Source organism: Streptomyces sp. NPDC054883, assembly GCF_053610645.1.
This window is the reverse complement of record NZ_JBSGYT010000055.1, coordinates 1-53,536: the sequence shown is the minus strand read 5'-3', so window position 1 is coordinate 53,536 and position 53,536 is coordinate 1. Positions and strand designations below refer to the sequence as shown.

At 73.7% G+C, this 53,536-nt stretch carries 48 protein-coding genes, 1 pseudogene and 1 riboswitch; of the genes and pseudogenes, 27 read left to right on the top strand and 22 right to left on the bottom strand.

Annotated elements, in window-relative coordinates; all coding sequences use genetic code 11:
- Nucleotides 1-181: 181 nt before the first annotated feature.
- Complete coding sequence (locus ACWGH1_RS30265) at nt 182-721, top strand: sigma-70 family RNA polymerase sigma factor (protein ID WP_453355099.1); 540 nt, start codon at nt 182-184, stop codon at nt 719-721.
- Here ACWGH1_RS30265 and ACWGH1_RS30260 read toward each other — a convergent pair.
- The 7 genes from ACWGH1_RS30260 to ACWGH1_RS30230 form a co-directional block, all read right to left on the bottom strand.
- A complete protein-coding gene (locus ACWGH1_RS30260) occupies nt 700-3,504 on the bottom strand; it encodes an AAA family ATPase (RefSeq protein ID WP_453355098.1) in 2,805 nt (934 codons plus the stop codon). The two genes, ACWGH1_RS30265 and ACWGH1_RS30260, sit on opposite strands and share 22 nt — an antisense overlap.
- Nucleotides 3,505-3,530: 26 nt before the next feature.
- On the bottom strand, nt 3,531-4,766 hold the full coding sequence (locus ACWGH1_RS30255) for a histidine kinase (protein WP_453355097.1): 1,236 nt from the start codon (nt 4,764-4,766) through the stop codon (nt 3,531-3,533).
- Nucleotides 4,763-6,505 (bottom strand): sodium/solute symporter, encoded by a 1,743-nt coding sequence (locus ACWGH1_RS30250; protein WP_453355096.1) that lies wholly within the window; start codon nt 6,503-6,505, stop codon nt 4,763-4,765. The genes ACWGH1_RS30255 and ACWGH1_RS30250 overlap by 4 nt, the downstream gene beginning before the upstream one ends.
- 139 nt (nt 6,506-6,644) lie before the next feature.
- Nucleotides 6,645-6,920 carry a hypothetical protein gene (locus tag ACWGH1_RS30245; RefSeq protein ID WP_453355095.1) on the bottom strand — a complete coding sequence of 92 codons (276 nt, stop codon included), beginning with the start codon at nt 6,918-6,920 and terminating at the stop codon, nt 6,645-6,647.
- Between the two features lie 196 nt (nt 6,921-7,116).
- Nucleotides 7,117-7,947, bottom strand: a complete 831-nt coding sequence (locus ACWGH1_RS30240) for a LytR/AlgR family response regulator transcription factor (RefSeq protein ID WP_453357577.1) — start codon at nt 7,945-7,947, stop codon at nt 7,117-7,119.
- Nucleotides 7,948-8,069: 122 nt separating this feature from the next.
- Nucleotides 8,070-9,014: an SCO0930 family lipoprotein gene (locus tag ACWGH1_RS30235; protein ID WP_453409183.1), complete on the bottom strand. Its 945-nt coding sequence runs from the start codon at nt 9,012-9,014 to the stop codon at nt 8,070-8,072.
- Between the two features lie 117 nt (nt 9,015-9,131).
- On the bottom strand, nt 9,132-10,148 hold the full coding sequence (locus ACWGH1_RS30230) for a GDSL-type esterase/lipase family protein (protein WP_453356063.1): 1,017 nt from the start codon (nt 10,146-10,148) through the stop codon (nt 9,132-9,134).
- Nucleotides 10,149-10,517: 369 nt separating this feature from the next.
- Here ACWGH1_RS30230 and ACWGH1_RS30225 point away from each other — a divergent pair, with 369 nt between their 5' ends.
- Both ACWGH1_RS30225 and ACWGH1_RS30220 read left to right on the top strand, forming a co-directional pair.
- Nucleotides 10,518-11,972, top strand: a complete 1,455-nt coding sequence (locus tag ACWGH1_RS30225) for an amino acid transporter (protein ID WP_453356064.1) — start codon at nt 10,518-10,520, stop codon at nt 11,970-11,972.
- Between the two features lie 10 nt (nt 11,973-11,982).
- Nucleotides 11,983-12,438 (top strand): Lrp/AsnC family transcriptional regulator, encoded by a 456-nt coding sequence (locus tag ACWGH1_RS30220; RefSeq protein ID WP_190187101.1) that lies wholly within the window; start codon nt 11,983-11,985, stop codon nt 12,436-12,438.
- A 42-nt stretch (nt 12,439-12,480) separates the two neighbouring features.
- On the opposite strand, the gene ACWGH1_RS30215 is transcribed toward ACWGH1_RS30220, so the two are convergent.
- Both ACWGH1_RS30215 and ACWGH1_RS30210 read right to left on the bottom strand, forming a co-directional pair.
- The gene (locus ACWGH1_RS30215) at nt 12,481-12,771 is read right to left on the bottom strand and encodes a WhiB family transcriptional regulator (RefSeq protein WP_453356065.1); all 291 of its coding nucleotides are present in this window, start codon (nt 12,769-12,771) and stop codon (nt 12,481-12,483) included.
- A gap of 140 nt (nt 12,772-12,911) precedes the next feature.
- A pseudogene (locus ACWGH1_RS30210) lies at nt 12,912-13,672 on the bottom strand (GNAT family N-acetyltransferase).
- A gap of 441 nt (nt 13,673-14,113) precedes the next feature.
- On the opposite strand from ACWGH1_RS30210, the gene ACWGH1_RS30205 reads away from it, so the two are divergent.
- From ACWGH1_RS30205 to ACWGH1_RS30195, 3 genes are all read left to right on the top strand, one after another.
- Nucleotides 14,114-14,500 carry a hypothetical protein gene (locus ACWGH1_RS30205; RefSeq protein ID WP_453356940.1) on the top strand — a complete coding sequence of 129 codons (387 nt, stop codon included), beginning with the start codon at nt 14,114-14,116 and terminating at the stop codon, nt 14,498-14,500.
- 233 nt (nt 14,501-14,733) lie between these two features.
- The gene (locus tag ACWGH1_RS30200) at nt 14,734-15,534 is read left to right on the top strand and encodes a carbon-nitrogen hydrolase family protein (protein ID WP_453356941.1); all 801 of its coding nucleotides are present in this window, start codon (nt 14,734-14,736) and stop codon (nt 15,532-15,534) included.
- Between the two features lie 63 nt (nt 15,535-15,597).
- Nucleotides 15,598-17,292, top strand: coding sequence for a flavin monoamine oxidase family protein (locus ACWGH1_RS30195; RefSeq protein ID WP_453356942.1), 1,695 nt, complete (start codon nt 15,598-15,600; stop codon nt 17,290-17,292).
- 109 nt (nt 17,293-17,401) lie between these two features.
- Here ACWGH1_RS30195 and ACWGH1_RS30190 read toward each other — a convergent pair whose 3' ends face one another.
- The 6 genes from ACWGH1_RS30190 to ACWGH1_RS30165 all read right to left on the bottom strand — a co-directional run bounded on the left by ACWGH1_RS30190 (nt 17,402) and on the right by ACWGH1_RS30165 (nt 25,234).
- A complete protein-coding gene (locus ACWGH1_RS30190) occupies nt 17,402-18,076 on the bottom strand; it encodes a DUF5995 family protein (RefSeq protein WP_453409182.1) in 675 nt (224 codons plus the stop codon).
- Nucleotides 18,077-18,151: 75 nt separating this feature from the next.
- Nucleotides 18,152-19,546 carry a uracil-xanthine permease family protein gene (locus ACWGH1_RS30185; RefSeq protein WP_453355921.1) on the bottom strand — a complete coding sequence of 465 codons (1,395 nt, stop codon included), beginning with the start codon at nt 19,544-19,546 and terminating at the stop codon, nt 18,152-18,154.
- Nucleotides 19,547-19,625: 79 nt separating this feature from the next.
- Entirely contained in the window at nt 19,626-20,843 is a 1,218-nt protein-coding gene (locus tag ACWGH1_RS30180; RefSeq protein WP_453355922.1) for an MFS transporter, read from the bottom strand.
- A gap of 234 nt (nt 20,844-21,077) precedes the next feature.
- Nucleotides 21,078-21,818, bottom strand: coding sequence for an SDR family oxidoreductase (locus ACWGH1_RS30175; protein ID WP_453355923.1), 741 nt, complete (start codon nt 21,816-21,818; stop codon nt 21,078-21,080).
- 32 nt (nt 21,819-21,850) lie between these two features.
- On the bottom strand, nt 21,851-22,777 hold the full coding sequence (locus tag ACWGH1_RS30170; RefSeq protein WP_453409181.1) for an RNA polymerase sigma-70 factor: 927 nt from the start codon (nt 22,775-22,777) through the stop codon (nt 21,851-21,853).
- Nucleotides 22,778-22,864: 87 nt separating this feature from the next.
- Nucleotides 22,865-25,234, bottom strand: a complete 2,370-nt coding sequence (locus ACWGH1_RS30165) for a chitinase C-terminal domain-containing protein (RefSeq protein WP_453409180.1) — start codon at nt 25,232-25,234, stop codon at nt 22,865-22,867.
- Between the two features lie 300 nt (nt 25,235-25,534).
- A riboswitch (FMN riboswitch) is annotated at nt 25,535-25,665 on the top strand.
- Nucleotides 25,666-25,882: 217 nt separating this feature from the next.
- On the opposite strand from ACWGH1_RS30165, the gene ribD reads away from it, so the two are divergent.
- The 10 genes from ribD (at nt 25,883) to ACWGH1_RS30115 (ending at nt 34,418) form a co-directional block, all read left to right on the top strand.
- Nucleotides 25,883-26,947: a bifunctional diaminohydroxyphosphoribosylaminopyrimidine deaminase/5-amino-6-(5-phosphoribosylamino)uracil reductase RibD gene (ribD, locus tag ACWGH1_RS30160; protein WP_453355005.1), complete on the top strand. Its 1,065-nt coding sequence runs from the start codon at nt 25,883-25,885 to the stop codon at nt 26,945-26,947.
- The gene (locus tag ACWGH1_RS30155) at nt 26,948-27,571 is read left to right on the top strand and encodes a riboflavin synthase (RefSeq protein WP_453355003.1); all 624 of its coding nucleotides are present in this window, start codon (nt 26,948-26,950) and stop codon (nt 27,569-27,571) included. It begins immediately after the preceding gene.
- Complete coding sequence (locus ACWGH1_RS30150) at nt 27,568-28,221, top strand: nicotinamide mononucleotide transporter family protein (RefSeq protein ID WP_453355002.1); 654 nt, start codon at nt 27,568-27,570, stop codon at nt 28,219-28,221. Before ACWGH1_RS30155 ends, ACWGH1_RS30150 begins: the two co-directional genes overlap by 4 nt.
- Nucleotides 28,218-29,519, top strand: a complete 1,302-nt coding sequence (locus tag ACWGH1_RS30145) for a bifunctional 3,4-dihydroxy-2-butanone-4-phosphate synthase/GTP cyclohydrolase II (RefSeq protein ID WP_453355001.1) — start codon at nt 28,218-28,220, stop codon at nt 29,517-29,519. Before ACWGH1_RS30150 ends, ACWGH1_RS30145 begins: the two co-directional genes overlap by 4 nt.
- 58 nt (nt 29,520-29,577) lie before the next feature.
- Nucleotides 29,578-30,063 (top strand): 6,7-dimethyl-8-ribityllumazine synthase, encoded by a 486-nt coding sequence (gene ribH / locus ACWGH1_RS30140; protein WP_007262951.1) that lies wholly within the window; start codon nt 29,578-29,580, stop codon nt 30,061-30,063.
- A 35-nt stretch (nt 30,064-30,098) separates the two neighbouring features.
- On the top strand, nt 30,099-30,380 hold the full coding sequence (locus ACWGH1_RS30135) for a phosphoribosyl-ATP diphosphatase (RefSeq protein WP_267035926.1): 282 nt from the start codon (nt 30,099-30,101) through the stop codon (nt 30,378-30,380).
- A gap of 66 nt (nt 30,381-30,446) precedes the next feature.
- The gene (hisG, locus tag ACWGH1_RS30130) at nt 30,447-31,295 is read left to right on the top strand and encodes an ATP phosphoribosyltransferase (protein WP_453355000.1); all 849 of its coding nucleotides are present in this window, start codon (nt 30,447-30,449) and stop codon (nt 31,293-31,295) included.
- Nucleotides 31,296-31,336: 41 nt separating this feature from the next.
- Nucleotides 31,337-31,798 carry a PH domain-containing protein gene (locus tag ACWGH1_RS30125; protein WP_453354999.1) on the top strand — a complete coding sequence of 154 codons (462 nt, stop codon included), beginning with the start codon at nt 31,337-31,339 and terminating at the stop codon, nt 31,796-31,798.
- A 197-nt stretch (nt 31,799-31,995) separates the two neighbouring features.
- Nucleotides 31,996-33,345 (top strand): hemolysin family protein, encoded by a 1,350-nt coding sequence (locus ACWGH1_RS30120; protein ID WP_453409179.1) that lies wholly within the window; start codon nt 31,996-31,998, stop codon nt 33,343-33,345.
- Entirely contained in the window at nt 33,342-34,418 is a 1,077-nt protein-coding gene (locus tag ACWGH1_RS30115) for a hemolysin family protein (protein ID WP_453357171.1), read from the top strand. The genes ACWGH1_RS30120 and ACWGH1_RS30115 overlap by 4 nt, the downstream gene beginning before the upstream one ends.
- A gap of 66 nt (nt 34,419-34,484) precedes the next feature.
- Here ACWGH1_RS30115 and ACWGH1_RS30110 read toward each other — a convergent pair whose 3' ends face one another.
- The 3 genes from ACWGH1_RS30110 to ACWGH1_RS30100 all read right to left on the bottom strand — a co-directional run bounded on the left by ACWGH1_RS30110 (nt 34,485) and on the right by ACWGH1_RS30100 (nt 38,454).
- Entirely contained in the window at nt 34,485-35,468 is a 984-nt protein-coding gene (locus ACWGH1_RS30110) for a phosphotransferase family protein (RefSeq protein ID WP_453409178.1), read from the bottom strand.
- Between the two features lie 40 nt (nt 35,469-35,508).
- Nucleotides 35,509-37,458, bottom strand: a complete 1,950-nt coding sequence (locus ACWGH1_RS30105) for an AAA family ATPase (RefSeq protein WP_453355583.1) — start codon at nt 37,456-37,458, stop codon at nt 35,509-35,511.
- 378 nt (nt 37,459-37,836) lie between these two features.
- Entirely contained in the window at nt 37,837-38,454 is a 618-nt protein-coding gene (locus ACWGH1_RS30100) for a uridine kinase family protein (RefSeq protein ID WP_453409184.1), read from the bottom strand.
- Nucleotides 38,455-38,654: 200 nt separating this feature from the next.
- Between ACWGH1_RS30100 and ACWGH1_RS30095 the strand changes: the two genes are divergently transcribed.
- The 3 genes from ACWGH1_RS30095 to ACWGH1_RS30085 all read left to right on the top strand — a co-directional run bounded on the left by ACWGH1_RS30095 (nt 38,655) and on the right by ACWGH1_RS30085 (nt 40,959).
- Nucleotides 38,655-40,019: a peptidase C39 family protein gene (locus ACWGH1_RS30095; RefSeq protein ID WP_453355582.1), complete on the top strand. Its 1,365-nt coding sequence runs from the start codon at nt 38,655-38,657 to the stop codon at nt 40,017-40,019.
- A 149-nt stretch (nt 40,020-40,168) separates the two neighbouring features.
- Nucleotides 40,169-40,615 carry an SPW repeat protein gene (locus tag ACWGH1_RS30090; protein ID WP_453355581.1) on the top strand — a complete coding sequence of 149 codons (447 nt, stop codon included), beginning with the start codon at nt 40,169-40,171 and terminating at the stop codon, nt 40,613-40,615.
- Nucleotides 40,616-40,791: 176 nt separating this feature from the next.
- Nucleotides 40,792-40,959 carry an SCO1431 family membrane protein gene (locus ACWGH1_RS30085; RefSeq protein ID WP_453353625.1) on the top strand — a complete coding sequence of 56 codons (168 nt, stop codon included), beginning with the start codon at nt 40,792-40,794 and terminating at the stop codon, nt 40,957-40,959.
- Nucleotides 40,960-40,989: 30 nt separating this feature from the next.
- Here the strand turns inward: ACWGH1_RS30085 and ACWGH1_RS30080 are convergent, their stop codons facing one another.
- Nucleotides 40,990-41,955 carry a DUF6114 domain-containing protein gene (locus ACWGH1_RS30080; RefSeq protein WP_453353626.1) on the bottom strand — a complete coding sequence of 322 codons (966 nt, stop codon included), beginning with the start codon at nt 41,953-41,955 and terminating at the stop codon, nt 40,990-40,992.
- On the bottom strand, nt 41,946-42,554 hold the full coding sequence (locus ACWGH1_RS30075; protein WP_453353627.1) for a DUF6230 family protein: 609 nt from the start codon (nt 42,552-42,554) through the stop codon (nt 41,946-41,948). The genes ACWGH1_RS30080 and ACWGH1_RS30075 overlap by 10 nt, the downstream gene beginning before the upstream one ends.
- 98 nt (nt 42,555-42,652) lie before the next feature.
- Between ACWGH1_RS30075 and ACWGH1_RS30070 the strand changes: the two genes are divergently transcribed.
- Together ACWGH1_RS30070 and ACWGH1_RS30065 are read left to right on the top strand one after the other, a co-directional pair.
- Complete coding sequence (locus ACWGH1_RS30070) at nt 42,653-43,384, top strand: TetR/AcrR family transcriptional regulator (protein ID WP_453353628.1); 732 nt, start codon at nt 42,653-42,655, stop codon at nt 43,382-43,384.
- 147 nt (nt 43,385-43,531) lie between these two features.
- Nucleotides 43,532-44,704, top strand: a complete 1,173-nt coding sequence (locus ACWGH1_RS30065; RefSeq protein ID WP_453353629.1) for an acyl-CoA dehydrogenase family protein — start codon at nt 43,532-43,534, stop codon at nt 44,702-44,704.
- Between the two features lie 893 nt (nt 44,705-45,597).
- Here ACWGH1_RS30065 and ACWGH1_RS30060 read toward each other — a convergent pair.
- The gene (locus ACWGH1_RS30060) at nt 45,598-46,437 is read right to left on the bottom strand and encodes a class I SAM-dependent methyltransferase (RefSeq protein WP_453353630.1); all 840 of its coding nucleotides are present in this window, start codon (nt 46,435-46,437) and stop codon (nt 45,598-45,600) included.
- A 205-nt stretch (nt 46,438-46,642) separates the two neighbouring features.
- Here ACWGH1_RS30060 and ACWGH1_RS30055 point away from each other — a divergent pair, with 205 nt between their 5' ends.
- Entirely contained in the window at nt 46,643-47,776 is a 1,134-nt protein-coding gene (locus ACWGH1_RS30055; RefSeq protein ID WP_453353631.1) for a hypothetical protein, read from the top strand.
- Nucleotides 47,777-47,830: 54 nt separating this feature from the next.
- Nucleotides 47,831-48,934, top strand: coding sequence for a phosphotransferase family protein (locus ACWGH1_RS30050; protein ID WP_453353632.1), 1,104 nt, complete (start codon nt 47,831-47,833; stop codon nt 48,932-48,934).
- Nucleotides 48,935-48,952: 18 nt separating this feature from the next.
- On the opposite strand, the gene ACWGH1_RS30045 is transcribed toward ACWGH1_RS30050, so the two are convergent.
- Nucleotides 48,953-49,378, bottom strand: coding sequence for a hypothetical protein (locus tag ACWGH1_RS30045; RefSeq protein WP_453353633.1), 426 nt, complete (start codon nt 49,376-49,378; stop codon nt 48,953-48,955).
- Between the two features lie 217 nt (nt 49,379-49,595).
- Here ACWGH1_RS30045 and ACWGH1_RS30040 point away from each other — a divergent pair, with 217 nt between their 5' ends.
- The 4 genes from ACWGH1_RS30040 to fxsA form a co-directional block, all read left to right on the top strand.
- Complete coding sequence (locus ACWGH1_RS30040; protein WP_168713945.1) at nt 49,596-50,036, top strand: Lrp/AsnC family transcriptional regulator; 441 nt, start codon at nt 49,596-49,598, stop codon at nt 50,034-50,036.
- A gap of 152 nt (nt 50,037-50,188) precedes the next feature.
- Nucleotides 50,189-51,811: an amidohydrolase gene (locus tag ACWGH1_RS30035; protein ID WP_453353634.1), complete on the top strand. Its 1,623-nt coding sequence runs from the start codon at nt 50,189-50,191 to the stop codon at nt 51,809-51,811.
- A gap of 337 nt (nt 51,812-52,148) precedes the next feature.
- Nucleotides 52,149-52,916, top strand: coding sequence for a polyprenol monophosphomannose synthase (locus tag ACWGH1_RS30030; protein WP_453357694.1), 768 nt, complete (start codon nt 52,149-52,151; stop codon nt 52,914-52,916).
- 81 nt (nt 52,917-52,997) lie between these two features.
- On the top strand, nt 52,998-53,536 hold a 539-nt coding region (gene fxsA / locus ACWGH1_RS30025), incomplete at its 3' end, for an FxsA family membrane protein (RefSeq protein ID WP_453409177.1).

Below are 53,536 nucleotides of genomic sequence, written 5' to 3'. Positions count from 1 at the left end.
GCCCGTCCGCTCGGACGGGCCGGGGCCACGGGCATGTCCGGCGGGCGACCGGGCCGTTCGACCGTTCGGCAGCGCCGTTCGACCGGTGGGCGCCCGGGGGCGCCGGATACGTCAGGCGGCGGATAACTCCGCGCCGGGTTTCGGTCACGCTCAGGTCATCCGACCCGGAAGAGGTGACCCGGTGACCACCGACCTCGCCCGCCGCACCACCGATGAGCAGGCCCTCGCCCGCCTCCACCGCGACCACGGCAAAGCCCTCTACGGTTTCCTGCTGAGCCTCACGTTCGGGGACCGCCACCGCGCCGAGGACCTGGTCCAGGAAACCCTCCTGCGGGCCTGGAGGCACCCGGAAGCCGTCGAGAGCGGGGACCACGCCTCCATGCGGCCGTGGCTGTACACCGTCGCCCGGCGGCTCGCGATCGACGCGCGGCGGGCCCGGCTGGTGCGGCCCGCCGAGGTCGGGCCCGACGCCCTGGAGCAGTCCCCGGCCGCCGACGACCGCACCGAACAGGCCGTCGCCGCCCTGGACCTGCGCGAGGCACTGCGCTGCCTGAGCCCCGAACACCGTGCCGTACTCGACCTGATCTACTTCCGCGGGGCGTCGGTCTGCGAGGCCGCCGCCGCGCTGGGCGTGCCCTCCGGGACCGTCAAGTCCCGTACCCACTACGGCCTGCGGGCCCTGCGGGCGCTCCTGCCCGGCTACGGGCGCCCCGCCGCCTGAGCCGCCACCGCCGCCCGCGAGCGGACCTGGAGCTTGGCCAGGATGTGCGAGACGTGCGTCTGCACCGTCCTGGGGGAGAGGAACAGGGCCGCCGCGATCTCCGGGTTGGTCCGGCCCTGCGCGACCAGCAGCGCGACCTTGAGCTCGGCGGGGGTCAGCGACTCCCAGCCGTTCACCGCCCGGCGCCGCGCGGCCCGGCTGCCCCGGCGCACGCCCAGGCTCCGCAGCCGGGCCTCGGCCCGCGCGACGTCCCACCGGGCGCCCGGCTCCTCGTACGCGACCACCGCGCGGGTCAGCGACTCCCGCGCCCCCGCCAGGTCACCGCGCCAGGCCCGGGCCACCGCCAGGTCCTCCAGGGTGTGCCCCAGCACCAGCGGCCACCCGCCCCGGCCGGCCCGCGCCACGGCCCGCGCCAGCAACTCCGGATCCTGCGCGAACAGGCCCCGGCAGCGCAGCAGCGCCAGCGCCGGCCCCGGGTACTCGGGGAGGGCCGCCGCCGTACGGGCGCACGCCGCGACCGCCGACCGGGCCGTCGCCGCGTCCCCGCACTCCAGGGCCAGGCGCACCGCCTCCGACAGCACCCAGGGACGGTCGTACACCGTCGCCCCGTCCACCCGGTCCGCCAGCGCGGGCAGCAGCGCCGCCAGGGCGTCGGCGGGCCGGCCGTCCCGTTCCGCGAGCAGCGCGCGGGCCAGCAGTACGTGGGAGGCGTACCGGCGGGCGGCCGGGCTGCCGAACGCGTCCTCGGACAGCGCCGCCAGCTCCGCCCCGGCCGCCGCCCGGTCGTCGCGGTGGCCCAGGACCAGCGCCCGCAGCCCGTGCGCCACCACCGGCAGCCAGCCGTCCGACACCGGCAGGCCGTCGGCCCGTGCCACCCCGGCCAGCGCCGCGTCCCAGTCCCCGAGCCGGTAGTGGAACTCCGCCAGCAGCGCCTCGGTCACCACCAGCCGCCCCGTCGAGCGGGTCCGCACCGCGAGCTCCCGGGCCTCCCGCAGCGCCTCCGCCACCGCTCGCGGCTCGTCGAACCGCATGAGTTCCTCCGCCTGGTTGGCGAGCAGCAGCAGCCGCATGTCGTTCGCCGCCGGGCTGCGCCGCGCGCAGACGATCCCCTCCGCCACGTGCCGCAGCGACTCCCGGCCCCGGTGCAGGTGGAACAGGGCGAACGCCATCGCGTGCTCGGCCTCCGCCCCGCACAGCGGATCGCCCAGCCGCCGCGCCCGCTCCACCAGCGGCCCCGCCAGCGCGTACGCCTCCTGCGGCCGGTGCAGCTCGGCCAGCGCCAGCACCCGGCAGGCCTCCAGGCGCAGCCGGTACCCCGCCGAACCGAACGGTTCCGCCAGCGCCCGCCGCGTCACCTCCAGGGAACGCTCCATGTCCCCCTCGATCATCAGCGCCGACACCAGCTTGAAGGCGAGGACCGCCCGCCGGTCCGCGTCGGTGGCCCGCTCCCACAGCGTCTCCAGCAGCCGCGCCGACTCCGGGCGGCGCAGCAGCAGCGCCGCGTCCGCCAGGTTCTCCTCCAGCGCCTCCAGCGCGCCCGGCCCCGCCGCACCCCCGCCCGGGCCCAGCGCGACGGCCCGCTCCAGCAGTTCCGCCGCCAGCCCCGGGGCCACCGGGATCAGGTCGGGCGCCGCACCGGCGAGCCAGCGCGTCCCCCAGGCGTCCGGCGCCCCGCCGCCCAGCAACTGCTCGGCGGTCCGCGCCGGGTCCAGCCCGGCCTCCGCGAAGGCCCGGGCGGCCTCCCGGTGCAAGGTGGAGCGGACCGAGCGGGGGGTTTCCCGGTAGAGCGCCTCGCGGAGCACCGGGTGCCGGAACCGGAGCTGCTCGCCGGTGTCCTCCAGCACCCCGTCCAGCAGCGGTTCCTCCAGCTCCGCGAGCAGTTCCCGTACCGGCCTCTCCCGTACGACGGCCAGCTCGCGCACCGTGAAGGACGGACCCAGGACCGCCGCGTGCCGGAGGGTGGCGCAGGCCGCCCGGGACAGGGAGTCCAGCGCCCGGGTCACCGAGGCGGGCGGCGGCGGCAAGTCCTGCGCGCCCGGCTCCAGTTCCGCGGTACCGGCCTCGACCGTGACGCTCGGGGACCAGTGCCGCGCGAGGTCCCGCAGGAGCCGGGGGTTGCCCCCGGCGCCCCCGGCCGCCTCCCGCAGCCGCGGCCCCGGTGGCGCCCCGAACAGCTCCCGGAGCAGCGCCGCCGCCTCCTCGGCCGACAACGGCCCCAGCCGCAGTACCCGCCCGCCCGGCTCCGCGCACAGCCGCTCCACCTCGGGCCGCCGCGGCACGGCCCGCCGGGTCACGGCCAGCAGCAGCGGCAGCCGCTCCGCCGCCCGGCCCAGCCGCTGCCACACCAGCAGGCTCGCCGGGTCCGCCCAGTGCAGGTCGTCCAGGACCAGCAGCACCGGCCCGGCCGCGCACCAGGCCTCCGCCCCGGCCACCAGCAGGTCCATCGCCGCGAGCAGCGCCCCGCCCGGCCGCGCGGGATCCTCGGCCTCCCGCAGCAGCGCGATGACCGCCGCCCGGCCCGGGCCGTCGGGGTGCAGGCAGTCCAGTACGGCCCGCAGCGCCAGCCCCTCCCCGAGCGGGTCCGCGGCGCCGTAGCGGACCCGGCAGCCCAGCGCGGCCGCCTCGGCCAGCGCCTCCCGCACGAGGGCGGTCTTCCCCGCGCCGGATTCGCCCTCCACGACCAGGCGGCCCCCGCCGCCCCGCGCCCCGCCCCGTACCCACTCCCGCAGCTCGCCCCGCTGATGCTCTCGCCCGACCCGCACCTCGGCGGTCCTTCCGGTCATGCCGCGCCTCCCGCAGGATGCCACGCTCAAGGCCGGCGGTGCCGTTCGCCGGGGCCGGAACTGTGCACACCCGGACGGTACTTGGGAATGCGTACCGTGACCTTCATCCCGGCGCCGACCCCGGTCTCGATGACCAGGCCGTAGTCGTCCCCGTAGACCTGCCGCATCCGCTCGTCCACGTTCGGCAGCCCCACCCCGGAGGACGACCCCGCCCGCTCGCCGGCCAGGATGCGGCGCAGCAGGGCCGGGTCCATCCCGACGCCGTTGTCCTCGATGGTCAGCACCGCCTCCGAGCCCGCGTCCCGGGCGGCGATGGTGATCCGGCAGCGGGCGGTGGAGTCCTCCAGCCCGTGCTTGACCGCGTTCTCCACCAGCGGCTGCAGACACAGGAACGGCAGTGCCACCGGCAGCACTTCCGGCGCCACCTGCAAGGTCACTGTCAGCCGGTCTCCGAACCGGGCCCCGGCCAGGGCCAGGTACTGCTCGATGGAACGCAGCTCCTCGGCGAGCGTCGTGAAATCGCCGTGCCGCCGGAACGAGTACCGGGTGAAGTCGGCGAACTCCAGCAGCAGGTCCCGCGCCCGCTCCGGGTCGGTGCGCACGAACGAGGCGATCGCGGCGAGCGAGTTGAAGATGAAGTGCGGGGAGATCTGCGCCCGCAGTGCCTTGATCTCCGCCTCCATCAGCCGGGTCCGCGACCGGTCCAGCTCCGAGAGCTCCAACTGGACCGACACCCAGCGCGCCACCTCCGTCGCGGCCCGCACCAGCACCGCCGACTCCCGCGAGCCGTACGCGACGAGCGCGCCCAGCACCCCGTCCTCACCGGTCAGCGGGGCGAACACCGCCCACCGCAGCGGGCAGCCGGGCCGCTGGCAGCCCGTGCGCAGGCTCAGGCTGCGCCCCGACTCCAGCATCGACGCCACCCGGGCCATCGCCCGCCGCTGGTGGTGGTCGGCGCCCGGCCCGTCCCAGGCCAGCACCGCCTCCCGGTCCGTGAGGCACAGCGCCTCGGTGCCCAGCAGTGAGCGCAGCCGCCGGGCGGCCTTGCGGGCGGCGTCCTCCGTCAGCCCCGCCCGCAGCGGGGGAGCGGCCAACGAGGCGGTGTGCAGGGTGTGGAAGGTGGCCCGCTCCACCGGTGTGCCCAGGTCCAGTCCCGCGGCCCGTTCCCCGCGCCGGGCCTGCCACCTGCCGCCCGCCCAGCCCAGGGCCAGCAGCGCCGCCGCGCCCAGGACGGCCACCGCGAGCAGCACCGCCCCGGTCACCGCCCCGTCCACCGCGCGCCCCCGGTCCGGTCCCCGGCGACGCCCTCGGGCAGGTGCAGCCGGGCCAGGGTCGCCGCCGTCCCGGCCGGGATCCGGGACCGGGTGGCCAGGGACACCGCCACCATCGTCAGGAACCCCAACGGGACCGACCACACCGCCGGCCACGCCAGCAGGGTGTGCGCCCAGCCCGCCGGCACCAGCCCGCCCCGGGTCGCCACCACCGCCCCGAGCGCCGCCCCACCGCCCGTGACCAGCCCCGCCACCGCGCCCGGCGGGGTCAGCCGGGACCACCAGATGCCCAGCACCAGCAGCGGGCAGAAGGACGACGCCGACACCGCGAAGGCCAGCCCCACCGCGTCCGCGACCGGCACGTCCGCCGACGCGACGGCCCCCAGGAGCGGCACCAGCATCGCCACCGCCACCGCGGCCCGGAACGTCCGCACCCGCCGCCCCGGCAGCACGTCCTGGTGCAGCACGCCGGCCACCGCCATCGTCAGGCCCGAGGCCGTGGACAGGAACGCCGCGAAGGCGCCGCCGGCCAGCAGTGCCCCCAGCAGTTCCCCGAGCAGCCCGCCCACCACCCGGTGCGGCAGCACCAGCACCGCGGCGTCCGCGTGCCCCGTCAGGGCCAGCTCGGGCGCGTAGATCCGGCCCAGTGCCCCGTACACCGGCGGCAGCAGGTAGAACACCCCGACGAGTGCGAGCACCACCAGCGTGGTGCGCCGGGCGGTCCGCCCGTCGGGGCTCGTGTAGAACCGCACCGCGACGTGCGGCAGGCCCATCGTGCCCAGGAAGGTGGCCAGGATCAGCCCGTACGTGGCGTACAGCTGGTGCCGGCGCCGGCTTCCGGACGGTGGCTCCGACCAGCTGGACACGCCCGGGCCGGCCTGCGCGCCGGTGTCCGGGACCACGCTGTCCGGGGTGAACCGCAGCAGCGCGTGCGCCCGTACGGTGTGCTGTCCGGCGGCCAGGGTCACCGGCTCCGCCGCGTACGAGCGGCCGTCCACCTGCCCGGTCACCGTCAGCGTGAGCGGCGCGACCAACGAGATCCGCAGGTCCTGGGCCGGCGTGACGGCGGTGTGCTCGCGGAACACCGCGGGGGCGTCGAAGGTGGCCCGCGGCGCGCCGTCCGCGGCCCAGGCGCCGATCAGGAAGAACGCGGGGACCAGCAGGGCGGTGAACTTGAGCCAGTACTGGAAGGCCTGGACGAAGGTGATGCTGCGCATCCCGCCCGCTCCCACGGCGGCCGTGACCACCGAGGCCACGACCACGCCCCCCACCCAGTGCGGGGCCCCGGTCAGGATCTCCAGGGTCAGTCCGGCGCCCTGCAGTTGGGGCAGCAGGTACAGCCAGCCGACGCCGACGACGAACAGCACCGCCATCCGGCGCACCGTCCGCGACTCCAGCCGGGCCTCGGCGAAGTCGGGCAGCGTGTACGCGCCCGAGCGCCGCAACGGGGCCGCCACCAGGACCAGCAGCACCAGGTACCCGGCCGTGTACCCGACGGGGTACCACAGCATCTCGGGCCCCTGGAGCAGCACGAGCCCCGCGATCCCGAGGAAGGAGGCGGCGGAGAGGTACTCGCCGCTGATCGCCGCCGCGTTGAGGCGGGGGCCGACGGTGCGCGAAGCCACGTAGAAGTCGGAGGTGGTCCGGGATATGCGCAGACCGAGCGCGCCGACCAGCACGGTGACCAGGACGACGACGGTGACCGCGGTCAGCGCGTACGTCCGGTTCACCGGCGAACCCTTCGGCAGGGGGAGGAGTCTTGGGAGTGTACGCAGCGCCGTGTACATGGCGACAGACGCGATCCGGCACGAAGCTGGCCGAACGGCATGCCGCACGGGAGGGGTTCGGACGAGGGGTCGAGACGGGGACTCAGGCGGCGGGGTCGCGGTGCTCCGCGCAGTCCCGCAGGGCGATCTCCAGCTCCACGTACGACTCCTCGGCGCGCCGGAACGCGAGCGTCAGCGCCGCCTCCGCGCGCGGCGGCAACTGCTGCCGGGTGCCGTCCTGGGCCTCGTAGAGCACGTCGGCCCAGCGCGCCGCCACGCTGCGCAGCCGGGCGAGCAGGGCCTCGGCCTCGGCGGGTTCGGCGGGCCGGGTCCGGGGCATTCCGGTGAGCGCGTCCAGCAGCGCCTGGATGTCGGGCATGTGCGGGGCTCCTCCCGGGCCGGAAGATCCACGATACGCGCGGGCCGCCGGGCCGGGGCCGCTTCCGTCCACCGCTGCGGCCGACGGGCCCGGCGGGTCGCCGTACGTCCGTCCCGGCGCGACGAACGGCGCCCGCGCACGCCGGACGGTCGGCGGATGCCGTACAGCGCGGGCCGGACGGCGTCCGGGCGGCCCGTCAGCCGGTCGCCTGCCGCATCAGCAGGTCCCGCAGCTCCCGCGCGTGCCGGCGGCTGACCTGGAGCTCCGCCGACCCGATCCGGACGCTGGTGGTGCCCCCGTCGAGGCGCAGTTCGTCGATCCGGCCGAGCGCCACCAGGTGGCGCCGGTGGATCCGCACGAAGCCGCGCGCGGCCCAGCGCTCCTCCAACGTCGACAGCGGGATCCGCACCAGGTGGCTGCCGTCGTCGGTGTGCAGCCGGGCGTAGTCGCCCTGGGCCTCGACGTACGCGATGTCGGCGATCGCAACGAAGCGGGTCACCCCGCCCAGTTCGACGGCGATCTGCTCCGTGGACCGGTCGCCGACGGTGACCTCGGGGGCCGGTCTGTGCTGCGCGGGCACGGCCGGGGGCGGCGGGGGCCCGGCAGGGTCCGCCGCGGCCGCGGGTCCCGCCGCCCGGTCCAGCTGGGCGCAGGCCCGGCGGACGGCTTCCGCCAGCCGCTCCGGGCGTACCGGCTTGAGCACGTAGTCCACCGCCTTCAAGTCGAAGGCCTGGACGGCGAAGCCCTCGTGGGCGGTGACGAACACGATCAGCGGCGGTCGCGCGAAGCCGGCCAGCAGCCGGGCGATGTCCAGCCCGGTCAGCCCGGCCATGTGGATGTCGAGGAAGACCACGTCGATGCCGTCGGGCCCGTCCGGGCCGCTCTCCAGGGCCCGGGTGATCCGGCGCAGGGCTTCGGTGGCGTCCGAGGCGCCCTCGGCGCTGCACACCCGCGCGTCGGAGCCCAGCAGGTAGAGCAGTTCCTCGAGGAGGGGCTTCTCGTCGTCGACGGCGAGTACGCGCAGCATGGAGCCGAGTCTAGGTTCGCTCGGTCGCACTGGGAACGGGGGCGGGGGACGGGTGCGCGGCCCCGGCCCTCGGGGGGAGGGGAGGACGGGGGCCGCGCGGTCAGGTGGTCCGGTCGGGCGCCCTACTGCGCCGTGATGAGCTTGCCGTCGGGGGTGACGGCGTACCAGGTGCCGCCCACGCCCTGGCCGTTGGTGTCGCCGGCCTTCTTGTCACCGGTGAAGGTGTAGACGGGCCAGCAGTTCACCGTCTGCTGCTTCTTGCCGTCGGGGCGGTCCAGCACCAGGTAGTTCTTCTCGATGATGCCCTTGGCGTTGGCCTTGTCCACCGGGGGCACCACCGGCCACTTGGCGACGCAGTCGCCCTCGCACTTGGAGACCATCGGCCAGGCGGTGTCCGGCTTGAACCGGTAGACGGTCATCCCGTTGCCGTCGACGATGTGTTCACCGAGCTTGGGGTCCTTCGCCACGGTCAGCGCGCCCGTCGGCTGACCGGCGCCGGCCGGAGCGGGGGCCGGCTTCGCGGCCTTCTTGCCGTCCGGCGCCGCGGCGAACCAGGTGCCGCCCACGCCCTGGCCGTTGGTGTCGCCCGCCTTGGTGTCCTTGGCGAACCGGTACACCGGCCAGCCCGCCACCGTCAGCTGCTTGCTGCCGTCGGTGCGCACCACCTCGCCGAGCAGCGCCGCGTCCATGCCGGCGGCTGCCGTGGCGTCGCCGGCCGCGACGGCCGGCCAGGCCTTCGCGCAGTCCCCGTCGCAGTTCGACTTCGGCGGCTTGGCCGTGTCCTTGTCGAAGCGGTAGAGGGCGAATCCGGCGCTGTCGGTGAGCACCGGGCCCAGCGCGTCGTTGGCCGCGACCGCCAGCTGCCCGGCACCCTTCGCGCCGGAGGCGCCCGCGGCGCCGGCGGCCGGGTCGGCCGCGTAGGGATCCGCGGCGGCTGCCTGGGGGGCACCGGCCGCGGCCGGCTTGATGGCGCCGGCCGCCTTGTCGTCGCCGCCGCCGCACGCGGTCGCCGTCATGGTGACGACGATCGCGATCGCGGCCAGGGAAGTCCCGCGCTTGATACCCATGTTGATCTCTCCCACGTGTGGTGTCCGCCGAGCCCGTCGCCGGAGCGTCGGCAACTTGTGCAGGACACGTCGTCGGGGGAGGGACCTGTTCAGCCGGTTCGGTGTGTCCTCTTTCACCTATCCCGCGTCGAACCCGGCCCGCCGCAGGGCCGTGACCACAGCGAGGCCCAGGACCCGGTGCCCGTCGTCGTCGGGGTGCAGCCCGTCCGCGAGGTGCTCGGGACCGAGCAGGTCCCGGCCCGGCAGCAGGGCCAGCCGGCCGTCCCCGGCGGCGATCCGGTCGCGGACGGCGCGCTCCATGGCGTCGCGCAGGGCGCCCAGGGTGGCGCCGAGCCGGTTCGGGGTGCGCTCGGCTTCGGGGCGCAGCACGGGGGACAGCAGGAGCAGCGGGGTGTGCGGGTGGCCCTGCCGTACGAGGTCGAGGAACGCGCGCGTGGTCTCGTAGAGCATCGGGGCGGAGAAGGGCACCCGGGACCAGCAGTTGGTGCCGAAGGCGAGCGTCAGGGCGTCGGCGGGGAGCTCGGCGAGCTGTTCGGCGGTGGCGAGTTCCCCGCGCGCGGCGCCCGCGTACCCCAGGTTGACGGTGTCCCACCCCAGTTCCCGGCCGGCGACCGCGGCCCAGCCGTGGGCGGGGCGGGTGGACCACCAGCCCTCGGTGATGGAGTCGCCGTGCACCACCCAGCGCGGGGCCGGCGGGGCCGGAGTGAGGGGGCCGCCGATCCCGCGCACGCCGAGGATCAGCGGCGACTGGGCCTCGGGCGGGTGGACGGTGAGCGGCCCGGCGCCGACGGGCAGCGGTATCCGTACGACGGCCTCCGCGGCCGGCTCGGTCCACACCTCGCGGAGCACCCCGTGGCGGTCCCAGAGGGCGAAGCCGTGAGCGACGTCGCGCAGCGCGTCGGTGGGTCCGGGCACGGTCGCCCGGTAGCGGATCTCCACGGCGTGCGCCCGCCCGGCGGTGAACTCCAGCCGCACCCCGATGGGAAGCGTGGCGCGCTCGCCGGTGTCCCAGGGCAGCCGCATGGTGTCCGCGGGGTCGGCGCGCACCGGTCGGCCCTCGTCCAGCCACGCGACCCCGCGCAGGAAGGGGCCCGGATCCTGCCACGCGTCGTCCGCGCCGCTCACCGCTCTCACGCATCGCCTCCGGTCGTCGAGTGGGGGAACGCTTCGATTCGTACCCCGCCGGAAGGGGTTCGACCGCCCGCGCGGCCGAACCCGTCGAAAAGGGGTCGCGGAGCGCCTTACGCAGTGATCGATCATCCGCGCGCAACAAAGGACCAGCTGGGACAGATCCGCGCAACGATCGTGCGCCAATGTGCAAGGATGGTGCATTACGGGCGGTATCACTCAGCTCGTAGGCTCACTCGCTGTACGTGGAGTGGCGCGGACCGCCTGCTCGGCGGTCCCCCATGCCCAGGCAGGCTCCTGCTCGCCTGTTCCTGCTCCGGACCGCTGCGGTCGACGCCTGAAAGTCCCCATCCGCAGTGTCAAAGGAGTCCTTTCGTGCTCGAAACCGGCCAGGCGCCACCGCTCACGTCCGAGCCCAGCAAGCCTGCCCATCCTTTGCTGCGCCGCAAGCCGGTCGAGCAGCTGGTCGCCGAGGGCGGCCAGGGTGAGGGCGGCTCGCTGCGCCGCTCGCTCACCATGTGGCAGCTGACCATGATCAGCATCGGCGCCACCCTGGGCACCGGCATCTTCGTCGTCCTCGGCGAGGCCGCCCCCAAGGCGGGCCCGGCCGTGACGATCTCCTTCATCATCGCGGGCCTGACCGCGCTGTTCTCGGCGCTGTCCTACGCCGAGCTGGCCGGATCCGTCCCGGTCTCGGGCTCCTCGTACTCGTACTCCTACGCCACCATGGGCGAGTTCGTCGCCTGGGTCTGCGGCTGGTGTCTGGTCCTGGAGTACGCGGTGTCCGTCGCGGCCGTCGCCGTCGGCTGGGGCCAGTACCTCAACGAGCTGCTCGACGGGACCATAGGCGTCACCCTCCCCGAGCGGCTCGCAGCCCCGATGGGCGAGGGCGGCTGGATCAACCTGCCCGCGCTGGTCGTGGTCCTGCTCGCGATGGTCTTCCTGATGCGCGGCGCCAAGGAGAGCGCCACCATCAACTCGGTCATGGTCGGCGTGAAGATCGTGACGCTCGTGCTCTTCATCGGCATCGGCATCATGGGCATCAAGTCCGGCAACTACACCCCGCTGGCCCCGCTCGGCGTCACCGGCATCAGCGCCGCCGCCTCCACCCTCTTCTTCTCCTACATCGGCTTCGACGCCGCCTCCACCGCCGGTGAGGAAGCCAAGAACCCGAAGAAGGACCTGCCGCGCGCGATCATGCTCTCGCTGGGCATCGTCACGGTCCTGTACGTCCTCGTCGCCTTCGTCGCCGTCGGCGCCATGCCGTGGCAGGACTTCGCGGGCACCGAGGCCGCGCTCGCCCAGATCATGACCAACGTCACCGGCACCAGCGTCTGGGGCGTCGTCCTCGCGGCCGGCGCGGTCGTCGCCATCGCCTCCGTGGTCTTCGCCGTGCTCTACGGCCAGACCCGCATCCTCTTCGCGATGTCCCGCGACGGCCTCGTCCCGAAGGTCTTCGCCAAGGTCGACGCCAAGACCGGCGCGCCCCGCGCCAACGTGGTGATCGTCTCGCTCTTCTGCGGCGCGCTCGCCGCCTTCATCCCGCTGGGTGACCTGGCCGACGCCACCAGCATCGGCACGCTCTTCGCCTTCGCCCTGGTCAACGTGGCCGTCATGATCCTGCGCCGCACCAAGCCCGACATGCCGCGCACCTTCAAGGTGGCGCTGTACCCGGTGACGCCGATCCTCGGCTTCCTGGCCTGCGCCTACATGATGTACAGCCTGCCGGGCGCCACGTGGGTCGCGTTCGGTGTCTGGATGGCCGTCGGCCTCGTGGTCTACTTCCTGTACGGCATCCGCCGCTCCCGACTGGCCACAGCAGAGAAGTGATCCACCCGCAGTGCGACTGAACGATCTCGACGAACGCATCGTGCACGCCCTCGCCGAGGACGCCCGCCGTTCCTACGCGGACATCGGCTCCGAGGTCGGGCTCTCCGCCCCCGCCGTGAAGCGGCGCGTGGACCGGCTGCGCTCGGAAGGGGCCATCACCGGCTTCACCGTCCGCGTGGACCCGGCCGCCATGGGCTGGGAGACCGAGGGCTTCATCGAGATCTACTGTCGCCACAACACCTCGCCGGACGACATCCGGCGGGGTCTGGAGCGGTATCCCGAGGTGGTGTCCGCGTCGACCGTCACCGGCGACGCGGACGCCCTCGTCCAGATCTTCGCCTCCGACATGCGCCACTTCGAGCGGGTCCTGGAGCGCATCGCGGGGGAGCCGTTCGTGGAGCGCACCAAGTCGGTCCTGGTCCTCTCCCCGCTGCTGCGCCGCTTCACCTCCGGCGCCCCGGCCTGAGCCCTTCGCGGGGACCGCTCGCCCGCGGGCCACCGGGTCCGCTCACACGTGCGCCGGGGTGCGCTCGTCCAGCAGGGCCCGGCGCTCCTCTTCCGTGAGGCCGCCCCACACCCCGAACGGCTCGCGGGCCGTCAGTGCGTGCTCCAGGCAGGCCGCGCGCACCGGGCACCCGGCGCAGACGCGCTTCGCCGCCTCGTCCCGGACCTCGCGGTCCTCGCCCCGCTCTCCGGCAGGGTGGAAGAACCGGCCGGAACCGAGGTCCCGACAGGCGGCACGGGACTGCCACTGCCAGTAGTGGTGGGCGGAACCCGGCAGGCGGGAGACGTCGGACATGGCGGTTCCTTTCCGTGGGAAGTCGTCGGTACCAGCGCGTGTGACCCTTCCCCGCGCACTGAAACCCCTTCCCGCGTACGGGAATCTCCGCCCTCCGGCGCACCGGGGCCCGCGCGACCACCGGGGCGGAACAGCGGGTGTTACGGCTTCCCCTCCCCACCGGCGCCCCCGTCCGGGGCCGTGCCCGGCCCGGCGGCGCCGGGGGTGCGCAGCCCGATGAACACCGGCTCGCGGCGCAGGGTGAACCCCATCGACCGGTACAGCCGGATCGCGCCGGTGTTCGCGGCGGCCGCGTGCAGGAAGGGGGCGTCCCCGCGCTCGCGGACGGCTGCGGCCACCGCGCGGACCAGCCGCCCGGCCAGGCCCTCGCCCCGGTGGCCGGGGTGGGTGCACACCGCGCTGATCTCCGACCAGCCGGGCGGCCGCATCCGCTCCCCGGCCATCGCGACCAGTCGGCCCTCGCGCCGGATCCCGAGGTACGTGCCCAGCTCCACGGTGCGCGTGGCGAACGGCCCCGGCTCCGTGAGGCGCACCAGCTCCAGCATCTCGGGCACGTCGGCCGTGCCCAGCCGCACCGCCTCCGGGTCGTCCTCGGCCCGCACCTCGCGGCCGTCCAGTTGTACGCCCGGTATGGAGCGCAGCGTCCGCCACCCGTCGGGCGGGGTCGGCAGGCCGGTCAGCCAGACCTCCTGCCCGGGACCGGCCAGGGACGCCAGGTCCGCCCAGGCCAGCGGGTCCGCCGGGTCGGCGAGGGCGCCGAAGGGTTTGCGTCCCGCAGGTAGCGGGCCGCACGGCCGGCCACTTCGGCGAACTCCCGGTGCGGGCCCGTGAGGGCGGCCCAGACCGGGTTGTCGAGGGGATGGGCGCCGGTGGCGGTGAGGGTGTCCGGGTCGGGGGACATGGAGTGCGGGGTCCTTGGGGTCGGAGGCGGAAGCATCGCGGCGCGTCCGCCTTCTTGACGGCCCTGCGGGACGCCACGACACTGCGGGGGACGGTCAGGATCGTCAGCGCCCGCACCGGGCGCTTTATGCCCGAGGACAGGATGGGATCGGTCGACATGCCCCGGACACCCGGCACGGAGGCCCAGCCCCTCCGCCGCTGCCGGCTGACCCGGCGCCTCTACATCGACCTCCTGCGGGTCTGCGGCGCGCAGCGCGCCTGACCCGGCGCCGCCCGGTCCCGCGGGCGCACCGCGCCCGCGCCCCGGCGGCCAGCCGGCGCCCCCGCCCCGCCCCGCCATCGCGGCGCACCCGCACGCCCGGTCGCCCATCCGTGCGCCCCTTGCCGTGCCCGTGTGCCCCTGTTTGTCCGCGTCACTCCGCCGCACCCACCCAGGAGAGCCATGCTCCAGATGGTCCTGCCCCGCACCGGCCCCGCCCCGACCCCGCGCGGTCGCATCGGCGCGGGCTTCTCGCCCGAGCCCCACCGTTACCACCTCTACCTCTCCGCCGGCTGTCCCCGCTCCCACAGCCTGACCACCGCCCTCTCCCTGCTCGGCCTCGCCGACTCCGTCGGCACCACCGTCCTCGGCCCGCCCGCCACCCACGCGGCGCTGCGCCGCGCCTACGAGGCCACCGGACACCACTACGACGGGACCCTGACCGTGCCAGCCCTGTGCGACACCTGGAGCGGCCGCGTCGTCAGCAACCACACCCCCGACATCCTCGAAGACCTCGCCCTCCTCGCGGGCCGCCCCGACCTCGCACCGTCCGGCGAAGGCCCCAGCTGACCCCCGGCACACGGACCGGTGCGGGCCCGCGCGTACCCTCGTACGTACGCCGTTCCCGCGCCCCCGCCTCCGCGAGGAGGGGCTCATCCAGCCCCCGCGCAACGAATCTCCGCACCGGCGCCGAAACACGCAACGAATCGATGCTCCGAGCGCAACGGAGACGTCTTGTCGTGGTCGAACGGGTGAACGTACCGTTTTGGGACACCCTCCCCACCCGTCACAGAGGTACGCCCATGCCCCCGCTGCGCACCGCTCTCCTCCAGAGCTCCGGAGTCCTCGGCCACCCCGCCGAGAACCTCAAGAGGCTCGACGAGGCCGCGGCGCGCGCCGCACAGGGCGGGGCCGGGCTCCTCGTGACCTCGGAGATGTTCCTGACCGGCTACGCGCTGGACCTCCAGGACATCCCCGGGCTCGCCGAACCGGCCGACGGCCCGTCCGCCGTCGCCATCGGCGAGATCGCCCGCCGCCACGGCGTCGCCGTCCTGTACGGCTACCCGGAGCGGGCGGGCGCGGCGGTCCACAACTCCGCACAGCTCATCGGCCCCGACGGCACGGCGCTGGCGAACTACCGCAAGACCCATCTCTTCGGCTGCTTCGAGCAGGACGCCTTCACCCCCGGCGACACCCCCGTCGTCCAGGCGGACCTGAACGGCCTCCGCGTCGGCCTCATGATCTGCTACGACGTGGAGTTCCCCGAGAACGTCCGGGCCCACGCGCTCGCCGGGACCGACCTCCTCCTGGTCCCGACCGCGCAGATGCACCCGTTCCAGTTCGTCGCCGAACAGCTGGTCCCGGTGCGGGCCTTCGAGAACCAGATGTACGTCGCGTACGTCAACCGGACCGGTCCCGAGGGCGAGTTCGAGTTCGTCGGACTCAGCTGCCTCGCGAGCCCCGACGGCGTCACCCGCACCCGGGCCGGCCGCGGCGAGGAACTGGTCCTCGGTGACGTCGACCCCGAGCTGCTGCGGGTCTCGCGCGAGACCAACCCGTACCTGCGCGACCGCCGCCCGGGGCTCTACGCCTCCCTCGTCTGAGCCCTCCCCTCCCCGCCCGATTCCCCCCGCCTGCCACAGTCCGTTCGCAAGGAGCCGTACCCCATGACGTCCACGGTGCCCACCGCCGTCCCGCACAGCGACGGACAGCCCCCGATCACCATGTTCGGTCCGGACTTCCCGTACGCGTACGACGACTTCCTCGCCCACCCGGCGGGGCTCGGCCAGGTACCGGCGACGGAGCACGGCACCGAGGTCGCCGTCATCGGCGGCGGGCTGTCCGGCATCATCTCCGCCTACGAGCTGATGAAGATGGGCCTCAAGCCCGTCGTCTACGAGGCCGACCAGATCGGCGGCCGGCTGCGGACCGTCGGCTTCGAAGGCCCGGGCACGGACGGTCTCACGGCGGAGATGGGCGCGATGCGCTTCCCGCCCTCCTCCACCGCCCTGCAGCACTACATCGACCTCGTCGGTCTGGTCACGGAGCCCTTCCCGAACCCGCTCGCCGAGGCCACCCCCTCGACGGTCGTCGACCTCAAGGGCGAGACCCACTACGCCGAGACCATCGCCGACCTCCCGCAGGTCTACCGGGACGTCGCCGCCGCGTGGAACGCCTGCCTGGAAGAGGGCGCGGACTTCTCCGACATGAACACCGCGATGCGCGAGCGGGACGTCCCGCGCATCCGCGAGATCTGGGCGAAGCTCGTCGAGAAGCTCGACAACCAGACCTTCTACGGCTTCCTCTGCGAGTCGCAGGCCTTCCAGTCCTTCCGCAAGCGCGAGATCTTCGGCCAGGTCGGTTTCGGTACCGGCGGCTGGGACACCGACTTCCCGAACTCCATCCTGGAGATCCTGCGCGTCGTCTACACCGAGGCGGACGACCACCACCGCGGCATCGTCGGCGGCTCGCAGCAGCTGCCGCTGCGGATGTGGGAGCGCGAGCCCGAGAAGATCGTCCACTGGGCGCAGGGCACCTCGCTGTCCTCCCTGCACGACGGCGCCCCGCGCCCGGCCGTGACCCGCCTGCACCGCACGGCCGGCAACCGCATCACCGTCACGGACGCCTCCGGCGACATCCGCACCTACCGGGCCGCCATCTTCACGGCCCAGTCGTGGATGCTGCTGTCGAAGATCGCGTGCGACGACACGCTCTTCCCGATCGACCACTGGACGGCGATCGAGCGGACCCACTACATGGAGTCCTCGAAGCTCTTCATCCCCGTGGACCGGCCGTTCTGGCTGGACAAGGACGAAGAGACCGGCCGCGACGTCATGTCGATGACGCTGACGGACCGGATGACCCGCGGCACCTACCTGCTGGACAACGGCCCCGACCAGCCGGCCGTCATCTGCCTGTCGTACACCTGGTGCGACGACAGCCTGAAGTGGCTGCCGCTGTCCGCGAACGAGCGGATGGAGGTCATGCTGAAGTCCCTCGGCGAGATCTACCCGAAGGTCGACATCCGGCGCCACATCATCGGCAACCCGGTGACGGTGTCCTGGGAGAACGAGCCCTACTTCATGGGCGCGTTCAAGGCGAACCTGCCGGGTCACTACCGCTACCAGCGCCGCCTGTTCACCCACTTCATGCAGGACAGCCTCCCCGAGGACAAGCGCGGCATCTTCCTCGCGGGCGACGACATCTCCTGGACGGCGGGCTGGGCGGAGGGTGCGGTCCAGACGGCGCTGAACGCGGTCTGGGGCGTGATGCACCACCTGGGCGGCTCCACCGACGCCACCAACCCCGGCCCGGGCGACGTCTACGACGAGATCGCCCCGGTCGAACTCCCCGAGGACTGACCGTCCCCGGACCCCCCCGATCACGGGCCGCCCCCGCGCTTCCCCAGCGCGGCGGCGGCCCGTCCTCATGCCGGGCCCGTCCTCGTAGCGGGCCCGTCCTCGTGCCCGCTCAGGACGCGAAGGCCCGGACCGGGCGGGGTTCCAGGGGCGTCGGGGTCAGCAGGCAGCGGCCGACCAGGCCGACGCTCGCGTCGAGGGATTCGCGGAACTCCTCGGCGAGTTCCGGGGTGCGGCGCAGCGTCCACAGCAGGCGGGCCGCCGCCCAGGCGCCCGCGCGGGCGCGGTCCAGACTCCAGGAGCCGAGCAGGTGCGTCAGCGGGTCGGCGACCTCCAGCAGGTCGGGACCGGGCATCAGGTCCTCGCGGATGCGTTCCTCCAGGGAGACCAGGACGTCCCCGACCCGGTCGAAGTCCCCTTCCAGTGCGACCGGTTCGCACCCCAGGTGGCGGCAGCTGGCGACCACCGCCAGTGCCAGGTCGTGGCCGATGTGCGCGTTGATCCCGGCCAGCGCGTGCTGGAGCGGGCGCACGCCGGGGTGGCGGCGGTACTGGAGCAGGGGCCGCCAGCAGGCGGGGGCCCGGTCCGCTTCCACCGCCGCCAGGTAGCGCTCGGCGAAGCGGACCGTCAGGGCCTGGGCCCGGCGCGGCGCGGGGAAGTCCCCGTCCCGGACCCGCCGCTGGAGCGTCTCCGTCACCGTCAGGTAGACCCGGTTGAAGACGGCGACGCCGTCCTGCGCGGGCAGCCGCTCGTCCAGGGCGCGCATCCGCGCGAGCACCGCTTCCATGGGGGCAGCGTCGCAGCCGGGACCGCCCGATCGGGGAACTTGGCCGCGCGCTTCCCCGGTTCGGGCGAAACTCCGTCAACCGCGCGTGTCCCGGGGGGCCTGGTCGTCGTAGGCGGAGGTGCCCGCGTCGAGCAGCGGCCGCTGCTCCTTGAGGTGCGCGGGGGCGAAGTACCGCAGCGCGTGGTAGCCGCCGGCCACCACGATCGTGCCGAGGGCGATGCCGCCCAGTTCGAACGAGCCGGTGATCTGCAGCTTGACGCCGCCGACGCCGATGATGATGCCGGCCGCGGCCGGCACCAGGTTCAGCGGATTGCGCAGGTCCACCCCGGCGTTCAGCCAGATCTGCGCACCGAGCAGGCCGATCATCCCGTACAGGATCACGGTGATGCCGCCGAGCACCCCGCCGGGGATCGCGGCGACGACCGCCCCGAACTTCGGGCACAGGCCGAACAGCAGGGCGAAGCCCGCCGCCGCCCAGTACGCGGCCGTCGAGTAGACGCGGGTGGCCGCCATGACGCCGATGTTCTCGGAGTAGGTGGTGTTGGGCGGCCCGCCGAGCGCGGTGGACAGCATGGAGGCCGCGCCGTCGGCCGCGATGGCGGTGCCGAGCTTGTCGTCGAGCGGGTCGCCGGTCATCTCGCCGACGGCCTTGATGTGTCCGGCGTTCTCCGCGATCAGGGCGATGACGACCGGCAGCGCGACGAGGATCGCCGACCACTCGAAGGCCGGCGCGTGGAAGGAAGGCAGTCCGATCCAGTCCGCCTTCGAGACCGCGGAGAGGTCGAGCCGCCAGTGGTCGACCGCGGGTCCGCCGCCCACCGTCGAGTGGATCTCGCCGAAGACGAGGTCGAAGATCCAGGAGATCGCGTACCCGAAGACCAGGCCGAGGAAGATCGCGATCCGGGACCAGAACCCGGGCAGGCACACCACGGCCAGTCCGGTGAAGACCATCACCAGCAACGCCGTCCACTGGTCCTGCGGCCAGTACGTCGAGGCCGTCACCGGAGCCAGGTTGAAGCCGATCAGCATCACCACGGCGCCCGTGACCACCGGCGGCATCACCGCGTGGATCACCCGCGCCCCGAACCGCTGTACGGCCAGCCCCGCGAGGAACAGCGCCACGCCGACCACGAACACGGCGCCGGTGACCACCGCGCTGTCCCCGCCGGCCGCCCGGATCGCCGCGGCGACACCCACGAACGAGAGGGAGCAGCCCAGGTACGAGGGCACCCGGCCGCGCGTCGCCAGCAGGAAGAGGACGGTCGCGACGCCCGACATCATGATGGCGAGGTTCGGGTCCAGGCCCATCAGGACCGGTGCGACGAAACTCGCGCCGAACATCGCCACCACGTGCTGGGCGCCGAGCCCGACGGTACGCGGCCAAGACAGCCGCTCGTCCGGCCGGACCACCGCGCCGGGGGCGGGTGTCCGCCCGTCCCCGTGCAGGGTCCAGCCCACGCCGAAGCCCATGTCCACCACTTCCGTTCCGCCGACCGGTCACCGATATTGGCTGCACGCGGTCAAACGCGCGCGCGGGCCAGCGGACATCCTACGGCCGGATAGCTGCCGGTTCGTCCCGATTGACCGGGCCGCCCCACTCGCCCCCCGGCCGGCGCCGCAGCACCGCCGCCCCAGCGACCAGGGCGAACGACAGGAGCGTGACCAACCCGAACGACACCACCAGCGAGCTCGCGTCCGCCACCGCCCCGATCGCCGACGGGGCGATCAGGCCCGAGGTGTAGGTGATCGTGGCCACCCCCGCGATGGCCTGCGCCGGAGCGGGCCCGCTGCGCGCCGCTGCCGCGAAGGCCAGCGGCACGACCACCGCGATGCCCAGCCCGATCAGGCCGAACCCCGCCAGGGCGCCCGCCGGATGCCGGACCGTGACCACCGACAGGCCGCCCGCGGTGGCCAGTAGGCCGCCCGCCCGCACGGTGGCGACCGGGCCGAACCGGTCGACCACCCGGTCCCCGGCGAGCCGCGCCACCGCCATGGTCAGGGCGAACGCCGTGGTGCAGGCGGCCGCGAGTCCCGCGTCCGAGTGCAGTACGTCCCGCAGGTAGACGGCGGACCAGTCCAGGCCCGCGCCCTCGGCGAAGACGGCGCAGAACCCCACCGCGCCGATGAGCAGCGCCGACTTGGGCGGCAGCGTGAAGTGCGGCGGCGCCGCAGCCTCCGCGTCGCCGCGCGGATCCAGGACTCCCCGTACGGCGACCAGCCCGGCCGCCGTCAGGGCGAGCGCGGCGACCAGGTGGTGCAGCCGGGCATCGGTACCGGCGTGCGCGGCGACCGTACCGGCGGCCGAGCCGAGCAGCGCCCCCACGCTCCACATGCCGTGCAGCGAGGACATGACCGAGCGGCCGAGCCGGTTCTCGGTCTCCACGCCGAGCGCGTTCATCGCCACGTCGGCCATGCCGGAGGTGGCTCCGTACACGAACAGGGCGCAGCAGAGGGCGGCCAGGCCGGGGGCGAGGCTCGGCAGGACGAGGGACAGGGTCCACAGGGCCAGCAGGCCGCGCAGTGCGGTCCGGGCCCCGAACCGGTGGTTGATCCGCCCGGCGAGCGGCATCGCGAGGGCGGCGCCGAGGGCGGGGAAGGCCAGCGCCAGGCCCAACGTGCCCGCGCTGAGCCCGGCGTTGTCCTGGATCCAGGGGATCCGGGTGGCGAACGAGCCGGTGACCGCGCCGTGGGCGCAGAAGACGGCGGCTATCGCGATCCGGGCGCGCCGCAGGCGCGCGGGGGTGAGTTCGGAGTCCCCGGTCGTCATGCCGCCAACCTACCGGGCGCCCGCCTCCAGCCCCTCCGGCGCCCGCCTCCAGCCCCCGCTGCGACCCTCCGGCTCCCTCGCCGACCACCGGGAACACCTCCGGCCCGTCGGCGTTTGAGGCGTGGGGGTCCCTGCGGACGGAGTCTGGGGGAGGGTGCGGGGCGGAGCCCCTCGAAGCCCGGCGCAGCCGGGGCCGCTCGCGCAGCCGGACCGCCGCGGGACGGCCCCGCCCCGTCAGCCCGCGCTGCGCAGGAACTCCGCGAAGCTCTGGCGACCCACCGCCCGCCCCGGCGCCAGCTGGCCGCCCCGGCGGAACGCCGCGTACGCCTTGCCCGCCAGCGGCACCGACACCACCCGTCGCCCACCGCGTCCCGTCGCCGCCAGCCGGGCGCGGACCAGCCCCGCCAGCGTGCGGGTCTCCGGCCCGCCCATGTCCGGGACCCGCCCCGCCGCCACCGGAACCGCCAGCTCCGCGAGCCGGTCCGCGACCTCGCCGACCGCGATCGGCTGCACCCTCACCCCCTTCGGCACCGGCACCACCGGCAGTCTCCCCAGGGCGTCCGCCAGCTGCGCCACGAGGTCGTGGAACTGGGTCGTCCGCAGGATCGTGACCCCCAGCCCCGACTCCTCCAGCAGCCGCTCGACCTCGTGCTTCGTCACGTAGTAGCCGAACGGCACCACGTCCACCCCGACGATCGAGATGTAGACGATGTTGGTGACGGTCCGGGCCCGCCGGGCCGCCTCGATCAGGTGCGCGGCCGCCACGTCGTCCCCGCCCCGCGGCGAGCTCGCGCAGTGCACGACGACCTCCGCGCCCGCCAGCGCCGCGTCCAGCCCGCTGCCGTCGCGCAGGTCGACGGGGTACTCCTGCGCGTGCCGGCTCAGGACGCGGACCTCGTGACCCGCCTCCCGCAGCCGGGTGACGACGAGCGAGCCGAGGGTGCCGGTGCCTCCGGTGACCAGGATCGTGCTCATGGTGGTGTTCGTCCTTTCCGGAAAGGGTGCGTTCACCAGCCGGGACCGGACAGCCTCCCCGGACGTGACAGCTGCCGCAGCAGGAACTCCAGCTTCTCCGGGTTGACGACCACCCGCATCCCGCTGACCAGCGGGTTCCCGCCGTCCGGCGCGTCCTCGAATTCGACGGTCAGCACCGCCACCTCGCCGAACACCAGGGCCGGCATCCCGTTGACCTCCGCGGGGGCGACGGGCAGGCCGGCCGTGAACTTCCCCAGCGCCCCGAGCAGGAGCCGGGCCACCTTGTTGCGGCCGACGACCGGCCGCCGGGCCGCGTTGACCACCCCGCCGCCGTCCGCCACGTAGCGCGCGTCGGCGCTGAGCAGGCTCTCCAGCCGTGCCACGTCCCCGTCGCGCGCCGCCGCCATGAAGGTGTCCACCAGGCCCTGCCACCGCTGCGGATCCGCCTGGAAGCGCGGCCGCGGCGCCGCCACCCGCTGGGCCGCACGCCGGTACAGCTGACGGCAGTTGGCCTCGCTGAGGTCGAGCAGTCCGGCGATCTCCCGGTGCCCGTACGCGAAGGCCTCGCGCAGCACGTACACCGCCCGCTCCACCGGGGTGAGCTGCTCCAGCAGCACCAGCAGGGCCATGGAGACGCTGTCGCGCCGCTCCGCAGAGTCCAGCGGACCCAGCGTGCCGTCCGAGGTGAGCACCGGCTCCGGGAGCCAGGGTCCGACGTACTCCTCGCGCCGGGCCCGGGCCGAGGTCAGGCGGGTCAGGCACAGCCGGGTCACGGTCTTCGCGAGCCACGCGCCGGGGTGCTCGACGTCGCCCCGGTCGCCCGCGCTCCAGCGCAGGTACGCGTCCTGGACGGTGTCCTCGGCCTCGTGCGCGGAGCCCAGCATCCGGTAGGCGATGCCGAACATCCGTCCCCGGTGTTCCTCGAAATCCGCCGCGGAGGCGGTTGCGGGTGCGTTCACCGGAGCAGCGTACGTGGCAGGACCCGGTGGCCGCCGGGCCACCGGGTCCTGCCGTCGGCGGGAGTCACCCGCCCTCACCCGTGGGTGTCAGCAGGCGCCCAGGTCCTTCCAGACGCCCCAGTCGCCCGTGGTGCCGGGCTCCTCGTTCTGGGTCCACCACTGCGCCTTCCAGGTGTGGCCCTTGTGGGAGACGGCCGTCCCGCCGGTGTACACCTGTCCGGCGACGTACGCCGGGGCGGTGCAGGTTCCTCCTGTGGGAGGCGTCGTGGGCGGGGTCGTCGGGGGCGTGGTCGGCGGCGGCGTGGTGGGCGGCGTGGTCGGCGGCGGGGTGCTCGCCCCGCCCGGCTCGACCACCGTCGCGCCGCGCGCCAGATCACCGGCGATGCCGTACGTCCTGCCGCCGAAGGTCACCGTCCAGTTGGAGGGGGTGGAGGTCGGCAGGTAGTAGACGAAGTCCAGTTCCGCCGAGGCGCCGGGGGCCAGCGACTGCCAGGCCGGCAGCTTGAGCGAGACCCGGTTGTAGTCGCCCTTCAGCCCGCCCGCGTTGCTGCCGGTGTGGTCGCTGCGGATGACGGTGGTGCCCCAGCCGGACTGGTCCTTGGCGTTGTCCGGCGCCGAGGAGGAGTAGTCGAACTGGAACTCCGTGCCGCCCGGCAGGGTCGCCGCCGTATTGTTGGTGATCTTGAGCTTGGGGCTGATCGGGTAGTTGGAGTCACCCAGCGGGAACTGGGTGAAGTCCACGTCCACCTTGACCGCTTCGGCCGGCATGGGGATCGTCGCGCGCTTCGCGCCGTAGGGCGCCGCCGACCTGAACTTCTCGTACATCGTCGTGGTGAGGGTGTCACCCGTCTCGTACTGGCCCTTGGCGGCGTTGTAGCCGTAGTCGCCCGCCAGTTCCCAGACCATCGTGCCGCCGATGCCCTTGTTCACCACGTAGTCGGCCTTGGCGGCGACGGACTGCTCGTCCTCCGTCGACAGGAACACCTTCTTCTGGTCGTTCCACAGCCACGGCGCCACCAGGGTGGAGTCGTACTTGCGGACGTAGGTGCCGGTCAGCGTGGTGTTCGCCGGGAAGCCGTACTTCGCGACGTAGTCGCCGACGACACCCTTCTCCAGGTTCTTGGCGTGCCACATCGGGTTGGACCCGGCCGGGGACTCCTTCCCCGCCGTGTCCAGGTCGTGCCACAGGTTGTCGATGCCGACCGCGCCGTCACCGCACTTGGTCAGCCCCGCACCGGCCGGACAGCTGGTGGCCGGGGCCTTGCCCCACAGGCCGTCGGTGCCGCCCTGGACGTTCTTGAAGCCGCGGGTGTAGTACGGCAGGCCCATGTTGATGCGGCCCGCGGGCATCGAGCCGCGGAAGTAGTGGTAGGCCCAGTCGGAGTTGAGGTAGCCGATCCCGCCGTACTGGGAGGTGGAGTAGACGCCCGCGGCGGCCAGTTCGCCGTCCTTGCCGTCGTCGAAGAGCGAGGCGTTGGGGCCGACGTACTCGTTCCAGGCGCCGTGCAGGTCGTAGGACATGATGTTGACGTAGTCCAGGTACTTCTGCATCTGGAACGTCTCCATGCCCCGCAGCAGGTAGCCGGAGGACGGCGCGGCGACCGAGAGCAGGTAGTGCTTGCCGTCGGCGGCGCCCGCGCGGTCGAGCCGCTCGCGCAGCGACTTCATCAGCGCGGCGTAGCCCTTGACCAGCCCGGCCCGGCGGGCGTTGGAGAGCTGCCAGTCCAGCGGGTTGCCCGCGTCCTTCATCGTCGTGGGGTACTCGTAGTCGATGTCGACGCCGTTGAAGCCGTACTTGCGGATGAAGGCGACGGAGGAGTCGGCGAAGGTGTCGATGCCCGCCTGGTTGACGGAGCCGTCGGCGTTGGTCGCCATCGAGTAGAAGCCGCCGGAGGCGACCCGGTTGCCGTCGTCGCCGAAGTAGCCGCCGGTCTCCGCCCAGCCGCCCACCGAGATCAGCGTTTTGACGTCGGGGTACTGCTTCTTGAATTTGTTCAGCAGGTTGAAGTGGCCCTTGTAGGGCAGGGCCGGGTCCATCTCGGCGCCCGCGACGCCGGGCCAGGTCATCCCGGTGGCGGCGTTGGCCGCGTTGTCCGCGCCGACCGAGATCTTGTTGTCGGAGCCGACGTGGGCGAAGGCGTAGTTCAGGTGGGTGACCTTGGACCACGGGACGTTGTTGGCGAGGTAGGCGGGGGTGCCGTCCTTGCCGGTGCGCCAGCCCGTGAAGTAGCCGATGACGCGCCGCTGGTGGTCGGCGCCCATCTTCTCGCGGCCTGCGGAGTCGTAGACCGAGCAGTACGGGACGTCGACACCCGGCGTCGTGTACAGCCCGTCGGGTCGGCAGCCGGGGTTGTCGGCGGCCTGGGAGACGCCCGGGGAGAGCCCTGCGACCAGCAGTCCGGCGATGGCCGCGCCGGATGCCAGGAGCATCGCTCTCGTACGTGTGGGGGACGGCATGGTGCCTCCTGGGGAGGGGAGGGTGGCAGGACTCGGCATGGGGCAACGTGCGGACGAACGGCGCTGGTTGGCCCGCGGCGTGCGCACGCCGACGGACCGCCTCCCGGGGAAGATGAAGGGAACGTTAAGAGGACTAGACCACCCCGTCAATAGGTCTGGACCAAAGCGCGTACGCCGTCCGGCCCGCGCTGCGGGTGGCGCGATAGTCCCGCTCGAGAACGGCCGGTTTGTGATCCAGGCCACAGCGCCTCGCCCACATGGCCGCAGATCGGCCGTGGCACACTGGCCTAGTACCAGTAGCAGCGCACTCCGGGGTCGGTGTAATTCCGAACCGGCGGTTATAGTCCGCGACCCGTCCGCAGCCAGCGGCCGGTTGACCAGGTGAAATTCCTGGACCGACGGTTAAAGTCCGGATGGGAGGCAGTGCGCGGCGGGCCAGTGACCGGTACGCCGCCGTCGGCGGTCCACAGGGCGTATCCCACGGGATACCACCGAAGGGACCCGCTTTTTCCGGCCTCGGTGTCCCCGCGTCCGCGTCCCGCTTCATCTGTCGTATCCCGACAGCCCCGGAGTCCGTGCCCGATGAGGCAGGAGGACCCGGTGGCGACAGACGCCGCGCAGACCGCACCCGAGACGGGTGCCGCCGCCATGCGCCGGGCGATCGCGCTCGCGGCCCGCGGACTCGGCTCCACCAGCCCCAACCCCGTCGTCGGCTGTGTCATCACGGACGCCGCCGGAACGGTCGTCGGCGAAGGCTGGCACCAGCGGGCCGGCGGCCCGCACGCCGAGGTCCACGCCCTGCGCGCCGCGGGCCCCGCCGCCCGCGGCGGGGTCGCCTACGTCACCCTCGAACCCTGCAACCACACCGGGCGCACCGGCCCCTGCGCGCAGGCCCTCCTCGACGCGGGCATCACCCGCGTCGTCTACGCCGTCCCCGACCCGAACCCGCAGGCCAGCGGCGGCGCCGCCACCCTGCGCGCGGCCGGGGTCGAGACCGAGGGCGGGTTCCTGCGGGCCGAGGCCGAGGCGGGCAACGCCGCCTGGCTGACCTCCGTACGCCTGGGCCGCCCCCACGTCACCTGGAAGTACGCCGCCACCCTCGACGGCCGCAGCGCCGCCGCGGACGGCAGCAGCCGCTGGATCACCGGCCCGGAGTCCCGCGCCGACGTCCACCGGCTGCGCGCCGAGGCCGACGCCGTCCTCGTCGGCGGCGGCACCCTGCGCGCCGACGACCCGCACCTCGCCGTACGCGGCATCGACGGGGCCACCCAGCCCCTGCGCGTCGCCCTCGACACGCACGCCACCCTGCTGCCCGGCGCCCGCATCCTCGACGACGCGGCCCCGACGCTGCTCGTCGTCGGGCAGGACGCCGACACCCGGCACCTGCCCGGCGTCGACCTGCTCCGGCTGCCCCTGCACGACGGCCGCATCCCCGTTGCCGCACTGCTCAGCGCCCTGTACGCCCGCGGCGTGCGCTCCGTGTTCCTCGAAGGCGGTCCCACCCTGGCGGGCGCCTTCCTCGAAGCGGCGGCCGTCGACCGCGTCGTCGGCTACCTCGCCCCGGCCCTGCTCGGCGCCGGCCCCGCGGCCCTGGCCGACGCCGGCATCACCACCATCGCCCGCGCGGTGCGCCTCGACATCACCGAGGCCGTCCGCGTCGGCACCGACCTGCGCATCACCGCCGTCCCCACCACCGCCCCCAAGGAGCACTGAGTGTTCACCGGAATCGTCGAAGAACTGGGCGAGGTCACCGCCGTCGAGCAGCTCGCCGAAGCCTCGCGCTTCCGCCTGCGCGGCCCCCTCGTCACCGAGGGCGCCAAGCACGGCGACTCCATCGCCGTCAACGGCGTCTGCCTGACCGTCGTGGAGACCGGGGACGGCGAGTTCACCGCCGACGTCATGCAGGAGACCCTGAACCGCTCCAGCCTCGGCGCACTGGCCGAGGGCTCACGGGTCAACCTGGAGCGCCCGATGGCGCTCGGCGGCCGCCTCGGCGGCCACTTGGTCCAGGGACACGTCGACGGCACCGGCCGGATCCTCTCCCGCACCCCCTCCGAGCACTGGGAGCTCGTCAAGGTCGCCCTCCCCGCGAACCTGTCCCGCTACGTCGTGGAGAAGGGCTCCATCACCGTCGACGGCGTCAGCCTCACCGTGGTGGACGCCGCCGCCGACTGGTTCACCGTCAGCCTCATCCCGACCACCCTCGCCCTGACCACGCTCGGCCTCAAACTGCCCGGTGACCCGGTCAACCTGGAGGTCGACGTCCTCGCCAAGTACGTGGAGCGGCTGCTGGCCGCCGGAGTGGACCCGCTGCGCACCGAAGGAGACGCCCAGTGAGCGCCCTGACCTGGCTCAACGCCGAGGCCTTCGAGGTCGTCGGTCAGAAGGTCATCTGGTCCGACATGATCGGCAACCTGATGGGCCTCGCCGCCCTCGCGCTCGGCTGGCGCCGCTCCATCTGGACCTGGCCCGCCCAGCTCCTGTCCGGCCTCATCCTGATCGCCGCCTACGCCTCCGCCCACCTCTCCGGCGGCGTCGGCAAGCAGCTCCTGGTCATCGGCGTCGCCGTATGGGGCTGGCGCGCCTGGCAGCGCGGCAGGCAGCAGGCCCAGGACGGTTCCATCGCCGTCCGCACCGCGAGCCGGCGCGAGCGCAGCCTGCTCCTGGCCGGGGCGGCCCTCGGCACCCTCGCCGTGGGGGGCCTCTTCAGCCTCTTCCCGAACCTGTCGTGGAGCCCGTGGGCCGACGCGTACATCTTCGTCGGCACCATCGTGGCGATGGTCGCCCAGGCCCGCGGTCTGGTCGAGTTCTGGTTCGCCTGGCTCCTCGTCGACCTCGTCGGCGTACCGCTCGCCTTCACCAACGGCCTGGCCTTCTCCGGCCTCGTCTACGTCGTCTACTTCGCGCTCGTCCTGTGGGGCGCGTACGACTGGTACCAGCGCTCGCGCACCACCACCGCCCCGGCCCTCGAAGGAGCAACGGCATGACCCCCCTCAAGCCCGTGCCGGACATGCCCGAAGACGCCGCCGCGGACACCTTCCGCCTCGACCCCGTCGAGCAGGCCGTCCGGGACATCGCGGCAGGCCGCCCGGTCGTCGTCGTCGACGACGAGGACCGCGAGAACGAGGGAGACCTCGTCATCGCCGCCGAGAAGGCCACCCCCGAGATCATCGCGTTCATGATGAGCGAGTGCCGCGGCCTGATCTGCGCCCCCATGGAGGGGGCCGAGCTGGACCGGCTCGAACTGCCCCAGATGGTCCAGCACAACACCGAGTCGATGAAGACGGCCTTCACCGTTTCCGTCGACGCGAGCGCCGCGCACGGGGTCAGCACCGGCATCTCCGCCGCCGACCGTGCCACCACCCTGCGGCTGCTGGCCACCGGAACCTGCGAGCCCGCGGACTTCGTCCGACCCGGCCACATCTTCCCGCTGCGCGCCAAGCCCGGCGGCGTCCTGGTCCGCAACGGCCACACCGAGGCCGCCGTCGACCTCGCCCGCCTCGCGGGCCTGCGCCCGGCCGGCGCCATCGTGGAGATCGCCGGCGAGGACGGCGTCATGCTGCGGCTGCCCGAGCTGATCCCCTTCGCCCGCAAGCACGGCCTGACGATCATCTCCATAGAGGATCTGATCGCCTACCGCCGCTCCGCCGAGCCGACCGTGCGCCGCGAGGCCGAGGTCAACCTGCCGACCGCCTTCGGCGCGTTCACCGCGTACGGCTACCGCTCCACCGTCGACGGAGTCGAGCACGTCGCCCTCGTCCACGGCGAGGTCGGCGACGGCAACGACATCCTGGTCCGGATGCACTCCGAGTGCCTGACCGGTGACATCTTCCAGTCCCAGCGCTGCGACTGCGGCCCGCAGCTGCACGCCTCCATGGCCCGCATCCAGGCCGAGGGCCGCGGCGTGGTGGTCTACCTGCGCGGCCACGAGGGCCGCGGCATCGGACTGCTGTCCAAGCTGCGCGCGTACGAACTCCAGGAGCGCGGCCGCGACACCCTCGACGCCAACCTGGAGCTCGGTCTGCCCGCCGACGCCCGCGACTACGGGGCCGGCGCGCAGATCCTCGCCGACCTCGGCGTGCACAGCGTGCGGCTGCTCACCAACAACCCCGACAAGGCGGACGCCCTCGTCGGCCACGGCATCGCCGTCGCCGGCCGGGAGGCGATGCCGATCGAGGCGGGCGAGCACAACCTGCGCTACCTGCGCACCAAGCGCGACCGGATGGGCCACGACCTGCCCTGGCTGGAGGGGCCCGTGACCACCTCCGCCTGCGGCAACCAGTAATCCCCGCACCACCCCCACCCACCACCGAACGTCTACACGAACCACGAGGAGCAGAGCTGTGAGCGGCAAGGGCGCACCCGAACTGAGCGTGAAGAACTGCGGCGACCTGCGGGTCGCCGTGATCGCGGCCCAGTGGCACGAGAAGGTCATGGACGGGCTGGTCGACGGCGCCCTGCGGGCCCTGCACGAGCTGGGCATCGACGAGCCCACCCTGCTGCGCGTCCCCGGCAGCTTCGAGCTGCCGGTCGTGGCGAAGGTACTGGCCGGTCGCGGCTACGATGCCATCGTCGCCCTCGGCGTGGTCATCCGCGGCGGCACCCCGCACTTCGACTACGTCTGCCAGGGCGTCACCCAAGGCCTGGTGCAGGTGTCGATCGACACCGGAGTCCCCGTCGGCTTCGGCGTCCTGACCTGCGACAACGACGAGCAGGCGCTGGACCGCGCCGGGCTCGAGGGGTCCAACGAGGACAAGGGGCACGAAGCGGTCACCGCCGCCGTCTCCACCGCCATGACCCTGCGGACCGTCAGCGAACCCTGGCGCTGAGTGGCAGCGGGGGACCCCTTATTCTGAGGACCATCATGGCGAACAAACCCACCAAGAGCTTCGAAGAACTCTTCACCGAGCTCCAGCTCAAGGCCGCCAACGGCGACCCCAGCTCCTCCCGCACCGCCGAGCTCGTCGGCAAGGGCGTCCATGCCATCGGCAAGAAGGTCGTCGAGGAGGCCGCCGAGGTCTGGATGGCCGCCGAGTACGAGGGCAAGGAAGCCGCCGCCGAAGAGATCTCCCAGCTGCTCTACCACGTCCAGGTGATGATGGTCGCGCGCGGGATCTCCCTCGAGGACGTCTACGCGCACCTTTAGGGGGAGCTCTTCCCGCGGGTCCCCCGCCCGCACACTCTTTCGCACCTACGCACCCAAGGAAGCCCCATGCTGCGCATCGCCGTCCCCAACAAGGGTTCACTCTCCGGACCGGCGTCGGCGATGCTCCATGAGGCCGGCTACCGGATGCGCAAGGAGTCCAAGGAGCTGGTGGTCGTCGACCCCGAGAACGAGGTCGAGTTCTTCTACCTCCGCCCCAAGGACATCGCGATCTACGTGTCCTCCGGCAAGCTCGACATCGGCATCACCGGCCGGGACCTGCTGCTCGACTCCGGCGCCAGCGCCGAGGAGATCCTGCCGCTGAACTTCGGCCGGTCCACCTTCCGCTACGCCACCCTGCCCGGCACCGCGAAGGGCCCCGAGGACTTCACCGGGATGACGATCGCCACCTCGTACGAGGGAATCGTCGCCAAGCACCTCGCCGAGAAGGGCATCGACGCCTCCGTCGTCCACCTCGACGGCGCGGTCGAGACCGCCATCCAGCTCGGCGTCGCCCAGATCATCGCGGACGTCGTGGAGACCGGCACCAGCCTGCGCAACGCCGGCCTGGAGGTCATCGGCGAGCCGATCCTCACCTCCGAGGCCGTGGTCATCCGCGGCAACGGCACCGACCCGGACAACCCGCAGGCCCAGCAGTTCCTGCGCCGCCTCCAGGGCGTCCTGGTGGCCCGCAGCTACGTGATGATGGACTACGACTGCCGCGCCGAGCACCTGGAGCGCGCGGTCGCCCTCACCCCCGGCCTGGAGTCGCCGACCGTCTCCCCGCTGCACAACGAGGGCTGGGTCGCGGTCCGCGCCATGGTGCCCGCCAAGGAAGCCCAGCGGATCATGGACGACCTGTACGAGCTCGGCGCGCGCGCGATCCTCACCACCTCGATCCACGCCTGCCGTCTCTGACCCCCGCCACGTCCAGCACCTCGCAGAACCGAGCGCACACCATGGCCGACGCCGCCGCCCAGCCCGAACCGCCCGCCCTGCCGGTCACCTTCCGGCCGACCCGCACCCGGGCCGTCCTGCTGGGCGCCGGCCTCGCCATCTTCGTCACCATCACGTCGATCGCCCTGCTCCTGGACCTGCACCCCGGCGAGCGGATCAGCTTCGTCTGCACCGCGGTCCTGCTCAGCTCCGTCCTCGTCCTGCTCAGCCGCCCCAAGGTGGTCGCGGACGAGGCGGGGGTGACCGTCGTCAACCTCACCCGGACCCGCCGCCTGGAGTGGGCGCAGATCCTCCGGGTGAACCTCCGTCCGGGCGACCCCTGGGTCTTCCTCGACCTCAACGACGGCACCAGCCTGCCCGTCCTCGGCATCCAGCCCGGCATCGCCAAGGCCCGGGCCATCGGCGACGCGCGCAGCCTGCGCGCCCTCGCCGAAACCCGCGGGACCGGGACGAAGGACCACTGACCCCGGGCTTCCCCGCTGCGTCCCATTGCGGCGGCGATCCCAATGACTACCCTGGTGGCGGGGCGCAGCCGTGCGCCCCGCCACCGGCCCCGGGACCCCGTGGCCCGTGGGCAACTGCGACTTGAGGAGTGACTCCCTCCAGCAATGGACGGATCGTCCGGTAGTACCCGCGCCGCCCTCCCCGCGGAGGCGGCGGCATGACCATCCCGCTACTCCTTCTCCTGGCGGCATTCGCCCTGATCCTCGCCAACGGCTTCTTCGTGGCGGCCGAGTTCGGCCTCGTCACCGTGGAGCGGCCCGAGGCTGAACGCGCCGCGGCCGACGGTGACCGCCGTGCCCGCACGGTGGTCAGCGCCCTGCGCGAGCTGTCGTTCCAGCTCTCCGGCACCCAGCTCGGCATCACCATCACCTCCCTGGTCGTCGGCATGCTCGCCGAACCGGCCCTCGCGGCCCTGCTGTCGGGTCCGCTCGGCGCCACCGGACTGCCCCGGGGAGCCGTCTCCGGCGTCGCCGTCGTCATCGGCATGCTGCTCGCCTCCGCCGTCCAGATGGTCGTCGGCGAGCTCGTCCCGAAGAACTGGGCGGTCTCCCGGCCGCTCCAGGTGGCCCGGTTCGTGGCCGGACCGCAGCAGTCCTTCTCCCGTGCCTTCCGGCCGGTCATCGCGGCCCTCAACGCCGTGGCGAACCGACTCGTACGGGCCCTGGGCGTGGAACCGGCCGAGGAGATGGCGTCCGCCCGCACCCCCGGCGAGCTCGTCTCCCTGGTCCGCCATTCGGCCCAGGCCGGCGCGCTGGAGCAGGACACGGCCGACCTCTTCGTACGGACCCTGTCCCTGGGCGGGCTCACGGCCCAGCACGTGATGACGCCCCGGGTGAAGGTCAGTGCCCTCCAGCACACGGCCACCGCGTCCGACGTGCTCAACCTGACCCGGGCCACCGGCCTGTCCCGCTTCCCCGTCTACCGCGAGCGCATCGACGAGGTCACCGGCGTCGTCCACCTCAAGGACGCCCTCGCCGTACCCGAAGCGGAGCGCGGCCGCACCACCGTGGCGCGGATCTGCGTCGCCCCGCTGCTGGTGCCCGGCTCACTGCCGGTGCAGCCGCTGCTGGAGCGGCTGCGCAGCGAACAGCCGATGGCCGTCGTCGTCGACGAGTACGGCGGTACCGCCGGAGTCGTCACCCTGGAGGACATCGTGGAAGAACTCGTCGGCGAGGTACGCGACGAACACGACCTCGCGGAGGACGACGGCCCCGAGCTGGCCGCCGTGGCCGCCGAGGACGGCCGGCCGTCCTGGGAGGCCGACGGCAGCTGCCGGGTGCACACCCTGCGCCGGATAGGCCTGGAGGTGCCCGAAGGCCCGTACGAGACCGTCGCCGGTCTCGTCGCCGACCTGCTCGGCCGGATCCCCGCCCCCGGGGACCGCGCCGAGCTCCCCGGCTGGCGGCTGTCGGTCCGCCAGGTGCGCCGCTACCGGGCCGAACGCGTCCGGCTCGTGCGCACCGCCCCGCTCACGGCTCCCGCCGAACTCGAGGCGGTCGGCCGGTGAACGCGCTCCAACTGCTCTTCGCCCTGCTCCTGGTCCTGGCCAACGGTTTCTTCGTCGGGGCCGAGTTCGCACTCGTCTCCGTACGCCGCAGCCAGATCGAGCCCCTCGCGGCCGGCTCCAAGCGGGCCCGCCAGGTGCTGCACGGCCTGGAGAACCTGCCCCGCATGATGGCCGCCGCGCAGTTCGGCATCACCCTGTGCTCGCTGACCCTCGGCGCGGTCGCCGAACCCACCGTGGCCCGGCTGCTGGAGCCCGTGTTCCACGCCGTCCACGTCCCCGAGGGACTGGTCCACCCGCTCGGCTACGCGGTGGCGCTCGCCGCCGTGGTCTTCCTCCACCTGGTCATCGGCGAGATGGTCCCCAAGAACCTCGCCATGGCCGCCCCCGAGAAGACCGCCCTGTGGTTCAGCCCGGGCCTGGTCGCCTTCGCCCGCTTGTGCGGGCCGGTCACCACCGGGCTCGGCGCCTGCGCCACGGCCGTCCTGCGGCTCTTCAAGGTCGAGCCCAAGGACGAGGTCGAGGCCGTGTACACCAGCGCCCAGCTCGGCCGGCTCCTCAAGGACTCCCGGCAGGCCGGGCTCCTGGAACCGGTCGAACACGAGCGGCTGGAGGACGCCCTGGAACTGGGCACCCGCCCCGTCACCGACGTCCTCCTCGCCCGGGACCGGCTCGTCACCGTCGGCCCCGACGTCACACCGCGCCAGATCGAACAGCTGACCGTGCGGACGGGCTACTCCCGCTTCCCCGTCCGCTCCGGCAACGGTGCCTTCATGGGCTACCTGCACGTGAAGGACGTACTGGACCTGGAGGACCGGGAGCGGGCCGTACCCCAGCGGGTCTGGCGCCGGATGACGACCCTGTCCGCCACCCTCCCGCTGGACGACGCCCTGACGGTCATGCGGCGCGACGCCACCCACCTGGCCCAGGTCGCCGACCCGGGCGGCCGGGTGCTGGGCCTGGTCGCCATGGAGGACGTCCTGGAGATGCTGGTCGGAGAGGTACGCGACCCCGCGCACCGCACACCCCCGCCGGCCCGCCGGGCCCCCGTGCCGGAAGACGCCATGGCGGGCTGACCGGGGCCGGCGCACGGCACGGCACCGGCCACCAGGACTCTTCGGGGTCGTGGCGGCCGGTGCCGTTCAGCCGTAGCGGTCGAAGAGGGCCTGTACGTACGCCTCCAGCCTGCCGGCCATCAGGCCGGGGGTCAGGTCGGTACGGCCCAGTTCACGCCAGGGGACGGCGACCTTCTCCGCGTCGGGGGCGAAGCCCAGTGCGTCCAGCAGCCGCCAGTAGAGGTGGTCGGCGCGGTCTTCGGCCAGGGTCCCTCCCGCCGCGACGTAGCGGTCGGCGAACCGCATGCCGGCGGGAACGCCGTGCAGCAGGGTGAGGGCCGTGGAGCAGTGGGCCACGTCGAGGTCGGCCGGGCCCCAGGAGGTCTCCACCCAGTCGACGACACCGCTGATCCGCAGCCCGGCGCCGGTGCCGGTGAACAGGACGTTGCCGGGATGGAAGTCCCGGTGCAGGAAGCAGCCCCGGTGGGGCGGGGGCTCGCGGCGGATGCCGTCGACGGCCCGTCGCCACAGCTCGGGCCGCCCGGTGTCCGCGGGCGGGCTCACCCGCTCGGGCGAGGCCCAGGCCTGATAGGCGCGGGGCCGCTGCTCCGCGGTCACCGGCAGCCGGTGGATCCGCACCAGCTGCCGCGCGAGCAGTCCGGCGCGGTCGTCGGCGCCCCCGTCGCCCAGGCACACGGTCCCCGGCAGCAGGGACATCAGCAAGGAGGGGTGGTCGCAGTGCCGGGCCGTCGCGTCCACCGCCACGAGTGCGGCCGCGGGCACGTCCGTACCGGCGAGGAGGCGCAGCACGGCCGCCTCACGCGTCAGCAGGCCCTCCGCGTGCCGCAGGTAGAAGGGCTCGACGAAGGACCGCAGGACCAGTGAGCGCCGGCCGCCCGGACCGCACAGGTCCAGCCGGCGCATCCGCGACGTCCAGCCGCCGCGCAGCCGCACGACCTGCTCGACGCGCTCCCCCTCGGAGAGCCCCTTCTCCACCCAGGACCGGGTGGAAGCCCAGTCCCCGCCGTCGGCATGCGCGCCGAGGTCCTCGGCCCCCTCACCCGTCACCATGCGGGCAGGGTATCCGCCATCCGGCGGACGCAGCCGTCCGTTACAACGGCGGCGGTTCCGGGCGTTCTTGGGGTCCGCGGCCCGAGAGGACCTCGCCGTACGCCTGCATCAGGTCCGCCAGCCGCAGCGTCGACAGGTCGTCCCGGGAGGGGTCGCCGGCGAAGCCGGCCAGCCGCAGGTCCCGGTAGGCGCAGCTCTTCTCGTAGAGGGTGCGCAGGAACCGGCCGTTGCCGAGTTCGTCGATCCAGCCCTGTTCGACCACGTGCCCGCTGATGCTGCGCAGTTCCTCCAGCGCCTCCTCGTCCCAGCGGTCGCCGTTCCCGTCCGCCAGTACCTCCCCGATCGCGGTCAGCTCCAAGGGCCGGTAGCTCGGGAAGTCCACCCGGGTGGTGAACCGGGAGGACAGCCCCGGGTTGGTGCTCAGCAGCCGGTCCATCCCGGCCGGGTAGCCCGCGAGGATGACCACGAGGTGGTCGCGGTTGTCCTCCGCGCGCTTGAGCAGCACCTGTAACGCCTCGTCGCCGTACGCGTCGCCCTTGCTGTAGCCGGAGTTGGACAGGCTGTACGCCTCGTCCACGAACAGCACCCCGCCGATCGCAGAATCGATCAGCTCGTTCGCCTTGACGGCCGTCTGTCCGAGGAACTCGCCCACGAGGTCGGCCCGCTGGGCCTCCACCAGGTGGTCGCCGCCCAGCAGGCCGAGCGCGTAGAAGACCCGGCCGAGGATCCGGGCCACGGTGGTCTTGCCCGTCCCGGAGGGCCCGGAGAAGACGAAGTGCCGCTTGGGCGGCTGCACCGGGAGCCCCTGGCCGGCCCGCAGCCCGGCCATGTGCAGCTGCGCCGAGAGGGCCTTCACCTGGCGCTTGACGGGCTCCAGCCCCACCATCCGCTCCAGCTCCGCGAGCGCCTGCGCCAGCGCCTGCGGATCGGCGGGTCCGGCCGGCAGCCCCGGCCCCCGGGGCGCGCCCTGGGCCGGTAACGCCGCCTTGTGGCGCGTCCCGTCCGCCCGGCCCGCGTCCGGCGGACCGAAGCGGAGCTCCGGCGGCTCACAGAGCAGCGGGTCCGCCTCCGGCTGGGAGTCCGCCGCGATGTCCTGCGCGGGACCGCCGCCCCCGCCGCCGAGGGCCACCGCCGCCAGGTCGCCGCCCGCCGGGGCCGGGCCGTGCCCGGCGAAACCCTCGCCGGAGTGCCCGTAGCCCGCGTAGCCGGCCATGTCGTCGGGGTCGCTGCTGTCGGCGATCGCCGTCAGGCGCGCCGCGGTGTCCATGAAGGCCGGGTCCACCCGGTGCACCGCCCGGTACAGCGGCAGCGCGGCGGCGCTGCGGCCGGTCCCCTCGTGCGCCCGCGCCAGCCAGTACCGCAGCTCCTTGCGCTGCGGCTGCTCGCTGCGACAGCGCATCAGCGCCGCCGCCAGCATCGGCTCCGCCTGCCCGTACATCTCCAGCCGGACCCGGGCCATCCCGCCGAACAGGCGTGCCTCGATGCCCAGTTGCGGATCGTCCACCAGCGGCTCGGTGTGCCGCACCAGCTGCTCCCAGTCCTTGACCAGGTAGGCCCGGCAGGCGTGCAGGAAGCGGACCTGCGGATCGGTGTCGACCGGGGGCAGGGCGGCCAGCGCCTGGTCCAGCTCGGGCACGTGGCGGCCGTCCAGCCAGTGCGAGGCGTGGGCCAGCAGCAGGTCCCGGCGGCTCTCCAGCACCGGCTGGACCCACCAGCCCAGCCAGTACCAGGAGTTCAGCGTCCGCCGGTGGCGGGCCCGCTGCTCGCCGAAGCGGTCCCGGTGCGCGTACATGCGCAACAGTGCGTCGGTGGTGTCCACGCGGAGCGCGTGCAGGCCCAGCCAGGCGTCGGCCATCGCGGGATCGAGCCGCACCGCCGTGCGGAACTCCTCCTCGGCCTGCGGGTAGGCGCCCATGGTGCAGGCGTCGACGCCGCGCAGCCAGGCGAGTTCGGCCGGGGCGTGGGTGCTGCCCGGCATGCCGAAGTCCATCACATCCCCCACAAGCCTGCCCCCGTGGTGCGCGGCAACCCGCGGAGCGGTCCCGCGAGTCGTCCACCATGCCGATGAAATCAGGGCTGCATCGTACCCGCGGTCACGCTCCTTACCCAGGGTGCGGAGGCCGCGGGTCGGGGACCCTTCCCGGGCCGCCGTGGTGACTCTGGGTGAAGGAAGGAGCAAGAAGTGCGGCCCCGACCGGCCGTCCGCGACCCGCACCGGGCAGAACGAAGCCCCCGATCACGGGGGAACAATCGGGGGCTCCGCGTCCGCTGCGGTCCTCGCGGACCGCGCATTCAGAACGTACGACCGTGGCGGGGGCGAGGTCAAGCGGCTCGGGGCGGCCCTGCGGCGGGCCGCCGGGGGCGGCGCTCAGGCCCGGGGGAGCCCGTGACGTTCCGTGATCGAAGCCGGGGTTCTCGCGGTACCAGGGGCCCCGGAAGTCCACTCGTATCCCGTACCGCTCTGGCGTACCAGCGTGTCGGCGAAGGGGCGCGAAGGGTCGTCCGAGAAGTGCGCGAGCTCCGCGCGCTCCCATTCGTCCCAGAAACCGGAAAGTTCACGCCCGTCCCGGTTTCGTCCGCGCCCCCAGGACTGGTCGCGCGGCGTCTCCATCCACAGCAGCCGCGCCAGCCACGGGCGCAGCGCCCGCCGTCCCGCCCCGACCCCCTCCACGACCAGCACCGGAGCCGGCTCCAGCACCCGCTCGGCACCGAACCGGCGCAGCACCCAGTCGTACGGGGCCCAGTGCGCGGCCCGCCCGGCCGCCAGCGGCTCCAAAACCTGGGTGCGCAGCCGCCCGAACCAGTCGAACAGCTCCTCGTGCGTGGCCACGTCGTCCAGGTGCAGCACCGGAGCGCCGTCCAGCGCCTCGGCGAGCCGCTCGGCGAAAGTGCTCTTGCCGGACCCGGCGTGCCCGTCGACGCCGATCAGCCGCACCGGTCCGAGGGAGGGCGGCAGGGCGGCGAGCTCCCGCGCCAGCGGGCCCAGGGGCCAGCCGGGGGAGAGGGGGGAGTGGGGGGACTGCTCGGGCTGCTCCACCCGGCCAGCCTATGACCCACGGGCCCGGCGGCCCGTCCGGTGTACCCAGGACCGTCCGACACGGCCCCCGGCTTCCGGCACCCGCCGCGCGGGAACTGGAAGGGTGGAACAGCCGATCCACCGCGCCGACCCCAGGGGGGACCACCACCATGACCGCACCCACCCCGCGCAGGGCCCTGCTCGCCGCGGCCCTCGCGGCCGCCGCCGTGGCCACGGTGCCCGGCGGGAAGGCCGCGGCCGCCGCCCGGCCCCGCCGGGACGCCGGCGCCACCGCCCCGACGATCGACAACCTGTTCTGGTACTCGTACGCCCACTGGCAGGCCGGCACCCACCACGGCACCAAGGCCGTCGCCGGGGCCCGCCCCGGCCTGGAGATCGGGGCCCCGGCCGGCCGGACCGAGTACACCGACTCGCACACCGGCAGGACGGCCGCCTGGGACTACGCCACCTGGACGTCCCCCGTACACCGCTCCGCCGTCGCCGCCACCGAGGCCGTCGCCTCCTGGAACGCCCGTACCCCGGCCGGCAGCTGGATCCAGACGGAGCTGCGCGGCAGCTACGGCGACGGCACCACCACCCCCTGGTACGTGATGGGCCGCTGGGCCTCGGGCGAGAGCGACATCCGGCGCACCTCGGTCGACGGCCAGACCGACGGCCGCAGCACCGTGTGGACCGACACCCTGGCCATCGACACCCCGGCGAAGGCGAGCGGGGTGCGCCTGCGGGGCTGGCAGCTGCGCCTGACCCTGCACCGCAAGCCCGGCACCACCGGCGGCCCCACGGTGTGGCTGGCCGGAGCGATGGCCTCGGGCGTCCCGGACCGGTTCACCGTGCCCCCGTCGGCGCCCTCCGGCACGGCCCGCGAGCTCCAGGTCCCGCGCTACTCGCAGGAGATCCACGTCGGCCGGTACCCCGAGTACGACAACGGCGGCGAGGCCTGGTGCAGCCCCACGTCCTCCCAGATGACCGTCGAGTTCTGGGGCCGCAAGCCCACCGCCCGGGACCTGGCGTGGGTGAACCCCTCCTACTCCGACCCGCAGGTCTGCCACGCCGCCCGCTCCACCTACGACGCGGCCTACAAGGGCTGCGGGAACTGGCCCTTCAACGCCGCCTACGCCGCCACCTACCGGGACCTGGCCGCGGTGGTGACCCGGCTGGCCTCCCTCGCGGACCTGGAAACCCTGATCCGCGCCGGCATCCCGGTCATCACCTCGCAGTCCTTCCTGCCCGAGGAGCTCACCGGCGCCGGGTACGGCACCTCCGGCCACCTCATGACCGTCATCGGCTTCACCGGGGCAGGAGACGTGATCGCCAACGACCCCAACTCGGCGGACGACGAAGCCGTGCGCCGGGTCTACCGCCGTACCGAGTTCGAGAACGTCTGGCTGCGCACCAGGCGCCACAACGCCGCGGGCAAGGAGGTCCAGGCCACCGGGGGCATCTGCTACCTCTACGTCCCGTCCCGTCCCGGCGCCGCGCAGCTGGCGGCCCTGCGCTCGGTCGGCGTGCTCTGAGGCGTGGGGGCCGGACGTCGGCGGGAGGTCCGGTACGCCCGGCCGCCCCACTGGATGCCCCGTCGAATTGCCCGCCACCGAATGGGTTGTAAGTGGGGCATAAAGGGCAGAGGGGGTGTAGGAGCAGCTTCAACAGGAGGCAGTCCGACATGACCACGCACTCAAGCATCGAACACCACCCCGACCTCGCCGAGATGCGCACCCGGTTCGAGCAGGTCACCAGCACACCCCGGGCGCAGGCGGTGGAGGCACTGGCCCTCATCACGGGGCTCTACATCGCGGCATCGCCGTGGATCGCCGGATTCAGCGTGCTGAGCGCGCTGGCGGTCAACAACCTCATCGCAGGCCTCGCGTACTGCCTGTGCATGGGCGGACTGGGGACCGCCTACGAGCGCACCCACGCCATGGCGTGGACCGCCCTCGGCATCGCCCTCTGGACGATCATCGCCCCGTGGGTCATCGCGGGCAACGTCGACACGACCCGCTCCGTGGTCAGCAACGTCATCGCGGGCGCCGTCGGCACCCTGTTGGCACTGGCGATGGCCGCCATGGCGAATCCGGGACGCCGCGGCGCCGGCCGGATGCGCCGCACCTGACGCATCCCCCCGTCGTCCGTCGGACCGTTCGCGCCCGCCGCTTCCCGCGGCGGGCGCGACGCGTGCGGCGACGGCCGCGCGGCCGGAAGGGTGGCGGCGCGGGGCCGGCGTGAGGTGCGCCACCCGTGATGCTCGTCTCTACCGCGAAAGCCGCGAAGGCTGCCACATTGGACGGCATGACCGCACGCACCTCGGCCCTCACCGGCCCCGCCCCCCTCACCCGCGCCCGTCGTCTCGTCGGCACCGGCGGCCCCAAGGAAGACGGCGCCTGGCTGGAACACGTCCTCGGCTGGACCCTGGTGGTCGTCGTCGCCATGTTCGTCACCCAGGTCGGCTGGCTCTGACCGGCCCGCCACGCGTCACCCCCACCGGGTTCACGACGCCTCCAGCCGCAGCCCGTCCGTGACGATCACGTCCGAGGTGACCAGCGCCTGTTCGGCGCTGACCCGCGTCATGAAGGCGAACGGCGGGATGACCGGCGGAGCGGGCAGCCCCTCGGGGCTGAACGTGACGCACAGCAGCCCCTCGATGCAGCCGCTGAACCTGGTCAGGTACAAGGTCACGTCGCCGCGCAGCTCCAGCGACGAGGCGGCCAGCCCGTACTCGTCCCGGCCGTCCCTGGTGTGCAGCCGGTAGTCGCTGAGCGAGGCGGCAGCCATCTTCAGCACCAGCACCTTGCGCGGTCCCCCGGCCGTCGCCACCTCGGCGACTCCCGCCAGGGCGAAGCCCCGGGGCGCGAAGAGCGAGGTGGTCACCGTCGGGGGAGTCCGGGCGGCGGTCAGCGGCTCCTCCAGCGCCGCGGCCCGCGCCTGCGGAGCGCCCGTCGCCCCCGTCGTCAGCGACGCCAACAGCGCCACCGGCAGTACGGCGGCCAGGACGCGCGGGGCGCCGCCGGCCGTCTCCGGCGCGCCACCGTGCTCCCCGGCCGGGCGCGGCGTCCAGCCGAACGCCAGCGCGCCGCCCGCGACGCCGAGCAGCATCCCCACCAGGAAGCCGCCGAGGTTGGTCGCCACGAAGGACAGCACCGACAGCAGCAGCGCGTGCACGGAGACGTACGCCTTCGCCTGGGGCAGGAACCACAGGAAGAGCGCCGCCACGATCAGCGCGGCCCCGATCCCGATGGCCGCGATCCCGCCGAGACCGAGACTGACCAGCACCGTCAGCGGGGAGAGCGGCACCAGCAGCAGCTCGGCCCCGCCCAGCAGCACCAGCAGGCCGCCCCAGAACGGCCGGGTCCGGCGCCATGCGCGCAGCCGTTCCCGGGGGCCCGGAAGCGGGAGCCGGGGCCGGGTGCGCCGACGCGAAAGCTCCCCGCCCTGCGCCGCCCTTCCTAGAAGCACTGCTCGCCGTCCAGGCCGACGCTCAGCCGCATGCCCTTGAGCCGGAAGTCGCCGCCCGTGGCGGACCAGGCGTGGGACTTCACGTTGAGCACCTCGATGTTCCCCGCCTGGAGCCCGAACTTGCCCGCCTCGCCCCTGACCCCGTCGACCTGGTCGAGGGTGGAGGCGTCGCGGCCGATCTGGGCGGTGCCGAAGGTGGCGTCACCGTCGAGGTCCTCGCCGTCGATGACGAGATTGCCGGCCGTCACCTGCCCGGCCGCTCCGCCGGCGGTCAGCTTGAAGACCACCGTGCCCAGCGGGGTGTCCACCCGGGCGGCCTGGCAGATGTCGGAGAGGGTCGCCTCGCCGATCCCGAGCAGGGCCACCGGGTGCCCCTTCCCGTCCGCCGACCGGTCCGTCTGGACGTAGGAGGCGAGCCCCTTGCTGCTCAGTTTGGAGGAGGAGACCTGGAAACTGGTCCCCGATACGGCGAAGGACGCGGCCAGCGCGCCCTGGGCCATGACCGTGGTCATCACCCCGACGGCGACGACCGCGGGCAGCGCCACGGCCGCCGTCTTGCGCCAGTCGACCCGGCCCTCGGGCCTGTTGTGCGAGCTCATGGAAGTGCCTCCCGTACGTCGTCCGTGCGCAGGGAAGTGCGTGTGACAGGTCTGCCATACTGCGGGCGTCCTGTGGGAGTTCGAGGCTAGGGCCGTATTTGAATAATAGTCAACAGCGCGGTCGGCGCCGCGCCCGACAGCCCGGCGCGACGGGCCGTTCGCAAGTCCGCAGAGCCGAACTCATGGCCGTCGGGCGCAAGTTGTTCGCCGACACCTCGTACGACGCGCTCTCCATGGACGACATCGCCAAACAGGCCGGCGTCGCCAAGGGGTTGGTCTACTACTACTTCAAGAGCAAGCGCGGCTACTACCTCGCCATCGTGCAGGAGTCGGTGGCCGAGCTCGTCGCCCGCGCCCGCGCGGACACCGAACTGACCGGCGCCGAACGCGCCCGCCGCACCATCGACGGCTACCTCTACTACGCCGAGCACCACCAGGCCGCCTACCGCACCATCGTCACGGGCGGCGTCGGCTCCGATGCCGAAGTCCTCGCCATCCGCGACGCGGTCCGCGAGGAACTGGTGGCCACCATCGCCGAGGGCGCGTACGGTCGCCGCGCCGTCCCGCCGGTCGCCCGGCTGGCCCTCGTCGGCTGGCTCTCCGGGGTCGAGGGAACCACCCTGGAATGGATCGGCGGGCTCGGGTCGGAAGCCGCCGAAGGGCTGCCCGGCCGGGCCGAACTGGGGGCGTTGCTGGTGCGCCAGCTACGGGCCACTTTGGCGGTGATCGAGGAGTTTGTACCCGAGTGCCCGGCTCCACCCGTACTCGACGGGGCCTCCGGCGCGGTCGGGGACCTTGACGATCAACTACCGGTGACGGGAAGCCCCTGATCGGGCATACTCAAGCCGCCGCAGCCGCTGAACAGGCCCTTCCGTGATCCGGGAGGGCAGTATCGGCTGTGAGAGCACCGAGACCCGGCGGCGCGTCCCACACCTCACGCGCCGTCGCCGTGCCCGATGAGGGAGGAGAGCGCCGCCATGAACGACCGCGCCCCGCAGCCGGTGGAACGTCAGCTGCCCACCGAAGAGTCCCGCGATCTGCTCGCGCTCGTACGAGAGATCGCGCAGCGGGAGATCCGCCCCCGGGCCGCCGAAGAGGAGGATGCCGGCCGCTTCCCCCGCGAGGTCTTCGCCCTGCTCTCCGACTCCGGGCTGCTCGGCCTGCCGTACGACGGTGAGTCCGGCGGCGGCGAGCAGCCGTACGAGGTCTACCTCCAGGTGCTGGAGGAGCTGGCGGCGGCCCGGCTGACCGTCGGCCTCGGCGTCAGCGTGCACTCCCTGGCCTGCCACGGCCTGGCCGGGTACGGCAGCAAGGAGCAGCAGACGGCCCACCTGCCCGCGATGCTGGGCGGCGGCCTGCTCGGTGCGTACTGCCTCTCCGAGCCCGCCGCCGGTTCGGACGCGGCGTCCCTCAGCACCAAGGCGGTGCGCGACGGCGACGGCTGGGTGATCACCGGCACCAAGGCGTGGATCACTCACGGCGGGGTCGCGGACTTCTACACCGTGCTCGCCCGCACCGGTGGCGAGGGCCCCAAGGGCATCACCGCCTTCCTCGTCCCCGGCGACGCCCCCGGGCTGACGGCGGCCGTGCCGGAGAAGAAGATGGGCCTCAAGGGCTCGCCCACCGCCCAGCTGCACTTCGACGGGGTCCGGGTGCCCGACTCGCGGCGCATCGGCGAGGAAGGTCAGGGCTTCACGATCGCCCTCGCCGCCCTGGACGCGGGCCGGCTCGGCATCGCCGCCTGCGCGATCGGCGTGGCCCAGGCGGCGCTGGACGAGGCCCTCGGCTACGCCCTGGACCGCAAGCAGTTCGGGCACCCGATCGCGGACTTCCAGGGCCTGCGCTTCATGCTCGCCGACATGGCGACGAAGATCGAGGCGGGCCGGGCGCTGTACCTGGCGGCTGCACGGCTGCGGGACGCGGGCAAGCCGTTCTCCCGGCAGGCGGCGATGGCCAAGCTGTTCTGCACCGACGCGGCGATGGCCGTGACCACCGACGCGGTGCAGGTGCTCGGCGGCTACGGGTACACCGCGGACTTCCCGGTGGAGCGGCTGATGCGCGAGGCGAAGGTGCTCCAGATCGTCGAGGGCACCAACCAGATCCAGCGCATGGTCATCGCCCGCCACCTGGCCGGCCCGGAAACCCGCTGACCCCACCTCGGCGGGAGCCGGCCCTCCCCTCGGCCGCCCGTGCGGCGGCGTGGGGCGACCGCCGAATGCGGCCCCGACTGACCGTACGGGGCCCCGGCCCCGTACGGACGCGCACCGGAACCGCGGCGGTGACGCAGCCGTTCGGCCCGGTAATGCCCCTCCCGCCCGTGCCCGGCCCTCGGCTGGTGCGGGGCGTGGGGGAGGGCGGGGCACGGCGGTGGTGGCGGTCGGCGCGTGCGGCATTCGGGGCCCCCGGGCCACCTTCGGGGGCGCGCTGGACCGCCGGGTGCGACGCCGCCGTTCGCCCCGGCCACCTGCACCGCCCGTCGGGCGTGCCTGTGCGCCCGGCTGCCCGCAGCCTTCTGCCGGCGTGGGAGGCGGGCAGAGCGCGGTAACGGAGCGGGTCGGCGCCCTGGGGGTCGCGGCAGCCATGGGAGCAGCGCTCTGGTGACCGCCGAAGGCGGCCCTGAGCGGCTGCCGGGGGTGCCGGCCTCTCTCGGGTGCGCACCGAGCCGGTTCGCCCGACGGTCTGACACCCGCCCTCCCCCTCGGGCGGGCCCGTGCCGCGGCCTCGGCCGGGTGAGAGGCGTAGGGGCGCGGGGACGGACGGCAGTGGTCGGGTGCGCCCCGTGCGGCCCCGATCGTCGGTGCGGCGGCGAGGCCGGTCGCACCGCCGTCGACGGCGCCGGCGGTCGATGAGGCGGGGGTCCGGCCGCGCGGCCTCCGCTTCCAGGGCGTTCCCGGGTCGCAGGCTGGGGGCACCCCCGTCCACTGCCGAGGCGCCCCCGATAACGACCGCACCCGGCCGGCGCGCCACCCTGGCAGGGGTGGAGGCGGGCCGCCGGACCGTGACCGGCGGTGACCCGTGCCCGGCTCGCCGCCCGGGCCGCCGGCTACCGGCCGCCGGCCCGCTCACGCAGGCGCGTCGTCGCGACGTGGATCCTGAACCCGCAGGGGACGAGCCCCTCCGGCGTCGTCATGTCCCGCACCTCGCAGAAAAAGACCTCACGCAGCCGCTCCACATTCGCCCCGTCGAGCGGACCGAGGTCGTAGAGAGTGGAGACGGCAGCCCACACGTCCCGTACCGGACCGCTCAGATCGATGGGAACGGTCTCCCACTCCACCGGGGCGAAGCCCAGCGGTCCGAGGACTTCATCGAGCCCCTCGCGACTGCGCGTCCTTCTGTCCCCCAACGCCGGGATGCGCCGTGCGGCGGGCATCTCCTCGATCGTGCGCCGCAACAGCCCCAGGAACCGGTCATAGGCCTCACCACCGACGGCCCCACCTCCCACCACGCATGCCAATACCCCTCCGGGGGCCAGCACTCGGGCGACCTCGGCCGCGACCTGCTCGACCTCGCCCATCAACATCAGCGCCATGTGGGAGACGCAGGCGTCGAAGCCGTCGTCGGCGAAGGGAAGCTCCTGGGCCCGGGCTTCTTCCAGCCGCGCCCCGCGAAGTGCCGGCCGACGTCGTGCCAGCGCCACGGAATGCGCCGACAGGTCCACCCCCGCGAGCTGTCTGCCCTCCCCTCGGGCCAACAGTTCGAGCAGGAGGCCATCACCGCAGCCGAGATCCAGCACTCGCCTGCTCCCGGCCACTCGATCGCACAGGATCTGGTAGCTGGACCGGCCGTCCGGAGAGAGGCCGCGGCCGAACGCCTCCGCGGTCACCGCCGGGTGCTCGGCGTGGAATGCCTGCAGAAACGCCTCTTGCGCTTCGGTAGTCGTCACCCGACCAAACTACGGCGCCGGCCGTCCTCGCGCGGCGGACCCCGCCGAGCCCCCGGCCACGTGGGGAGCGTGGCACGCGGAGGGGCCGCGCGCCGGCCAGGTGTGCCGGGGTGGCGTGGTGTGCGCAACCCTGGTACCAGCAGCCATTTCTGACGTACCGTCATATTCGCCCGAGCGGAGCCCACCCCTGCGCAGGAGGTTCACCATGCCCGCCGACCGGCCCGTACCCCTGGACGAGTACCCCATCCACCAGGCACCGCTGTCGATGAAGCACCTCGTCAGCGGTGACCGCAACGCCTACGACCGCTGCATCTTCCACGTCTTCGACCACGCCGGCCGGGCCGTGCTCATCCTCGGCCTCGGCGTCTACCCCAACGCCGGCGTCATCGACGCCTACGCCACCCTGCGACTCGGCGACGAACTCCTCGCCGTCCGCGCCTCCGACGCCCTCACCGACGACCGCATGAACCTTTCCGTCGGCCCCCTGCGGATCACCGTCGACGAACCGCTCCGCGTCATCCGCCTCCACTGCGCCGCCGACCCCGCCGACCCCCAGGGGCTCTCCTGCGACATCACCTGGACCGCCGAGTTCCCCGCCGTGTGGGAACCGCACCACATCCAGCGGCGCGGCGACCGCCTCGTACTGGAGGGCCGCCGCTTCGTCCAGGCGGGCCACGTCACCGGTACCATCCGGGCCAAGGGCGAGGAGCTCGCCCTCACCGCCGGCGCCTGGACCGGGACCCGCGACCGCAGTTGGGGCGTACGGCCCATCCCCGGCGAAGACGGCGGCCGCGCCGCCGACGAGTACCGCCCCGAAGGCTTCCACTGGCTCTGGATCCCCGTCCGCTTCGAGGACCGCTTCCTCATGGTCATCGCCCAGGAGGACGCCGACGGCCACCGCACGCTCAGCGAAGCCGTCCAGGTCTTCCCCGAGGGCAGCGGCCGCGGCGACGTCCAGCTCGGCTGGCCGCACACCGACATCCGCTACCGGACCGGCAGCCGCCACCCCGAAGGCGCCGTCGTCCACCTCACCGATCCGGCCCGCAAGCCCCTCGAACTGGGCGTGGAGATCCTGAACTCCTCCCCGCTCGCCGTCGGCGCCGGCTACCCGCCCGCCGCCGACTGGCAGCACGGCACCTGGCAGGGCCGCGGCTGGACCGACCGGCGCGTCCACGACCTCTCCGATCCCGCCGCCCACCCCATGGCCGCCTTCGGCGTCACCGACCACTCGGCCCGCTTCACCCTCGACGGCCGGGTCGGCCACGGCATCTTCGAGCACGGCAGCTTCGGCCGCCACGACCCCAGCGGCTTCGCCGACTACGCCTCGGTCGCCCCGTAGCCGGTACCCGAACGCCGAACGCACCCGAACCGGAAAGAGCAGGAGGGGCAGTCCATGGCAACGGCACCACGTCCCCGCACCTCCACCCGCGAGCCCGAGGAACTCGGCCGGCGCTTGACGGCCTGGCTCGGCACCCGCCTCCCCGGCGCGGAAGTCACCAACACCTCCGTACCCGGCTCCAACGGCATGTCCAGCGAGACCCTCCTCTTCGACGTCGAGCACCCCGACGTGCCCGTCCCCGACCGCGCCTGCGCCCTCCGCCTCGCCGCCGACCCGGCCGCCTACACCGTCTTCCCCGCCTACGACATGGGCCGCCAGTACCGCGTGATGCGGCTGGTCGCCGAACACACCGACCTGCCCGTACCGCGGGTGCGCTGGCTGGAGGAGGATCCCGGACCGCTCGGCGCGCCCTTCTTCGTCATGGCCCGTGCCGAAGGCCGCGTCCCGCCCGACGTCATGCCCTACACGTACGAGGGCAACTGGCTGCACTCCGCCACCGACGCCGAACGCGCCGTGCTCCAGGAGGCGAGCATCTCCCTCCTGGCCCGCCTGCACGACCAGTTCCCCGCCGAACAGGCGGAGTTCCTCCTCCCGCCCGGCCCCGGGAGCCCGCTGCGCCGCCACGTCGAGGCCCAACGCACCTATTACTCCTGGGTGGTGGACGGCCTGGCCCCCTCACCGCTGCTGGAGCGGGCCTTCGACCGGCTGGAGGAACTCTGGCCCGCCGACGAGGGCGAGCCCGTCCTCAACTGGGGCGACGCCCGGATCGGCAACGTGATCTACCAGGCCGACGGCTTCCAACCGGTGGCCGTGCTCGACTGGGAGATGGCGGCGTACGCCCCGCGCGAGGTGGACCTCGGCTGGACCGTCTACCTCCACCGCTTCTTCCAGGACCTGACCGTCGGCTTCGGCCAGCCGGGCCTGCCGGACTTCCTGCGCCGCGACGACCTCGAACGCCGCTACGCCGAACTCACCGGGCACACCCCGCGCGACATGGAGTTCCACACCCTGTACGCCGCCCTGCGGCACGGCATCGTGATGCTGCGCATCGCCTACCGGCAGGCGCACTTCGGGGAGGTCGAGGTTCCGGCCGAACCCGACGGACTCATCCTGCACCGCGCCACGCTGGCCGCCATGGTGCGGGGGACGTACTGGTAGGGCCCCCGGCCCGGCCGGTCAGGCGGCCTGCGCGTGCTGACGCAGCTGCGGCGGCAGCACCGTCGCAGGCATCCGCACCGGACGCGAGCCCGGACCGCCGACGTGCGAGAAGGGCTGCGTCCGCCAGTCGAGCCCCTGGGGCAGCGTCAGCATCACCACAGGGTCCAGCTCCTGCGCGTCCGGCTGGAACGCGCCCACGGTCGGCAGCGCCTCCGAGGCCGGGCGGCCCGTGCCCGCGCACACCGTGAGCCCGAACGGGTTCCACGGGGTCAGGCAGAGCGCGTGCTCCGGCAGGTACTCCTCGTCGGCGACGAGGGCGATCGACTGCCCGCAGTCGGGGCAGACCGCGTGGTGGATGTCGAAACCGTCGGCGTCTTCGAGGTAGTCCGCGTCGTCCGCGTACTCGGATTCGCTCATGCGGCCGGCGCGATCGGTGTTCAGCATGGTTGTACTCCCCCTTGGGTGGGCCGGGCGGGCAGATTCTTCAGCCGCGGCCACAGCAAGCACTTCCCGTCGCGCGGCACGAGTAACCACGAGAGCCGGGCGTATGCATCCATAGCCCTGTGGCCTTGGTCACATGCCCGCCGCAGGTGCCGTTTCCCCGTGGACACCGCTGTGCCTGGAGCGGCTCTGGGCAATAGGTTGAGCGGCTATGAGCGCAATGGAGGAGCTGGACCGCCAGATCGTGGATCTGCTCGTACGGGACGGGCGGATGAGCTACACGGATCTGGGCAAGGCCACCGGACTGTCCACGTCGGCAGTCCATCAGCGAGTACGCCGCCTGGAACAGCGCGGAGTCATCCGCGGCTACGCGGCCGTCGTCGACCCCGAGGCCGTCGGGCTGCCGCTGACGGCATTCATCTCGGTCAAACCGTTCGACCCCAGCGCCCCGGACGACATCGCCGAGCGGCTGGCGGGCGTCCCCGAGATCGAGGCGTGCCACAGCGTCGCGGGCGACGAGAACTACATCCTCAAGGTGCGGGTGGCCACGCCCCTGGAGCTCGAAGACCTCCTCGGCCGCCTCCGCGCCCTGGCCCACGTCGCCACCCGCACGACGGTCGTCCTCTCCACCCCCTACGAAGCCCGCCCGCCCCGCGTCTGACCTCTCCACGCGGCGCTCGCACCGCTGCGCCGGCCCCCGTCCGGCGCGGCCCCCGTCCGCGGACCGCCCCTGCTCGGCCGTACGGCCACCGTGCGGGCCGCCCGCAGGGGGGCGTGTCCGGGTGGGGGCGGGCGACCAGCGAAACTGGGGGCATGACTGACCGCACCGCCTCCGCCACCGCCGCCGGAACCCACCGCACCGTCCTGCTCCGCGGCGGCGAGGTGCACAGCCCCGCCGACCCCTTCGCCACCGCGATGGTGGTCGAGCGCGGCCGCATCGCCTGGGTCGGCTCCGAAGGCGCCGCCGACGCCTTCGCGCAGGGCGTGGACGAGGTCGTCCACCTCGACGGCGCGCTCGTCACCCCCGCGTTCACCGACGCCCACGTCCACACCACCTCCACCGGCCTCGCCCTGACCGGCCTCGACCTGTCCGGGGCCCGCTCCCTCCCCGAGGCCCTCGCCCTCGTCCGGGCCTACGCCGCCCGCCGCCCCGCCGACCGGGTGCTCCTCGGCCACGGCTGGGACCCCGCCCGCTGGCCCGAGCGCCGCGCCCCCCACCGCGCGGAGCTCGACGAGGCCGCCGGCGGCCGCCCGCTCTACCTCAGCCGGGTCGACGTGCACTCCGCCGTCGTCACCACCGCCCTGCTGGACCTCGTCCCCGGCGTCCGCCCGGCCGGCGACGAGCCGCTGACCGCCGACGCCCACCACGCCGTCCGCCGGGCCGCGCTCGACGCCGTCACCCCGGCCCAGCGCGCCGAGGCGCAGCGCGCCGCCCTGGACCGCGCCGCCTCCCTCGGCATCGGCTCCGTCCACGAGTGCGGCGGCCCCGAGATCTCCTCGCCCGAGGACTTCACCTCCCTGCTCGATCTCGCCGCCGACCACCCCGGCCCGCGCGTCTTCGGGTACTGGGCCGACCGCGACGTCGACCTCGCCGTGCGGCTCGGCGCCGTCGGCGCCGCCGGAGACCTGTTCGTGGACGGCGCCCTCGGTTCGCACACCGCCTGCCTGCACGCCCCGTACGCCGACGCGGCCCACACCGGCTCCGGCTACCTCGACGCCCACGACATCGCCGCGCACGTCGCCGCCTGCACCGGGGCGGGCCTCCAGGCCGGCTTCCACGCCATCGGTGACGCCGCCGTCGGCGCCGTCGTCGAAGGCGTCCGCGCCGCCGCCGAGAAGGTCGGCCTCGCCCGCGTCCGCGCCGCCCGCCACCGCGTCGAGCACGCCGAGATGATGACCCCGGCCACCATCGCCGCCTTCGCGGAGCTGGGCCTGACCGCGTCCGTGCAGCCCGCCTTCGACGCCGCCTGGGGCGGGGCGGACGGCATGTACGCCGACCGGCTCGGCGCCGACCGGGCCGGGACCCTCAACCCGTTCGCGGCCCTGCTGAAGGCCGGGGTGCCGCTCGCCTTCGGCTCGGACGCCCCCGTCACCCCCCTCGACCCGTGGGGCACCGTCCGCGCGGCCGCCTTCCACCGCACCCCCGAGCACCGGATCTCCGTACGCGCCGCCTTCGCCGCGCACACCCGCGGCGGGTGGCGGGCACTGGGCCGGGACGACGCGGGCACCCTCGTGCCCGGCGCCCCCGCCGACTACGCCGTCTGGCGGACGGAGGAACTCGTGGTGCAGGCCCCCGACGACCGGGTGGCCCGCTGGTCGACGGATCCGCGTTCCGGCACCCCGGGTCTGCCCGATCTGACGCCCGGCGCGGATCTCCCGGTGTGCCTGGCGACGGTCGTGGGCGGCCGGGAGGTATTCGTACGGCCACAGGGGTGATCCGGCGGGCCTCGGTTCGGTACCGGCGGCCGGACCCGGATAGGTTCGGCCGGGTCCACCACAGGACGTCCCTTCCGGACGGATCCGTCCGCTCAGCGCGCCCGCGCCTCGGGGGCGAGGGAAGGTTTCGCCGGTGCGGGCGCCCCCAGCGGCAGTTGGGGGAGGGTGGCCCCGGGTCGGGGCCCGGCGGTCCAGTAGACAACGGCCACGGTCACCCGCAGCCAGCGGGAGCCGGGCCGGCCCGAAGGACCGCGGGCCCCGATCGCTGTTCTAAAATCGTCCCGCTGAGACGGGACGGACGAGGCGGGGCTGGACGAGAAGCATGCAAGGGGACCCAGTGAGCGACGGCGGACAGCGGACCTACGGGCCCCTCGGTACCACCTTGGTGATCATCCCGACGTACAACGAGGCGGAGAACATCGCGCTGATCGTCGGCCGCGTCCGGGCTGCGGTGCCCGAGGCGTACGTCCTCGTCGCCGACGACAACAGCCCGGACGGCACCGGCAAGCTCGCCGACGAACTGGCCGCCTCCGACGACCACGTCCACGTCCTGCACCGCAAGGGCAAGGAAGGGCTCGGCGCCGCCTACCTCGCGGGCTTCGCCTGGGGCCTGGAGCACGGCTACGGCGTCATCGTGGAGATGGACGCCGACGGCTCGCACCGGCCGGAGGAACTGCCCCGGCTGCTGACCGCGCTCGGCGGCGCCGACCTGGTCCTGGGCTCGCGCTGGGTGCCCGGCGGCCGGGTCGTCAACTGGCCCAAGAGCCGCGAGATCCTCTCCCGCGGTGGGTCGACCTACTCCCGGCTGATGCTGGGCGTCCCGATCCGCGACGTGACCGGCGGATACCGCGCCTTCCGCCGCGAGACCCTGGAGGGGCTCGGCCTGGACCAGGTCGCCTCCGCGGGCTACTGCTTCCAGGTCGACCTCGCCCGCCGGGCCGTCCGCAAGGGCTTCAAGGTCGTCGAGGTCCCCATCACCTTCGTGGAGCGCGAGCTCGGCGACAGCAAGATGAGCAAGGACATCGTGGTCGAGGCCCTGTGGCGGGTCACCCAGTGGGGCATCAAGGCCCGCACGGCCAGACTCACCGGCAAGCCCGAGGTCTAGGAAGTGTCCGGACACCCCTTAGGGGATGTCCGGTACCTCCGACTGAGGTCGCTTTTACGCCACCCCGGGCACACTGGGGTCATGACGACCGGCACCTCGACTGCTCCCCGGCGGCGCTCGGCCGCCCGTACGTACCTCCCGCTGGCGGCCGCCGCCTGGTTCATCCTGGAGATCTGGCTGCTCAGCCTGGTCGCGGGGGCGGCGGGCGGCCTGACCGTGGCCCTGCTCGTCCTGGGCGGAATGCTGCTCGGCGGCGTGGTCATCAAGCGGGCCGGCCGCCGGGCCTTCCGGAACTTGACGGCGGGCTTCCAGCAGGCACAGCAGGGCCGGGCGCCCGCCCCGCAGCAGCCGGGCCGGGGCAACGCCCTGATCATGCTGGCCGGCCTGCTCCTGATCCTGCCGGGCCTGCTGTCCGACGCCGCCGGCCTGCTCCTGCTGCTCCCGCCCGTCCGGGCGCTGGTGGGTCGCCGGTTCGCCCGTTCCCTGGAACGTACGATGACCTCCGCGTCCCCCGGCGGCTTCGGCGCCGCGTTCCAGCAGGCCCGCATCCACCAGCCGGACGGCAAGATCGTGCAGGGCGAGGTCATCCGCCCGGAGGGGCCGGGGTCCGGACCGGGCCC

Excerpts from the sequence above, each read along its gene's own strand:
- ACWGH1_RS30260 (WP_453355098.1), bottom strand. The coding sequence starts at position 3,504 with ATGACCGGAAGGACCGCCGAGGTGCGGGTCGGGCGAGAGCATCAGCGG.
- ACWGH1_RS30245 (WP_453355095.1), bottom strand. The coding sequence starts at position 6,920 with ATGCCCGACATCCAGGCGCTGCTGGACGCGCTCACCGGAATGCCCCGG.
- ACWGH1_RS30240 (WP_453357577.1), bottom strand. The coding sequence starts at position 7,947 with ATGCTGCGCGTACTCGCCGTCGACGACGAGAAGCCCCTCCTCGAGGAA.
- ACWGH1_RS30235 (WP_453409183.1), bottom strand. The coding sequence starts at position 9,014 with ATGGGTATCAAGCGCGGGACTTCCCTGGCCGCGATCGCGATCGTCGTC.
- ACWGH1_RS30215 (WP_453356065.1), bottom strand. The coding sequence starts at position 12,771 with ATGTCCGACGTCTCCCGCCTGCCGGGTTCCGCCCACCACTACTGGCAG.
- ACWGH1_RS30205 (WP_453356940.1), top strand. The coding sequence starts at position 14,114 with ATGCTCCAGATGGTCCTGCCCCGCACCGGCCCCGCCCCGACCCCGCGC.
- ACWGH1_RS30200 (WP_453356941.1), top strand. The coding sequence starts at position 14,734 with ATGCCCCCGCTGCGCACCGCTCTCCTCCAGAGCTCCGGAGTCCTCGGC.
- ACWGH1_RS30195 (WP_453356942.1), top strand. The coding sequence starts at position 15,598 with ATGACGTCCACGGTGCCCACCGCCGTCCCGCACAGCGACGGACAGCCC.
- ACWGH1_RS30190 (WP_453409182.1), bottom strand. The coding sequence starts at position 18,076 with ATGGAAGCGGTGCTCGCGCGGATGCGCGCCCTGGACGAGCGGCTGCCC.
- ACWGH1_RS30185 (WP_453355921.1), bottom strand. The coding sequence starts at position 19,546 with ATGGGCTTCGGCGTGGGCTGGACCCTGCACGGGGACGGGCGGACACCC.
- ACWGH1_RS30180 (WP_453355922.1), bottom strand. The coding sequence starts at position 20,843 with ATGACGACCGGGGACTCCGAACTCACCCCCGCGCGCCTGCGGCGCGCC.
- ACWGH1_RS30175 (WP_453355923.1), bottom strand. The coding sequence starts at position 21,818 with ATGAGCACGATCCTGGTCACCGGAGGCACCGGCACCCTCGGCTCGCTC.
- ACWGH1_RS30165 (WP_453409180.1), bottom strand. The coding sequence starts at position 25,234 with ATGCCGTCCCCCACACGTACGAGAGCGATGCTCCTGGCATCCGGCGCG.
- ribD (WP_453355005.1), top strand. The coding sequence starts at position 25,883 with ATGCGCCGGGCGATCGCGCTCGCGGCCCGCGGACTCGGCTCCACCAGC.
- ACWGH1_RS30145 (WP_453355001.1), top strand. The coding sequence starts at position 28,218 with ATGACCCCCCTCAAGCCCGTGCCGGACATGCCCGAAGACGCCGCCGCG.
- ACWGH1_RS30135 (WP_267035926.1), top strand. The coding sequence starts at position 30,099 with ATGGCGAACAAACCCACCAAGAGCTTCGAAGAACTCTTCACCGAGCTC.
- hisG (WP_453355000.1), top strand. The coding sequence starts at position 30,447 with ATGCTGCGCATCGCCGTCCCCAACAAGGGTTCACTCTCCGGACCGGCG.
- ACWGH1_RS30125 (WP_453354999.1), top strand. The coding sequence starts at position 31,337 with ATGGCCGACGCCGCCGCCCAGCCCGAACCGCCCGCCCTGCCGGTCACC.
- ACWGH1_RS30120 (WP_453409179.1), top strand. The coding sequence starts at position 31,996 with ATGACCATCCCGCTACTCCTTCTCCTGGCGGCATTCGCCCTGATCCTC.
- ACWGH1_RS30110 (WP_453409178.1), bottom strand. The coding sequence starts at position 35,468 with ATGGTGACGGGTGAGGGGGCCGAGGACCTCGGCGCGCATGCCGACGGC.
- ACWGH1_RS30105 (WP_453355583.1), bottom strand. The coding sequence starts at position 37,458 with ATGGACTTCGGCATGCCGGGCAGCACCCACGCCCCGGCCGAACTCGCC.
- ACWGH1_RS30095 (WP_453355582.1), top strand. The coding sequence starts at position 38,655 with ATGACCGCACCCACCCCGCGCAGGGCCCTGCTCGCCGCGGCCCTCGCG.
- ACWGH1_RS30090 (WP_453355581.1), top strand. The coding sequence starts at position 40,169 with ATGACCACGCACTCAAGCATCGAACACCACCCCGACCTCGCCGAGATG.
- ACWGH1_RS30085 (WP_453353625.1), top strand. The coding sequence starts at position 40,792 with ATGACCGCACGCACCTCGGCCCTCACCGGCCCCGCCCCCCTCACCCGC.
- ACWGH1_RS30075 (WP_453353627.1), bottom strand. The coding sequence starts at position 42,554 with ATGAGCTCGCACAACAGGCCCGAGGGCCGGGTCGACTGGCGCAAGACG.
- ACWGH1_RS30065 (WP_453353629.1), top strand. The coding sequence starts at position 43,532 with ATGAACGACCGCGCCCCGCAGCCGGTGGAACGTCAGCTGCCCACCGAA.
- ACWGH1_RS30055 (WP_453353631.1), top strand. The coding sequence starts at position 46,643 with ATGCCCGCCGACCGGCCCGTACCCCTGGACGAGTACCCCATCCACCAG.
- ACWGH1_RS30050 (WP_453353632.1), top strand. The coding sequence starts at position 47,831 with ATGGCAACGGCACCACGTCCCCGCACCTCCACCCGCGAGCCCGAGGAA.
- ACWGH1_RS30045 (WP_453353633.1), bottom strand. The coding sequence starts at position 49,378 with ATGCTGAACACCGATCGCGCCGGCCGCATGAGCGAATCCGAGTACGCG.
- ACWGH1_RS30040 (WP_168713945.1), top strand. The coding sequence starts at position 49,596 with ATGGAGGAGCTGGACCGCCAGATCGTGGATCTGCTCGTACGGGACGGG.
- ACWGH1_RS30035 (WP_453353634.1), top strand. The coding sequence starts at position 50,189 with ATGACTGACCGCACCGCCTCCGCCACCGCCGCCGGAACCCACCGCACC.